The sequence below is a fragment of the Acinetobacter bereziniae LMG 1003 = CIP 70.12 genome, from assembly GCF_000368925.1.
GTDB lineage: Bacteria > Pseudomonadota > Gammaproteobacteria > Pseudomonadales > Moraxellaceae > Acinetobacter > Acinetobacter bereziniae.
Genome location: NZ_KB849756.1, coordinates 1 through 57671 on the forward strand (window position 1 = coordinate 1; position 57671 = coordinate 57671).

Genomic DNA, 57671 nt, shown 5'->3' on the forward strand with positions numbered 1-57671 from the left:
TATTATGTTAAATAAGATATCCAAGACTGTGGCTACACAACGCTATTGTTGCCACAGATCGTCAACGTGAATCCTAATAATTTTAATTCACGTTGACGACTATCCTAAGTAACATAATATTCGTTATGCAAAATCCTGCGCTATTTAATTTTATTCCAGGTCAACCCTACTTTTTGTATGGAATTATCTTAACCTATCTATGTGATGATCTAATTTTATAAATAATAATTTAAGTTGATCTATTTCATCGTAATTGTCTATGTCCAGTTCCCTGATCTGGTCTAAGTACTTCTCCAGTGAATCACGCATAAAAACATAATCTGATTTGTGTAATACCCCAATGTTTCGATTGTAAAACGTGGTTTTCCATACGTGTTTATTGTTCATTGTGTAATATTATGCCAATCATTCTTCAACATTATCACGAACCGATCTATATAAATTTTTAACACCGTAATAGCCTAATACAAGACAAAATGTAATCATACCAATCCAATAATCCATTTAAAATCACCTACAATCTTTAATTGAATCAATAAACAATGAACTACTTTTTGCTTTACAAAGTTGTTCATTTGCATCTTGACCATCTTGATAAATTGGAAAAGAAAAAAATATAACAAATAAAATAATTATTAAAATAAAAGGCATAGAACCCCCTTTTTTAGATCAAATTATAGGCATCGTTACCCGCATATTATAGATTGCTATTTCAGTGAAATAGCAATAAAAAATGTAATCAGAGGGTCAATGCTCGAATGTTGTTTGTGACGATTTATAGTCATAAATCTAAGCGTCATAGACATGACGTTTTATCTATAAATCGGTACTTTGCGTATCAGATCGACAATTGTTTTTTGTTAAAACACTTGTGGATTTTCAATCCAAATCATGAATAAAAGGATAATCATCATAATTATGCAAATGATCAAGATAAGCCATAAAATCAGTATAAAGAATATACTCAAGAACATGTGCATCATGTTTCATAAAAACGTCTCCCCACAACGTGGACAATATTCCCACTGCTGAGAATCCGCGTATTTAATTGGATATTCAGATTCGCATTTTGTACAAACCAATTTAGATGGCTCAATCTGCTCTAAGAGTTTTGGATCAACAAGTTTAGAAATTGAATTAACCCCTTTAAACAAAGTCCGTTTCATAGAATTAAGTGTTGAAGAATCAATAAAAGACAAATGACCATTGGCAAGTAAATATTCAACATGAACAAGACAATCATTTAAATCTTTTATAGATGTGATTAATAATTTTTCATTTGATTTCAAAACCATAGATTATTCCTAGAAACTAAAGTTAGTTTGATCATTTGCACCATTGTTGTGTTTAGGCTCTAAATGAGGCTCAACATAGTTATTTGCCATCTGAACTGGTTGTTTATATGGCTTGTATTGCTCAATTGTATTTGATGATGGCGGTTGAATTTGTTGTGATGAATTAATCTGATTTTGGTTGTTATTGGCGAAATAATTAAATGGTCTCTCACCATCATCAATTAAGCGTTTACAAACGCTTTGAGGTGCTTCAAGTTTTGTTCCTTGCTGTGTGTAAGCATAATATTTACCGTTAAATTTAACACAACCTGCAAATACTGGTTTTGCTGTTGCTTCGTAATTTGAACTAATTTGCGTGTCATACGGTTTAGTCGGGTCATAATTAACATAGTATGAATTAGCCTCTCTAACGCTTTTATTTAATTCATCTATTTTTTTCTTATTGTATGCAATACATTTTTCAAGATGATTGTTATTTAAATCTTCGCAGTCAGGTTCAAGAGACGATTTAGTTTCATTGACTGGTTTAGGTGGAGGTGGTTCAGAATTATTATTATTAGCTTCAGCAGTGACTTCTGAATTGTCTGAAAACAGACCAAACGTGTTAGCACTTTTTAATTTAGAAAAGCCCCAGTAAAACAAGCCGCAGATCGCAACTAGCATTAAAATAATCATCGAAGGATATGATTTAGGGACGTTATGATCTTCTGATGAAATATAATATTTATAAAGATATGGTTTATAAAAAAACAATCTAATTGAAATTGCATTATTTCTCGTTGTTCCAGTAAAGTATTTTTGCACCTCTGAATATTCATAGATAAACATCATCGGCCAACCGAACAAACGACGAAGTTTTAAATGTTTTGATGATGCTGCAATTGTTGCAGGGTTTAAACGTGCAATATCTTGTGTGATCAAATAAATATCAAATCCAAAGTGACCGTGTAAAGTTAATGATCGCCCTATATCTAAGATTTGTTCTTTCTTTTTGATTAACAATAATTTTTTACGTTTATTAATATCTTCAAATATTAACTTTTTGAAATCTAAAGGAAGCTTCTTGTCTTTAAGTATGATTGCTTTAATTTCAGCAATTTGATCTTGGTCATATTCATTAAATTTAAAATATTGATCTATGTAATATAAGACTTGTTCATCAAATACTGCGTTAGAAATCTTTGAAATGATACCGTCCAATTCTCTTGTATCTACAATTAAATCTTTCATTAAGTCATCTTTGCTGAATGCAGGATGCTCATGAGCTTCATCATAAATAAAGATTGTGCCGTTAGGAAAATCACGCCAGTCTACTGGGTTATGCAATGTTCCATTTACGGAAATCACGCCAGGATAATTAATCCCAATAATATTTGTTACGATATGTCGATTCGGATATTTCTTTGTAAATTTATCAATTAGATAAATCATGTATTGTGATTTACCCGTCCTCGGCGGTGCGTCAATGATATATTGCATTTATTATTCTCCATCAAAGCTAATCGTCTTTGCGTTCGTCGTCGTCGTCATTCTTCCTTCTCCTCCTCAGCAAAAGACTCAAGCTTTTCCTAAGAACACTTTGGCAGCCTTAATTGAGCCTGCTATGGAATAAGCTGAAATCACAACACTTAGATAAAAATCAAATTTTAAAATCTGTACTATGTATAGAAAATCACTAGGTAAGCTATACAAATAACCACGTAACATACTTTCTAATCGTTCGCATAAGCCATTAATAAAATTGAAAGTAATGAGTGTTAGACCCGCACCTATCAACAATCGGGCAATTAAACGACTGGCAATTCCAACAAATATTCCAATTAAAACAGCTGGCATTTATGTGTTCTCCGATAAAATTGCAATTCCATGAAGACATGCAGCAAGTGCAACGATATAACCCATAATTTGTAAGACATAGCAGAATTGAGATAAATCAAGCGTGAATGTATGACCTTTAAAACTGAATGATTTGTTCACTGGACATTGACCAGTAACTTTATAAAGTTCTGAATTTAACTCTTGTTGCTGAAATTCTCTTGTTGGCGCTTCTTCGGGTTCAGAGTCTTGATTTTCTTCAAATAGCCAATCTTTAATAGCAGTTAATGTTTCAGATATTCCATCTAATTTCCCCTCAATTCCTGAAAGATCAGTTTCAGAACCACTACCATTGGGAGAGCTTGCACCGTTTGAGCCATCAGGCTTGTTTTTGATTTCGTCAAGAACGTCCTTTATATCTCTAAGATTCTGATTTGATTCATCAAGTTTTGTGTTAGTTTGGTCAATTTTTTCATTTGTTTTATCTATTTTTGATGATACGTCATTGATTGATGTTGATAATTCATCTTTTAGCCAAGTGATCTTTTCTGCTACTGCATTAATTGCAGATATTACGCCTGACATGTCAATCGTTGGGGCTTGCTGTACAATTGTTTGACCGCCTGTGCTGTGATTTGCACCCGTGTTGGGGTTCGTTGTTGTTGTCGTCGTAGAGTTATTATTGTTATTAATAACAGTCGTTGAATTGTTGTTATTAATCGTTGTTGTTGTTGAACCGTCAGGATTTTTTACTGTTGTCGTTGTTCCAGTACTCGTAGAACTTGTTCCGTCAGGATTCTTTGTAGTTGTCGTTGATGTACCGTCTTTGTTGATTGTCGTTGTTGATTTTGAGCCGTCAGCACCAGTGACAGTAGCTGAAACAGGATTTCCATTTGCATCCGAGGTGACTGTTGTTTTAGAGCCATCAGCATTGTTTGTTGTTGCAGTAGAACCGCCTGAAGGTGGGGTAACTGAAGAATCTGAACCGTTGTTATTGCCTGTGTTATTCGATTTTTTTACACAAACTGCTTTTCCGTTGTAACTACCAGAAACGTAATCTGAACCACAACCACCTTTGGGACGATCACAATATGTTGCGCCAGCAGTACAGCCACTTTCAATCTTGGGTGGTGGTGCATCAGGTGGGCAATAAATAGAACCGTCAGAACCACGGGTACAACCATCATTAGGAGGTGTGTAACATCCACCGTATGGGTCATTAGAATTACAAGAACCACCGAAAGAATCATTACAAGATGATGTTGGCTGATCTGAAACGGATGTTAAATAAACAGCAGACTTTGAACCTAAATTAGAAATTTGAGATGCAGAATCTCTATTTTCGTATTTACAGAATTTGCCATCGGGACCTTTGACGCATTTTGTTTGCGGTACTGGGTTGCCTGTTGGAAAGTATTGAATAAATCGTTCGCCAGCTTTCGGACAAGTAAATACTTCATCATATGATCGAATATATGTTGTTTGTATAGTTGTGCCATTTGCAGTTTCAGCATAACAAAGTGTATTTATTACTTCATGCTTTCCATAAGATGCAAATGTTTTTGCCCATTTTTCACATGCAGTATTTTCTGTACTTCCGCAAAAGCCTGAATTTTGACTGACTGCACAATATGTCTTTGTTGCAGAATATGAGTGTATTGAGAAAGTTATAAAAAATACAAAAATCAAATATTTAAAAAATTTCATAATCGTAATCCCTTAAATATTTAAAAAAACATCTTATGCATGGATATCCAAACAAGGATTACTATGAACCAATTTAACAAAGACGAATCCATAGTAACCCCCTGATTTTATTTCTTTTTCACAAGAGAAATAATGATGCCGATTACTGCAAGTGAAATTACAAGCCCGATAATAATGATGCCAGTACCGTCAATTGTTTCTGTAGCACCTGATGCCGTATAAGCAGCTTGAACATCAGTTGTTTTTAGAGCATGAGCACTAGAAACAGCTAAGGAAGTTACAGCACTAGCTGCAATACCGATTTTGTTGCGAAAGCGTTGAAACCATGATTTTTTATGGTTTTCTTGCTCAATTTTTTCTACATTTTTTAAAGTCATGACATTTCTCCCGAATTAGTCACTTTTAAGGATTAAACTCTTTACTGCTCTTACGACCAGTACAGAGATATAAGTTGAAATCATTATTAAAAGAAGCTGATCTCTTGCTTCATCCGTCAACGTCGGAATTATTGAAAATGGAACCCATTGCAAGCATTGGTTTGTTGTTTCATCTATCAACTGACAAACGTGGTAACCTTCCATTTTTTACTCTCCGTATCAGCTGTATGACATTAATTAAAAAACTGACAACGCCATAGATGAAGAAAAACCAAACAATGTATTCCATTTTTATCTAACCTTTACATGCAGATACATGAAACTGATACGCTTTTGGATGCTGATAAGCTCCACAGATCGGACAGGCGTATGTTAAAAAGTTTGAATAAATCATTTTGTTTGTGCCTGAGCTAATGGAGCTTTTTGTGGAACAAGATCTTTTATAATAATGCGTGATGCAGAACCATTCGAAACTTGTTCCAAAGTCACATCTGCAACAAGCGGATATTCAAGACCTTTGATTTTTTGGAAGTTGTCAGCAGTACCCCAAACCATTGCTTCACCTACTTCACCGACGAAGTTTTCACCCTCCTGAAGATCGGCTTTATAGAAAATAGTTGTTTTATCAAAAGGAACACCGTTGTAATTCCCCTTTGAAGCCTTAGCACCTAACACCACCATTGTTGATTTAAATTGCATGGATAAATTCCTTATAAGCAGATTGATTAAGTAGAGGAACACCAACAAATAAAGGTGATTCTTCATCTACATTTATGTTAAAAATTCGTCTGTTAAGACTAGAAAGACGTAATGACTGCATTACGGATGCATGTGTAAATTGAAGTCGTTTAGGTACTTCATCTTTGTCTGATGAAATCATGGTCAAAAGAGCATCATCAGAAATGATTTTTCTGAATTGACGTATATATTTACCAAATTGAACTTTGAGTACATCTATAGCTTTATCAAAGTTAATAGTTGCTTGTTTATCAACAAGTTCGCATTTTTCAGGTGCAGTAAAATCATGCAATTGATTACACAATGCTTCTAATGCAGGATATGCACCCTTAAAATATGTTGACGGTGATAAAAGAACATCTAAAGGCAAATATCGGTCTGATGATTTAAGCTCAAGCTCAAGACGTGTCCAAAGACTAAGTGAATCACCTTCTTTTTTGCCACGCTCATAACATCTTAAAAACTTAGAACTTTCACGATTTCCAACAGTAAAAGTTAAACCCTTACCGTTAATACGCTTCCAGTCGCCAAGCTTATTAATTTCAGGATTACGACCACCACAGAAGAACAAATCTTCATTGTCCCATTGGTCACAAGCTTGAACAGAAACAAATTCACTTTCGAAATCATCAAATGCAATATCGACGCGGTTTAATTTAGGGTTTTTTGCCTGTGTTTTTAAAAACTTATAAAGCTGTTCATTCCAACCTTTTCGAGCTAAAGCACAGCCCGAGCCATTGATTTGTACACGTATACGATTGTTATTATTACCGTATAAAACCATGCCCAAATTATCTTGTAAATCATAGCCATATTTGTCGAAACGTATGCCACACTTACGTTTTTGAGCTATACCAAAGCCAAACATCTCAAAGAGTAATTGATCAAGCCATGTTTCAATTGCATCACCAATACCCAAGTCTATTTGCTCTTGGTCTAATTGGAGATATTTATCTCCAAAAGTAGAAACACAGAAACTAAATGTTACCCAGTCAAGACCCACAACATTATTTTCAATTGGAGTGCAACGCAGCACAGGTACTACACCCTTTTGAGTTGAAATTAACTTGTAGTTATCCAAATGACGAGGAAAAGCTTGTGAATCAGATGTTTTTTGTGTATCAGCTACCCCCATATTATAAAAGGGGGGTTCAAGAGACATATCCCGTGTATTTTTCAAGGGAAAGGTTATTTTTTGTACAAATAAATCCGCAATAGATTGGTCATCTTTTTTCTTAGGTTGATTCAAAGCATTTTCAAATGCAGAGAACTTATTTTTAACTATGCCCTGCAACATGTTTCTAAGAATGTTTGAATCTTCTAATGAGATTTCACCGAATGACGTGTGAGCTTCAATTTCGTATGTAATGTCTTTTTCACGATGATATAACTCATCAAGTGTTAAATGAGCATCATCAAAGGCGTGGATTTTTTCGAGGATTGTTTTCATTATTAAGCACCAAAATAACAACATGAATAGCCAGAGATAAAACCAAGAACGACACCCAAGGCATAAGAATAATAATTAAAATTAGACATCACTCTTCCCCAAATGCTTCGATCAATTCTGAATTTGATTCTTTATAAAGATTTGCATACGTGTCGATAACGGTCGGATCGTATGACCACTCATGACATACAAAAGCTAAATGACTTAAACATCTTTGAGTTGATATCGCAGGTGTCATTGCATCTAAAGCAATCTGCCCTTGGTCAGATACGATCTTCGCCACAGTTTCAAAAGCGCACTGGATGAATTCTTGTTTTGTATGAAATGATAGTGTAGTCATGATTCATGTATACATGTTTCTATTTGAGCAAAAGATAACAAATTTACATGTATCATGTAAAGCATGTATACAAGTTTATATAGAATTAGGTGGATTTTATGGTTCGGAATCAAAAGCAAATGGCGCAAATGTTAAGATTAAGCAACAAAGAAAAAGAATTGTTGAGAAACAAGGCTGTAGAAATTAACAAGACTCTAATAAATAAAAGATTAGAACCTGTTAAAGATACAGAGCTTGCGCACATTGTTTTAGAGCAAGGAATTGATTTAATAGAAATTACAGAATCAGGGAAATTAATTATCCCAAAATAATTGTTTTTTCAAATAAAAAAGAGCGAGTTAATCGCTCTTCTACTTAAGAAAGATAAAATAAGGAATAAAAATGAAAAATTTTCTAAACGAAATGACTTGTGAAATTAGTAGACAAATATATTGGAGTGGATTTGCAAATGGGGCATCAATAATAATTTCAATTTGGATTGGTTGGGTAGTATATAAGTATTTTAAAAATAAAGATTGCAATATAAAAATTGAAATAAGTGAAAGAAAAGAACCAAAAATGTAAAAAGCTAAATAGCCTTTCCTCTTAGCTTGGAAGTCGCATAACGAACCTATTATGTTAAATAGGATACCATAGGCTGTGGCTACACAACGCTATTGTTGCTACAGCTCAGTAACTTGAATCTCTACGATCATAATTCACGTTGCTGAGTATTCCAATTAACATGATATAAGTTATGCAGAATTCAGATCGCTCCTCAAAAGGCTTATGCAATCATGGCTTTGATGCATAAGCCTTGTGATGCTGACCTATTTCAACTAGTTCAGGTTATAATGATGGACTCCCCGAATATGGTTGATCTATTATGAACACCTCCAATGACCCTTTACATGGCAAAAAACTTGCTGACATTTTGGATGAGTTATTGGATTACTACGGTGGCTTTGAGAGCTTAAGTCGTAAAATTGAAATTAGATGTTTTTGTATAGATCCAAGTGTTAAATCATCATTGCGATTCTTACGTACCACACCATGGGCACGTGAAAAAGTAGAAAGCTTATATTTGTATGTCTTACGCCAAAAAGCCAAACAGAAATCTTAACTATCAAAACCCTAGCCCCATCATTTTAATTGGTGGTGAACTGCCACCAATCTCCTAGATAAATTTAGTCTATTCTTAAGGCTTTTTTAGTAGGAAAATATGTATTCATCGCTAGGTTCATAAACAAAATATTTTATAAATCATAATTTTAATTCTCTAAGTAATTAAATTTATTGTTTATTTAACATAAATTTAATTGTGAATTAGGTTCTAGATAAACATAAGTTAAATAAGATATCCAAGACTGTGGCACAATGCTGTTGTTTTTTAGGTAATCAACATAACATAGTCTAAGACTACATCCCATGTAACCTTGATGATTCAAAAAAAGAAATTCTTTTTACTAACATTTTTTATAGAGATAAGATTTGATCATTTCATTTGCTTGTATGTCTAATAATTCATCAGCCACCCAAAATACAAAAGACTGATCTTGGACAAACACTTTTTTCTTTATATATGTTGTCACCAAGTTAGATGAAGCATTCTTCACTTTAAAAGATTTTTTATAATTTACTTTTCCAAGCAGCTTACTGCCATTCCAAGGTCCACCGATACAAAAGTTCATAGTATTTTTTATCAATTATTCACGTAATAAATGTAATATATTTTGTTTAATTTTTAACTAATACTTTGGTCTAAGTATCCAATAAACCTCTGAAAAGAGGTTTATTTATTTCATATTTTAAGGAATAGAAAATTTAAGTGGCTGATCTTTTTGCTGTAAAGGTGCATTATTTTGCTTTAAAATTTGCTTTTGGTAGTCTTGCTCTGAGATCACTCCCCTATTTCTTGCCTGTTGAATAGATTTTAATTGTTGCTCATAAGTATGTGCGTTCAAAGCCTGAGTATCATTGTTTTTAAGTAAATATTGAGATCTTTCAAATGGACTCATATTTGAAGTATTGGCGCGATTTTCATTTATTCGGAGTACATTTGCATCACGTTGATTGATCTGATCTTTTTCTTGTTGTCTTGAAAGCTCAAAAAAATCAACTTGGTTATCATTGTTATTTTCATGTTGCGTTTCATTTTGCAGAAACACATAAGACTGAGGCTTCTTAAAGATATCTTCAGCACTATACACTGAACATGCAATTATTGATGTTATTAAGGTAGTTAAGAGTTTGTTCATCATAGATGTAAAATTTCAAATAAAAAAAGCAATCTTTATATTTTATAATGGTGCTATTATATTTTCAAAGCTTAAAAAATTAACTTGAATAACAATTATTTGTCTAAATTTATCACAGATTTAGACTGCATAAAAACTCACACTAAGTGAGTTTTTATTTGTTGAATTTTCATTAATCATAGAAAATTACCATAGATACTGATTAAAGATAATCTAAAGCTAACACCAAAAATAATAGAATAATGGATAAAATTAAATATGTATTGATGTTATGAAAGCTCTTAAGATAGTCTAACATTCGTTATCTCCCATAAGAATTTAATAAAATGCTACACGGGTGATCATTTTTTAAAAGTTCAGGAAAACAAAACTAGACAAAAAAATACTCAATGAAATTCACTAATCGACTGATGAAACATTCATATAGATGTGATTGATAACTATGCTAACTTACAGCACTCTATTTTTACTGAAAAAACAACAACTTGATCAAATGTTTATTCTAGAGTGCATTAACTAATCACCATTAAACGATAAATTTAAATTCAAATTTTCCTTGATAATCAATTTGATCCAAATAATCTTTAATTTCATGAGCGATATTTCTAAATACTTCTAAAACATCGCTGGGTGGATCTATTAGTACTTCAATCTTAAAATTTTCATCATCTTTTTTTGTATGGTGTATATAAGTACCATCACAACTCATTTTTAACGTCAGATAATCTTCAATTGTGTCAGTAAACTGTTGTGTTACTAACTCAATTTTTGAAAACTTGTGCATTTGTATTTTTTCCTCAATCTTATTTCGCGATCTGATAAAGAATCTCGTCTAGAGTCCTTTTGGGCTATAAGATCGATCTGTTATAGAGACGATGGCGCTTAAGCTACGGGTCTCTATATCGTATTTTTTAGATATATTAATTTAAAATTAGCTAAACAATCAACTTAAAATTTTAAAAGAATTATACCAATTTGAGATTTTGTATGACTTAATCAGCATTTTGTTCGTTTTTTTCTATTTAATTCTTATTTTTAATCTATATTGATGAAACCAAATTAACTGATTGAAAGCTGTAATTATTATTAAATTTAACCATCTGAGTAACGATCAAGTATTCGATGATTTAAAAATTTTTTCAACAATATGCTCATGCGTAGGGATGAGCCCAGCTTTTAATCCAAGGGGTTTAAACACTTTATCAACAACAGATTGAGTAAGTTTTCCTTTATCTTGCTCGATATCGCTCAGTGTACGTCGACTAATACCGACCAGTGTTGCATATTGTTCTTGTGACATACTTAATAGATTTTTCCGAAGATAAGCCAACAATTGCCCCATGCTTATTTCATTCATTAAGTACTTTGTATACAAATCAATCAGAACTTGCTGGCGATCTTGTGGTTGTTTTTTAATATTCATAAAAGTTCCCATCGCTTTAATTTAGCTTCAATGTAGTCGAATGAGAGTACAGGCATTTCAATGATCTGTTTGGGTACGCCCTTGTCTATTAATCTTTGTTTGAGTCCAAGTAATTTATTCGCCAATGATTTTAGCGTCTCCAAAGATATATCAGGATCACACCACGGCGCCAATTTCTGTGAAATTTGAATCCATTGGTATTCACCACCTTCTTCATAAGGACTTCCCCATGTTGTTGACCTAATCACATGCTCTGGGTCTGCTTTCATAGGAGCAAAATCATAAATCGGAGAAAGAAAAACATTTCCAGTCTTTTTTAAAAATGAAGTATTACGCCCATGATTATCTGAATTACCAAAAATGATATTAAGTAAATCTCGTTGTAGCCACTCGCAAACAAATTGAGTCGAATTAAACTTAGTATCTATGGTTTTAAGTAAAATACAAAGACTGTCAATCACTTCAAAATGATTAAGATGGCTCCCTGCTGACTTATTTAAAATTGAATACACTGATTCGAGTCCATATCGATGCCATCGTTGATCACGCCATTCAGTATCAAATCTTGGCAACCACAATGAAGGATACCTTTCACCTTCAATAAGCCGCATATTGGCAGTATCAATTGTACTAAAACCCAGTTCATTCAATTCATGGTAATAATAATATTCAGCTCTTAGAATGTTACAGTCAATTTCACTGCGATTATTTCTCGGAAATTTAACCAAGTAATGCTGATCAGGAGTATCAAAGCTTTGTTGATAAGTATCAATCCAGACTTTTTGATCCGCTGTGTAACGCACAAGCAGTTTTGGTGCTTCACCACCTGCACCGGTTGCTCCCCCGCTGATAGCTCCCATTTGCTGTGCATACTCTAAAAAATCTGCATTACGATCAGCAACATCTGCCGTACTAAATTTACGTAAATGTAAAGTAGACTCAGGATTTATGGGAGGAATTGATTCTTTAATTCGTAAATTTCCAACAGGTGCAATCACTCCTTTTTCTAATAAAATACTGTCTTGTTCTGCATGTGAGAATTTTTGTAAGTTGAGATAGTTAATCCAATAACGTCGTGCAGCACCTGAAGGAATAATATCATCTAAAAAGCCAAACCATGTTTTGGCTTCATGTTTAATAATCAGTTGCACTGGAAGCGATAAACTACAAGCATGTTCATCCCTTTTGTCTAAATATGAAATGGCGTATTCAATTTGGTACTCTAGTTCACAGGGACTCGCCGATCCCTTTTCAGGATCTAATATTTTAAGTTCTGCTATATCTAACCAGTGCGTATCAAATAATGCCTGTATTGTAAATTTCTTCATAAATAGAAATGAGCAGTAATTTGCTCAAAATTAGCATGAAAAATAATAAATGTGAATATATTTGCTCATAATTATTCGTCTAAAGAATTTTTGTGCATATTTTTGCTCAATTATTTCAATAACTACAACCAATGTTCTCTGAACTTCTATACCAAAATTTCAAACTAATTTTCTGGGTTAACGACATCCAAAGACACTTTAACCCGATCTAATACCACAGTTGTTTTAAACCATTCAACATTCGAATTGCAATGAAATAGCTCATCACACAGTGCTTGAAATCGACTCATACTAGGAACAAGAAGGATTAAGATAAAATCTGCCTCACCTGTCACATAGTAACATTGTTGTACTTCTGGTCTAGAAAAGCTTTGTTTTAATAGATCAAGATCAGCTATATGGGTTTTATTGACACGAACCTCGACCATGATCGTGATCACTTGATTGAGCTTATCGGGATCTAAAATTGCGGTGTGTCCAGTAATATAGCCATGCTCTCGTAATTTCTGAATACGGCGCTGTACAGATGCAGTGGATAAATGTACAGCATCTGCCAATTCACGTAAGGGCGTTAAGCAGTCCTTTTGCAAGTGCATGAGTAACGCATAATCAAACTTGTCTAAGATCATATCAATTGATTGAATATCGTGAGAAATTTTCTCATTTATAATAAAAATTTTCAGCAAATTTATCAATCAAGCTGAAATAAAATATCGTTTTCAATTCAAATCGCTCACTCAGATGTCACATCAATCCAATACCGCTTTAGGTATCACCCTCAATGTCATCGCTTCAATACTGTTTGCAATTATGTTTGCCTACACCGCCTTATTGGGTGCATTAGAGGGAAATGAAATATATGGTTGGCGAATTTTACTTACCTTACCCTGTTTGACACTTTTCATCATTGCTCAGGGAAATTGGTCACAGGTCAGACAGATTTATGAGCGCTTATATAAAGAACGTCTTTTTTTATATTCACTCGTCTGATTTCTTCATTTCTAATTGGATTACAACTTTGGTTATTTATGTGGGCGCCTCAGCATGGATATGGATTAGATGTTTCCCTCGGTTACTTTATGATGCCCATCACAATGGTTATTTTGGGAAGAGTTGCGTTTAAAGATAAAATGTCAGGTTGGCAAAAGTTATCCTGTCTTTTTGCAATATTCGGCGTGATTCATATGTTGTTTGTATCATCAACCCTTACATGGCCAACACTACTGATTTGTTTGGGCTACCCAATTTATTTTTGGCTAAGGCAGAAAACCAATACCAATAATATCGGTGGGGTTTGGTTCGATATGATACTCAGTCTGCCTTTGAGTATTTTCTTTATTCTCAAAGGTGGTGTTTTAACAGGTGCTTTAGGCTCACCTTCTTATACATTCACGTTAATTTTAGGGCTAGGCTTAATTAGTGCCCTTGCATTAGGATTTCAGTCTCTTTCAGCGCCACATCTGAATTTGAGCTTGTTTGGACTTTTGGTCTATGTTGAACCTGTTTTGCTATTTATTGTTGCAATCATATTCGGTGAGACAATTCATGCAACTGAATGGCCAACCTATATCGCGATTTGGATGGCAGTCTGTGTATTGGTTATTGAAGGTCTCATAAGTCTAAAGAAAAAAAGCAGTACTCAAGTATAATTTATATATTCGTCTTTTTGCTATTGAGATTGTTGAGTTCGTTCAGGCTCATTTTTTATAGTAGAACCCATCTGCTGAATCTACAGGATTCAGCAGATGCTTAGCTCTATAAGTCTATCTTTACAAGTTGTTGATTACAGCATCCAATCAATTAAATTGGGGCTTTCTTTTTTCCATAAAAGCAGCCACACCTTCTTTATAATTGTCTGAATGTCCAGCAATACGCTGAAATTGACGTTCTAGTTGCAATTGATCCGCTAAAGTATTCTGTGGTGCATGATTGAATGCTTGTTTAATCAGTGAAATTGAACTGCTGGGTTGGTTTGCTAATCTTTCGGCAAGTTCAATGACATTCTGCTCGAAAGCTTCATCCTCATAAACCTCCCAAATCAAGCCCCAATTTAAAGCCTGCTGTGCAGATAATTGATCGCCTAACATCGCCAAACCTTTGGCTCTGGCTAATCCGACTAGATGGGGTAAATGCCAAGTTCCCCCTGCATCAGGAACCAACCCAACTTTGCAAAATGACTGTATGAACCTCGCTGACTGCTTGGCCACCACCATATCGCAGGACAAAGCCAGATTTGCGCCTGCTCCAGCAGCTACCCCATTTACCGCAGCAATGACAAGTTTGGACATCTGAGTAATTTTTAAGATCAGAGGATTATAAAATTTTTCCAAGGCTGCGCCTGCATCATAGTCTGGGGCGCTAATCACCTCATTATTTCTTGTTGTTAAATCCTGTCCTGCACAAAATCCTTTACCTGCTCCTGAAATCACGATGGTGTGAATATCTTGACTAAAGGACCATTGGTCTAAAATTAAAATAATTTCTTGATGCATCTGTTCGTTAAAACTATTTAGTACTTCTGGTCGGTTTAAGGTTAAGTAACCTACTTTATTGTGTTGACGAACTAAAATATGTTGGAAATTCATTGATCTCTACCCCTTCAAATATATATGACGTAATTTTGCTTAAAATGCAAAATCATCAGGATCGAGTTGCATAACGGCTTTCGCACCTGATTGGATCGAAGCAGCATGGCTTTTGGTACGATGAAGTAGTTTTTCAAAGAAAAATTGAGCAGTGGCTAATTTGGCACGATAAAATTTTTCTTCTTGTGTTCCATCATTTAACTTTTGCTCTGCGACTTGCGCCATACGAGCCCAAAGGTAAGCAAATACGACATAACTTGAAAAGTACAGATAATCGACTGACGCAGCACCAATTTCTTCTGGATTTTGCTGGGCTTGAACCGAGATATGCTGAGTGATGGACAACCATTGTTGTTTCAATTCAGTCAAAGTTGTTATATAGGTTACAAGTGCAGGATTTGATTGATGGGTTGCAATAAATTGATCAATCAGATCAATCATATTGTTTAACAGTTTACCTTCTGACTTTAATACTTTGCGTGCCAATAAGTCTAAAGATTGAATCTCTGTTGTACCTTCATACAAAGTAGAAATACGTGCATCACGAGCAATTTGTTCCATGCCATGTTCGACAATAAATCCATGTCCACCAAAGATCTGTACACCATGTTTAGCAGACTCATTACCAGATTCGGTTAAAAAAGCTTTGGCAATTGGAGTCAAAAAAGCCAGTAATTCATCTGAGTGTATCTTTTGCTCTGGATTGTGAGTGTTTTCAACAATATCGACATGTTGCGCTAAGAAATATGCCAGTGCACGCCCTCCTTCAGAAAATGCTTTTTGAGTCATTAACATTGAACGTACTGCAGGATGTACGATGATTGGATCCGCATTTTTTTCTGGGTATTTTGCACCAGTCAAAGCACGCATGGCTAAACGTTCCTTAGCGTAGTTCAAGGCACCTTGAAATGAAATTTCAGAGGCTGCAAGTCCTTGTACTGCTGTACCAATACGTGCGGTATTCATAAAGGTGAACATGCAATTTAAACCTCGGTTTTCAGATCCAATTAAGAAACCTTTTGCACCATCAAAATTCAACACACAAGTTGCATTACCATGAATTCCCATTTTATGTTCAATCGCACTACAAACGACTTTATTTCGATCTTGAAGATTGCCAGAATCATCTACATTAAATTTGGGTACGATAAATAGTGAAATTCCTTTCGTTCCAGCAGGTGCTTGAGGAAGACGAGCGAGGACGATATGGATAATATTTTCTGCCAAATCATGTTCCCCAGCAGATATAAAGATTTTCTCGCCAGTAATGGCATAACTTCCATCCGCATTCGGTTCAGCTTTTGTGCGAATCAATCCTAAATCTGAGCCAGCATGTGACTCGGTTAGGCACATGGTTCCAGTCCAAATTCCACTAATCAATTTGGATAAGTAGATTTGCTTCTGTTGTTCTGTTCCATGATGCTCAATCGTACGCATTGCGCCATGCGATAAGCCTGGATACATTGCCCAAGCCCAATTCGCACCACATAACATTTCTGAAATTGCAATCCTTAATAACGTAGGTAAACCTTGTCCACCGTATTCAGGATCAGCTGTAAGTGAGGTAAATCCTAACGCTGTATATTTTTGATAAGCCTCTTTAAAGCCTTTCGGTGTTGTTACTTTGCCATGATCAAATAGGCAACCTTGCTGATCGCCATTTTGATTGATAGGTGCAAGTTCATTTTCACAAAAGTCTGCACCAGCCTGTAAATATTGGTTGATCAATTCACGACTCAGTTCATTCTGATCATTCAAAAATTGCTGATAAGTTTCTTCTGTATTCAACATTTCATGAAGTACAAACTGCATATCACGTAATGGTGCTTTATATAAAGGCATACGTTATTCCTTTTTCAATTGCGCTTCCTATGCTGTAGGGAAAAGCGGTTTCCTTTTAATGAACTTTATTCTCGAATGAATTAAAAATATCAAATAAATTTCATATTGCAAAATTTATTTTCATTATTTTGGTATAAAATCAAATTATCAAATACGTGTATATGTTTAAATGTCGATTAGCTCATTGTATTTAAATATTTTATTTAAATTTTAAATTAAAATTGCTTCAATAATATTATAAATTTAATTTTGTATTGCAAAATAATATTCCGTAAATTTGAAATTTATAGTATGTTAATGCCATCGCTTAACATTGCAAGGAAGATTTATGGATAGCCCTCAATACACTGGTCTTGAGTTCCTAACTGCTTTAAAGAATGGAGAAATTTCAGCATCTCCGATGGCACATACCATTCCGATGCAGTTAGTTGAAGTTGCTAAAGGAAAAGCAACATATAAGGTTACGCCAAGTCAAGCACATCGAAATATACAAGGGACAATCCATGGTGGTTTTTGTGCAACTGCTTTAGATACAGCAACAGGAAGTGCCGCCCATACATTACTTGAACATGGCGTTGGTTATGGCACGATAGACCTGAACGTAAAAATGATTCGCCCCATGCAAATAGATACAACCTATTATGCACAAGCAGAATTGATTAATGCAGGACGTAATATCATCACCACTGAAGGAAAAATTATCGATGACCATGGCAAAATTTATGCATTTGCAACAGCAATATTGATGGTCATACGTAAGTAAGGCTTTAAATAAATACCTTAAGTAGCATTTGCTTTAAGCTCCTGATGGAGCTTAATTTTTGATCTGCTGTTTTTTCATCGTGTAAAAGTCAATCCGGTCTATCGCCAAGCTCACTAATGCCATAGTAAAGCCCAATATCACACATGCCACCCATCCCCAATGTTTCCAAGCATAAACTGCGACAAAAGAACCTAATGCAGCACCACCAAAATACAAGGTCATATAGATAGAATTAATCCGAGAACGTGCCTGTGCCGAAATGCGATAGACCAAATTCTGATTGAGAACATGAAATGCAGATAAGCCAAAATAAGCTAAAATGACGCCAAATGCATAAGCAAATAAAGAGCGTTGTGCAAAAAATAGTGGAATCCATGCAATCAACAGCAATGACATACAAATGATAGCAACTTTATTCTCTAAGCCTTTGGCGATTTGTTTTCCAGCCCAAGGCGTTGCGAAAACTCCTGCTAAACCCACTATGCCAAATAAACCAATTTGAAAATCGTTAAAATAATAAGGTGCATTGGCAAGAATAAACGTCATGGTGGTAAAGATCAGCGCTAAAATACCAAAACCAATCCCACCCGCTATGCCACGGCGAATTAAATGCGGTTGGTCAACAGCCAAAGTAAATAATGAGCGATAAATCTGTAAAACAGTGAGTTGATGTGACTTTCGAGCAACAGGTAACTTGATCCACATTACCATAGCGAAAGCTAAAATGACGATGCCACTCAGTAAATATACGGCATGCCAAGACCATATGGTGGATAGTAAACCTGCGATTGATCTTGCCAATAGAATACCGAGGAACAGCCCACTCATCAGTGTTCCAACCACCTGAGGGCTTTTTTTCGGACTAGCTAGACCTGCTGCAAAGGGAACCAACACTTGTGTGGTGATTGAGAAAAAGGTCGCCAAAAAGGTAAAGCTATACAATGTGTGTAAGGATTGACTGAAAGAGAGTCCAATTTGTGCAAAACCTGTGCAACACATTAGCAAACAAATGTAGCTCCGTTTTTCAAAAAAATCACCAAGTGGTACTAAAACGAATAGACCAACTGCATAAGAGAGTTGGCCGATAACAATAGTGAATGCGACTTGTTCAACATGAACCTGCAAGGCATTGGCAATAGAATAAATTATAGGTTGATTATAATAGTTTGAACCTGCACAAATTCCACAAGCCATAGCCATGATGAAAATAAAGCTTTTTGACAAGATTTGTGTTGTTTCAGGTCGAACTACGCTTTGCATTGCCTTAACCTCACCTGTAGTTAAAATTTATACATCGACACAAAATTAATGCGAGACACATTCGCTGTTCTTCCATCAAACACTTCCCGTTTGCCTTGGTGATATTCCATGCCAATATCAATTTGTTCCGCAGGCGAATAGAACAGGTTTGCTGCATAATCTGTCAGACGTTTGTTTGCATCAGGGTTAAGCTTTGCATAGGCTGAATCATCATCAAAAGCAAAAATAGAGGCCGACAAATTGGCACGCCATTGTGGATTAAATTTATAGGAATAGCCGACATTTAAACTATTGAGCTTATTCATCAGTAATTCATTTTTTTCTGTATTTAACGAAAAATCACCTGCTGCACTCAAGTTAGTCGCATTTGTTAAACCACTCTGGGTGGTGTAAGGCATGAATTTTTGATCACCTACAATATATTGATAATTGGCTTGGAGGGATTGTTGTGGTGTCAGTTGGTATTTTAATCCAGCACCGAGTCCCCAACTTACTTTCTTCACCGTATCTTTTGCGACATCGACAGACTTTTCATTGATAAAACCTTGAGCTAAAGCTGTCAAAGCTCCTTGTTTAACCGTATAGCGACTGGTCAATGTCGGGAATGCTGAAACTCGAGATCCTGTATATTCCAATGCAACTTTTAAATCACTATTTCCATTTACTTTCCAATCGTAACGCACTTGAGGCGTACGGGTATAGGATGTTCCCATAAATTGGGTATAGTCCACGGATTCTGTTCGAGTTTCCATATTTGACATCAATGACCAAGTTTGACCAAAGGTCCAGTCTTTATACGTAAAGAAGGCATGACGAATACGGAACTTACCATCACCTGTCCCCATATTTGAACTGTCAAAAAAATCTGCTTCAATATTTCCTGTAACAGCCTTATCTGGACTATTGAAATACACTCCTATTCGACTGGCATTGATCATGGCATCCGAACGAGCATGATCAGAACGTTTGTCACTTTCAAATGGGGTGCGGTTCAAACTATTTGTGGTTCTTCCCCCAGTGTCGGGTGAAGACTTGAAATCAACTGCTGCATCCAGTCGAGCAATCCCATAGACTTTGACATTATCTGTCCATGTCACCCACGAAGGTGCGATGGGTTTTGAGCTTTCACTGGTCTTATTTTTTTCTACATTTTCTTCAATTTTTGCTTGCTGGACCTGCAAATTATTTTGCGCACTTTTCTGGGCTTCCAGTTCTGCTTTCAGTTTTTGCAACTCAGCTTCTAATACATTAATTCGTTGTTCTACTGTGTTCGGAGAATTTGCAAAAATAGTCCCTGAAGCCACAGCACAAGCTGTAGCCAAAATTAATTTTTTCATCTTTTAATCCTTAAAGAAGCGTTTTTCCATATGGGTCAATTAATTGACACGGGCATCTATCAGTGGGCAATCCGTTAGTGCTTGTAATTCATCAAAACTCAGCCCTTGAACAACTTCTGTGACATAAGCCTTGTGATCTTTCAGTTCGATAATGCATAAATCGGTGTATATACGATTGACACATTGTTCTCCAGTCACTGGATAGCTGAGTGTATTGACGATTTTTGCTTCGCCATGTTTGGTCACATGTTCCATATAGACATAAATTGATTTTGCACCCACCGCCAAATCCATCGCACCACCAACTGCTGGTACATCATCTACTTTTCCTGTATGCCAATTGGCAAGATCGCCATTCACCGCAACTTGAAATGCACCAATCACACAAATATCAAGATGACCGCCACGCATAATGTCAAAGGAATCACCATGATGCATGAAACAGCCACCATCTAATAATGTGACTAACTCCTTTCCTGCATTGACTAAGTCTTGATCTTCTTCGCCTGCTTTTGGCGGTGGTCCAAATGCCAAAACCCCATTTTCTGAATGCAGGAAGATTTCTTTATCTTGAGGTAAATACTTGGCCACGTTGGTCGGTAAGCCAATACCTAAATTGACATAAGAACCTTCAGGAATATCCAAAGCAATCAATTGAGCGATATCTTCACGTGAGCGTTTTTGAACTGACATTAGATATCTCCTACTTTAACGACATGCTGTACAAAAATTCCGGGTGTAATAATGCATTCAGGATCAAGACTCCCCAACTCAACAGTATGATTGACTTGAACAATTGTTGTTTTTGCAGCCTTTGCCATGATCGGACCAAAGTTTCGTGCAGCTTTACGATAAGTTAAATTGCCCCAACGATCTGCTTGGTCAGCATAAATCAAAGCAAAATCAGCTTCGAGTGGATACTCAAGTACATAGTTTCGACCATGAATCGTTCTGGTTTCTTTACCTTCTGCGACTTTTGTGCCATAGCCTGTTGGTGTAAATATTGCACCGAGACCAGCACCTGCCGCCTGAATACGACATGCCAAATTACCTTGAGGCACCAGTTCCAATTCAATTTTTCCTGTACGATATAAATCTTGAAAAACGCTAGAACCGGCTGACTTTGGAAAAGAGCAGATCATTTTTCTGACACAACCTGCAATGATAAGTTGGGTTAAACCACGATCACCAGAAGCAGCATTGTTATTCACGATGGTTAGCTCTTTTTTACCTAAATCAATCAAGGCTTCAATGAGTTCTGCTGGCTGACCTGTGACACCAAAACCACTGGTCATGATGGTTGCACCATCGGGAATCGCCTTTAAAATGGGTTCAATATCACTGGTGATTTTATTGATCATTTCCCTTGTCCCTGTATATGCTTGAATTCAACTGGCAGCTTAAACATCACTCTGCCTTTTGTGGATTAAATAGTCTGTCTTTGATAAATAACAATGGAATTACCCCACAGATAAAGTAAGCGCCTGCCATGACCAATAGCCCTAAGCCAATCGAACCATTTTGTGACAGAAAACCAATCGTGAGTGGTGAAAAAATCGAAAGCACTTTACCAATGTTATATGCCCCGCCTACAGCAGAACCGCGGATGGAGGTAGGAAAACTTTCCGTCATATAAGTGGCATTAATGGCATACGGTATGCCGTATAAGAAACCAAAGAACAACATGAGCCATAGAATATTTGCTGGCGTATTCAGATAAACAATCACGGGAATAAACAGCGCAGTACCAATTGTTCCAAATGCAAATACAGCACGGCGACCCAATTTATCGGCAATGATTCCTGCAATGATCTTAGCGAACATCATGATTAAGAAAGTACCCACCATATACATGGCCATTTCTTTAAACTTGATTCCTAGATCTGACTCTAAATAGGCAGGCAACCAATTACTTACGCCGTAGTAGCCAAATTGCAAAGCACCTGTACTGAGAATCCACAACACAAACATAGTGCCATGTTTTTTATCACGTAAGATTTCCCAATATGGATTTTGACGTTTAACCGCTTGTGTACTTTGAGGCGTAGCCAGCATTTTTAATTGGCGTGCTTTTTTCCATGACTCTGGCTCAGGAACAATAAAATGCATCAGTACAGATAATATAATCGGTGTTATAGCGAGCCAGTAAAGAAAGCGCCAACCATGTTCTGGAATAATATGACCTGCCAATAATGTGGCAAGTAAAGAACCGAGGGTATAACCCGTCATCAGTGTTGCTAAAACAGTTGAACGGTGTTTAGTTGGCACCATCTCAGACATTAAAATATTGCAGGCAATATAGAGTGCCCCCAAGCCCATTGCTCCAACTGTTCTCAAGATGGCAAATTGCATATAAGAATGGGTAAAACCCAATGCACAGGTGAGTACTGAAGAAAAAGCGATGAAAAATACAATAATTCTGACTCGACCAAACCGATCGCAAGCCCAACCGCCAATTAAACCGCCTACGGCTGAACCGAGTAGTGTTAAACTCCCCAATGTACCAGCTTGTACACCGGTCAGATGAAATTCAGTTTTTAAACTGGTCAAACTCAAGGCTAAAAAGCCTAAATCTGCGCCGTCGAATAACAATGTAAAAAATGCAAATATAAATGCAGTAATCCAAATCTTCTTAGGCGTTTGAATGGCTTCCCCAGCATCCAATTGACCACCATTATTTTGTGTAACAGTTTCCGTTGTCATGTCCATATCCTCAGAAAGAATATGAGGCATCCCCTGCCTCAAGCGATATATGCTTTATTAAGTTGTTGCTTCCCGAATCATATTTTTTGCAATAATCAATTGTTGAACCTGCGTAGTTCCTTCATATAAACGGAATAAACGTACATCACGATAAAAACGTTCAATTGCGTATTCACTGATATAGCCCGCACCACCATGAATTTGCACACAGCGGTCTGCAACTCGACCACACATTTCAGTGGCAAACATTTTGCTACAAGAGGCTTCTGTACTAATATTTTCACCTTGATCACGGCGGCGTGCAGCATCAAGGACCATGCATTTCGCTGCATAAATTTCTGCTTTTGAATCTGCAAGCATGGCTTGAATCAATTGAAAGTTAGCAATGGGCTGACCAAATTGCTTGCGCTCAATGGCATAGTGCAATGCATCATTTAACATCCGTTCAGCGATGCCCACACTATAAGCACCAATATGTAAGCGCCCTTTGTCTAGGACTTTCATTGCAGTTTTAAAGCCTATTCCTTCCACACCACCGATTAAAGCAGATGCGGGAACTCGACAATTTTCAAAAATTACATCACAAGTATGAGAACCTTTTTGTCCCATCTTTTGATCAATTTTTCCTAAACTTATCCCAGGGGTATTGGCTTCGACTAAAAAAGCAGAAATGCCATTTGCACCTTTGATTTCGGGGTTTGTTCGCGCCATAACTGTAAAAGTTGAAGCATGAGGAGCATTGGTAATAAAGCGTTTTGTGCCATTGAGAATATAAAAATCACCCTCTTTAACTGCACTGGTTTTTAAAGAGGCTGCATCTGAACCTGCTTCAGGTTCGGTCAAACAAAACGAACCAATAATTTCTCCACTGGCGTAGCGAGGAAGGTATTTTTGTTTTTGCTCTTCTGTACCATCGATTAAAATAGCACTTGAACCGATGCCATTATTGGTACCAATGAGTGAGCGAAAAGCTGGAGAGGTTTGTCCAAGTGCAAATGCAACATTAACCTCTTCTTCCATGGTAATCCCTAAACCACCATATTGCTCTGGAATGGTGAGTCCAAATAAACCAAGCTCACGCATTTGTTGCACAATATCGTCTGGTATTTTGTCTTGCTCAGCCACTTCATGTTCACGTGGAATCAATTCATTATTTACAAAATCACCAATTGTCGTCAGTAATTGCTGCAACATCCCTTCATCACGAATCATCTATGATCTCCCTTCTTGTATCTATTTTCTGTGTGTACTGCCCAACAACGATGTCCTGCATTGGGACTGGATTTTTAATCTTATTGACTATGAATGTGTTTCATAATAAGAGACTAAAAATGAAAAATTCAAGCTTTTTTGAAAATTAATTTCGTTTAACGAAATTTTATAATTGACGATTATTAAATATCAATTACTTAGCTAAATAGTCAGCCACTTAAATTTTCATAGAGACAAATAATACTTGAAATAAATTTCAAAATAAGCATTATTAAAGAAATATAGTTTTGATATGCGAAACAAGGAATTCATAAATGAGTGAAATCACAGGGAACAATTTCATCGAAGTTGATTATGGTTTTCAAAATATAGCAATCGTTAAGATCAATCGTCCAGAAGCTAAAAATGCGCTGAACACTGAAGTGCGTAAACAACTGGCTCAAGTATTTACTGAATTAAGCTTCGACGATCAGATCCATGCAATTGTATTAACAGGCGGTGATGAGGTATTTGCAGCGGGTGCTGACTTAAAAGAAATGGCAACGGCAACATCGACAGAAATGCTTTTGCGACATACAGAGCGCTATTGGAACGCCATTGCCCAATGTCCTAAAACTGTGATTGCTGCAGTAAATGGCTATGCATTAGGTGGTGGTTGTGAACTGGCAATGCATAGCGACATCATTATTGCAGGCAAAGGTGCAATTTTCGGGCAACCCGAAATTAAGGTGGGTTTGATGCCAGGCGCTGGTGGTACACAACGCTTATTCCGTGCTGTAGGTAAGTTTCATGCGATGCGAATGATTATGACGGGTGCAATGGTAAAGGCGGAAGAAGCTTATATCATTGGATTGGTTTCTCAAGTGACTGAAGATGATCAAACCATTCCCACTGCGATTCAAATGGCTCAAAGTCTCGCAAAAATGCCACCAATTGCCCTGCAGCAAATTAAAGAAGTTGCATTGATGAGCGAAGATGTTCCTTTAAATGCAGGGCTATGCTTAGAGCGCAAATCGTTCCAATTGCTGTTTTCAACTGAAGATAAAAACGAAGGTATTCAAGCTTTTATTGAAAAGCGTAAACCATCATACCAAGGCAAATAACCTTCACCGATCAACAACGTGGAATAAAAATGGCAAGAAAAGTATTGATTAGCGCGGGCGGTGCTGGAATTGGGCGTCATATTGCAGAAGCATTTTTAAATCAACAAGATGATGTCTATGTTTGTGATATGAATGCAGACAGCTTAACTCAATTTCAGCAAGCGTATCCTAGCCTTCATATTTATCAGTGTGATCTATCGAAACATGATCAAATCAAAAACATGTTCAATGATGCGACAGAAAAACTGGGACATATCGACATATTGGTTAACAATACTGGGATTTCGGGTCCAACTGTAGCAGCAGAAGAACTGAGTTTTAATGATTGGAATACTGTATTGAACCTAAATTTAACCAGTACTTTTCTGCTTACCCAATTTGCTATCCCACTTTTAAAATGTTCTGAATCTGGTGTCATTATTAATATGTCTTCCATCGCTGGACGTTTAGGCTATCCCTATCGGTTAGCCTATTCAACATCAAAATGGGGACTGATTGGCTTTACCAAGACATTGTCAATGGAACTTGGTCCAGACAATATTCGGGTAAATGCCATACTTCCTGGTGCAGTCGATGGTGAGCGCGTTGAACGTGTGCTGCAAGCACGTGCGGATTTGACCAATAGCACCTTAGATGCTGTCACTCAAAATGCACTCAAAAACCAATCACTCAAATATTTTGTCAATCCTAAACACATTGCTGACTTATGCCTATTTTTAGCTTCAGAGAGTGGTCGTTCGATTTCAGGACAAATTTTACCCATAGATGGTGACAAACAATGTCTGAGTTAAAAACTCAAATTTCACGCGCTTTATTTTTGAATATAGACCAGTTATCAGGATGATCACATGACTTATGATATTAAAAGCTTGGCTGTAATCGGTGTGGGCATTATGGGCAGTGGTATTGCTCAAATCGCAGCACAATCAGGTCATAGAACATATTTATATGACACAAAAGATGGCGCTGCACTACAGGCTAAAGAAAAGCTTGCAGCAACATTTCAAAAATTAGTCGAAAAAAATAAAATCACTGTTGAACAAGCTGAAAGTGCCAACCAACATTTAATTGTTGCGCAACAACTTGAAGACTTAAAATCTTGCGATCTTATTGTAGAAGCGATCGTTGAGCGTCTAGACATTAAACAAGGTTTAATGCAGCAACTTGAACAAATCGTTTCAGATACAACCATATTAGCTTCAAATACCTCATCGCTGTCTATCACGGCAATTGCTGCAAACTGTAAACTGCCTGAACGTGTTGTCGGCTTTCATTTCTTTAATCCTGTTCCACTGATGAAAGTTGTCGAAGTTATCCAAGGGTTAAAAACAGATCAACAGATCATTGAAACACTTTGCCAGTTGTCTCATGCATTTGGTCATCGCCCTGTAATTGCCAAAGATACTCCGGGATTTATCATTAACCATGCTGGGCGAGCATATGGAACAGAAGCATTAAAAATTTTAAATGAAAATGTTTCAGATATTAGTGAAATTGACCGCATTTTACGAGATGGTGTGGGTTTCAGAATGGGTCCCTTCGAGCTCATGGATTTAACTGGGCTTGATGTATCACATCCAGTAATGGAATCGATTTACCATCAATATTACGAAGAAGCACGCTATAAACCCAATCCTTTAACCAAACAAATGCTCGAAGCTAAACAACTTGGGCGAAAAGTCAAACAAGGTTTTTATAGTTATGCAATAGGTAGCAAAAGCGGTGAAAAACCAGCACAGTATGTCGAAGCATTAACAAAGTATCCGAGCGTATGGATTGCAGCAGACTTTGCTGAGGATAAACAACGCATCGAGGATTATCTCATCCAGCACAATATTTCTTTGGATACGGGCGAACATCCGCAGGCGGAAAGTTTATGTCTAGTGGCTTGTTATGGTGAAGATACCACACAAACAATCAAACGGCTTCACTTAAACCCAGAGCATACCGTGGCAATCGACCTGCTATATGGTATCGAAAAACATCGAACACTGATGCCATCGCTACGAACAACATCTGAGTACCGTCAAGCTGCCCATTCCATCTTTAACTTAGATGGCGCAATGGTCAGTATGATCAATGAAAGTATTGGTTTTGTTGCACAACGTGTTTTAGCCATGGTGATCAATCTGGGTTGTGATATTGCCCAGCAAAATATCGCATCAGTTGATGATATTAATGCTGCTGTTCGTTTAGGGCTCGGGTATCCATTTGGTCCAATTGAATGGGGTGATCAGATCGGAAGCGATAAAATCTTACTGATCCTCAACCGTATATCTGCCTTGACCTATGACCCACGTTATCGCCCTAGCCCATGGCTACAACGTCGTGTCGCATTAAACTTACCACTAACTTTTAATTCTGAATATTGAAAAGGAAATTCTCTATGTTAAATGCTTATATTTATGACGGTCTACGTAGTCCAATTGGTCGACATGCAGGCGAACTTGCATCAGTGCGCCCCGATGATCTTGTTGCGATGGTTATGCAAAAACTTCTAGAAAAAACAGGTGTGCCTGGTGCAGACATAGAAGATGTCATTTTAGGAGATACCAATCAAGGTGGTGAAGACAGCCGCAATGTTGCCCGGAATGCCCTATTGCTTGCAGGTTTACCTGTAACGGTTGCTGGACAAACAGTCAACCGCTTATGTGCCAGTGGTTTAGGTGCTGTGATTGATTCAGCACGTGCGATTACCTGTGGTGAAGGTGACTTATATATTGCTGGAGGTGTAGAAAGTATGTCTCGTGCGCCTTTTGTGATGGCAAAAGCTGAAAGTGCTTATAGTCGTGATGTAAATATCTACGATACCACCATCGGTTCACGGTTCCCCAATAAAAAGCTGATTGCACAATATGGCGGACATTCTATGCCTGAAACGGGCGATAATGTTGCAGTTGAATTTGGCATTACTAGAGAACAGGCAGATCTATTTGCTGCTCAATCACAGGCAAAATATCAACAAGCCAAGCAAGATGGCTTTTTCAATGACGAAATTACTCCCATCGAAGTTTTTCAAGGAAAAAAATTACCTCCAAAATTGGTCATAGAGGATGAACACCCACGCCCGAGTTCTACAGTAGAAGCTTTAAGCAAGTTAAAACCGCTATTTGAAGGTGGTGTAGTCACAGCGGGTAATGCCTCGGGCATCAATGATGGTGCAGCAGCACTTCTTATAGGTTCAGAACTCGCTGGTCAAAAATATGGCTTAAAACCAATGGCTAAAATTTTATCCGCGGCAGCGGCAGGCATTGAGCCACGTATTATGGGCGCTGGTCCAATTGAAGCCATCAAAAAAGCTGTAGCACGTGCAGGTCTTCGTTTAGATGATATGGATATTATTGAAATCAATGAAGCTTTTGCTTCTCAAGTCTTATCTTGCTTAAAAGGTTTAGATATTGATTTTAATGACCCACGTGTGAACCCAAATGGCGGTGCAATTGCGATTGGTCATCCTTTGGGTGCTTCTGGTGCACGTCTCGCACTGACAGTGTCACGAGAACTGATTCGCCGTAATAAAAAATATGCGGTGGTGAGTCTATGTATTGGAGTGGGACAAGGCTTAGCAATGGTGATTGAAAACGTTGCTTAAGCATTAACGATTATCCATTCATCACAACAGCGCAGTGATGAATGGATTTATTTTGCATAGCGAAATATAATGGATAAACTGTTGTTTATTATATTTGAGTATCGAATGTCTCAGAATTCAGAACCTGAACAAACTATAAATTTTGATGAGATACGTCTAGATCCTATTTCTCATATTCATCGTGAAAATAACCCACAATTTATTGCATCTTTGGCACGCGGTTTAGAGTTGTTACGTTGTTTTTCGGCTAACCATCAAGTGTTAGGTAACCAAGAGTTGGCAAAAATGACCGGTTTACCCAAACCGACGATTGCACGGATTACCAATACGCTTGTGTCTCTAGGTTATTTAAAACAACTGCCCAACTCAACTAAATACACTTTAGACATTGGTGTCTTGTCTTTGGGTTATGCTGCCTTGTCCAATATTTCGATTCGTAATATTGCGCATCGTTATATGGAAGAGTTGAGTCAATACGTTCAAGCACCTGTTGCAATGGCGACACGTGATCGTTTAAACATGGTTTATATTGATGTGGTACAAATTGAAACAGCGTTAAATATGCGCCGTCCGATTGGTTCAACCTTGCCCCTCCACAGCAGTTCTATGGGAAGAGCCTGTTTAGCGGCAACACCTGAACGTGAACGTAATTTCTTACTCGATGCGCTGAAACAAAAAAATCCTGAAAACTGGCCTGCAATTAAACGCTCTCTTGAACGTGCTTTTCGAGATTACCAAGATTATGGATATTGTCTTTCTTTAGGTGAATGGCATAAAGAAGTCAATTCTGTTGCTGTGCCTTTAGTGAGTTCTCAACATGGTCTTTATGTCTTTAACTGTGGCGCACCTAGTTTTCATTTAAATCCGGAAAAACTTGAAGGTGAAATTGGACCTCATTTAATTCATATGGTGCATAACATTCAAGATGCATTGAATGAAACACACTGATCAGCTGATTTGAAAGAAGTTCAGAGATCATATGAATAAATGATTCAATTTCATGCTAGCAAACAAAAGGCATGATGAAAAACACACTCTATACCCCGACCATTATTTTAATGGCAATTGCAGCAGGCATCTGTACGGGCGGGAATTACTTTAGCCAACCACTGATTCACTCAATGAGTTTGAGTTTAAATATATCGGATACCACAACAGCGTGGGTGCCAACTTTGGCGCAAATTACTTATGCTTGTGGCTTGCTGTTTTTGATGCCTTTAGGTGATATTCTTGAAAAGCGTAAGCTGCTTTTTATCTTTATGTTACTGGCTGCATTCGGACTGATTATCAGTGGCTTTTCTCACAATATTTATCTGTTGATGTTTGGCACAATCATTACAGGGCTATTCTCGAGTTCAGCCCAACTATTGTTACCGCTTGCAGCGAGTCTGGCTCCTGTTCAGCAAAGCGGGCGTGTTGTGGGATTTTTACTCAGTGGTTTGATGATGGGCGTGTTATTGGCACGTTCAATTTCTGGACTGATCTCAACACTCTTTGCATGGCATGTGATCTATTTGATCAGTGGTTTTTTACTCTTAATTATTGCAATTATTTTGTATCGCAATATTGGTCGATTCCCTCCAACTCAATCGGAAAACTATGTAAAAACCATTCATTCCTTGCCAAAGATCTTTTTTCAGAATCGTCGACTAAGAATAAGAACCTATATTGGTGGATTAACTTTTGCCTGTGTCAGTTTGACCTTTACCACAATGTCACTATTGCTGGCTCCAGCACCATATTTTTTGAGTGATTTCACGATTGGATTATTTGGTTTTGTTGGTATTTTAGGCACATTTGTGGCGAATTTCTCAGGTAAATTCATTGATCAAGGCTACATTCATAAAATATCAATCACTTGTGGTTTCGGGCTAATCTTCAGTTGGTTATTATTTTTATTATTGGATTATCATTTCATCTTTTATATTTTTGCCCTACTCATCCTTTATGCATCTCTTTCTGCTGTTCATGTCACCAATCAAAGCATTGTGTTTAAACTCAACCAAGAGTTACGATCACGTTTTAATGCAATCTATATGACGGGATATTTTGCAGGCGGTGCATTGGGTACGACGACAGGCAGTTATGCTTGGAAACATTTTGGCTGGATAGGTGTGTGTAGCTTAGGCTTGGTATTCGCCATTTTATGTTTATATTGTTGTATTTCAGATGCAAAAAAACCAGCATAATTTATGCTGGTTTTTTTAAATTTGTCTCAATCAAGAAATCAACTATACACGCTGTATTTAACTAATCTCAGTACGAATATTATTCACCATATGTAATAAACGTGGCGCAATATCTTCTTCCAGTTTTTCACGATTCATTATAAAGCTTGGACCACCACAGTTAAATACCAATAAGCCATGTTGTTCATGAATCAATGGAACAGCTACAGAGTTGACATCTTTATGCCACTCCCCAATGGAAAAGCAATAACCAAAATCTTGATAATCTTTGAATGCTTTATCTAAATCACGATTGATTTTAATCCAGTCTTCTTTATGTTTACGACGGATTGCATCCAGCAAAAATTCTCTTTCATCTTCAGGCATTGCTGCAAGACACGCACGCCCCATCGAGCTTAAATGAATCGGCAAATAGGTTCCAACCTGACGTCGCATGGTCATATTGCCTTTACCTTGAACCACATCCAAATAAATCATATTCAAACGATCACGTGTCGCCATTGCAACAGCAGCACCTGCGTAATCTGCTAAATTCTTCATATAAGGATGTGCAATATTACGGATGGACACATTGGAAAGCATTGAATATCCGAATGCCAAAACACCAACAGAGAGTTGGAATTTACTCGAATTTGGCACTTGTTTGATATAGCCCAAGCGTGACAAGGTATGGGTTAAGCGAGTAATTGTCGGTTTAGGTAAACCTGTCATTTGTGAGAGTTCTTGATTACCTAAATGTTGATGTTTTGGCGTAAAACAACGCAATAACTCTAAACCACGTCCTAAGGCAGTGATAAATTGACGATCATTTTCATCCTGCATATCTTCTATAGGATGCAATAGCTCATGGCGCAAAGGCGCTAATAATTTTTCTGTATGTTCTGCATCAAAGGCATCAGTCATGGTTATAACACTTCATCTATTTGTTTCGCACTGCGAAAATTATAATCTATTTTTTCTATAAATACACTTTAAAATAAATAATGCATAAAGGTGGATGTGAAAAGTCTAATTTTTCTGATGATTGCGAAACTTAATCATCATAGCCCTTTCACATCAATGGATTAAAATCCTTAGCCAATCACACCTTGAGCTTTTAATTCTGCAAATTTCTCATCAGAAATAATACGACCTAAGATTGTTTGTGTATGCTCTCCCAATAAAGGTGGTGCATTTCGATACTCTACAGGTGTCCGAGAAAGTTTGATGGGAGAACCAACGACTGTCATTTTTTCACGAAGTGGATGTGGCATTTCTACCAACATTTCTCGTGCAATCACTTGAGGTTCATTAAAAGCTTGTTCGAGATTGTTAATCACCCCCACAGGCACTTTGGCTGCATAAATTGCATTTACCCATTCATCAGCAGTCTTGCTTAAAAAATGCTTGGATAAAATATCAATCACTTCCTCACGATGTTTGATTCGATCCGCATTACGGCTAAAGCGAGGATCGTTGGGTAAATCAGCTAAACCAATACTGTTACATAGTTGAATAAATTGGCTGTCATTACCACAAGCAATAATGAATTCTCGATCTGAAGCTTTAAATAACTGGTAAGGCACAATATTGGCATGTGCATTGCCATAACGCACAGGAATTTTTCCTGAGGAAAAATAGTTCATTCCTTGGTTTGCCATCGTAGCGATTTGCACATCAAGTAAAGCCATATCTATATATTGACCTAAACCTGTTATATGACGGTTGAGTAAGGCTGCTTGTATGGCAATGGTTGAATATAATCCAGTGGATAAATCAGAAAAAGCTACCCCCACTTTTTGCGGACCACCACCGGGTAAATCATCCTTTTCACCTGTGATGGACATCAGACCGCCCATACCTTGGATGATAAAATCATAACCCGGTTCTTCTGCTCTTGGTCCATTTTGTCCAAAACCAGTGATTGAGCAATAGACCAGTCTTGGGTTGATTTCAGATAAAGTGGCATAATCTAAGCCATACTTTTTTAAAGAGCCTGTTTTATAGTTTTCAATGACCACATCCGTATCTTGGATGAGTGTTTTGATAAGTGCTTGCCCTTCTGGATTTGCAATATCAATCGCAACAGAAAGCTTATTTCGATTGGTCGACTGATAATAAGCAGCTTCACGTGTGTCGTGCCCTGCATCATCTTTCATCCAAGGTGGTCCCCAAGAACGGGTATCATCACCTAACTTTGGTCTTTCAACCTTAATAACCTCTGCACCTAGATCAGCAAGAATCTGTCCACACCACGGTCCAGCCAGTACTCGACTTAAATCAAGTACACGAATTCCATTTAAAGCGCCCATGTCCATTCCACGTTCGATTTGTTTAATTTCCTACAGGAAAACTTGTTTAGCATAAGTTTCGCATAGCGATATGTATTTTTAATATACATGCAAGTATGCAAAAATCAATCAAAATATTTTCCACAGTTGATAATAATCTATTTTTTAAATGAACTTAGACAATAAAATCAAATAATTATGATCACTTAGATAAAATACATTATATCGCATTGCGAAATTAATTTTCAAAATATATTGTTTTATGCAATTCCATTGATTAATATCGAAACGAAATGCAGGGTTTAACCCGCATTAGATTGATGTTTTAAGTAAGTTGTATAAAGGACAAGACTATGATTCGAGATCAGGAAACACTTAACCAACTGGTAGATATGATTCGACAGTTTGTAGATGGTGTATTGATTCCTCATGAGAATGAAGTCGCAGAAACAGATCAGATTCCTCAAAAAATTATTGAGCAAATGCAAACTTTAGGTTTATTTGGACTCACAATTCCTGAGCAATATGATGGTCTTGGACTGACTATGGAAGAGGAAGTGACGATTGCATTTGAACTTGGTCGTACTTCCCCTGCTTTCCGTTCATTGATCGGTACCAATAACGGCATCGGTTCAAGCGGTTTAATCATTGACGGAACCGACACACAAAAATCATTTTTCTTACCTCGTCTAGCACGTGGAGAGCTAATCAGCTCATTTTGTCTCACAGAACCAGATGCAGGTTCAGATGCAGCTTCGCTCAAGACGACTGCCATTAAGGATGGTGATTTCTATATTTTAAATGGTACTAAACGCTTTATTACCAACGCACCACATGCAGGTGTATTCACAGTCATGGCGCGTACTAACCCTGAGATAAAAGGTTCTGGTGGAATCTCAGCGTTTATTGTGGATAGCACAACAGTAGGAATCTCTTTGGGTAAACAGGATCAAAAAATGGGACAAAAAGGTGCGCACACCTGTGATGTCATTTTTGAAAACTGTCGGATTCCTGCCTCTGCACTGATCGGTGGTGTCGAAGGCGTTGGCTTTAAAACAGCAATGAAAGTTCTAGATAAAGGGCGCTTACATATTGCTGCAATTAGTGTAGGTGCCGCTATCCGTATGTTGGATGATGCGCTCAAGTTTGCGATTGAACGTAAACAGTTTGGTCAAGCGATTGCAGAATTTCAATTGATTCAAGCCATGCTTGCTGACTCTAAAGCTGAAATTTATGCCGCCAAATGTATGGTCATAGATGCAGCTAGACAACGTGATGCTGGACAAAATGTCAGTACTGAAGCTTCATGCGCCAAAATGTTTGCGACTGAAATGTGTGGTCGTGTCGCAGATCGATGTGTACAGATTCACGGGGGTTCAGGTTATATCAGCGAATATGCGATTGAACGTTTTTATCGAGATGTGCGTTTATTCCGTCTTTATGAAGGAACAACTCAGATTCAGCAAATGATTATTGCCCGAAACATGATTCGTGCTGTGTCTTAATTAATTCTTCGGCACTTTAAAACGAATTAAAGTGCCATAAATCAAATGTAGGTAATGGATTATGGCTACAAACTACACCACCTCTATCTCCCCAATACAACCCCACACTTGGAAAATTGCATTTATTTTTGCATTCTTGGCTTTGTTGGTCGATGGCGCTGATCTCATGCTGCTGTCTTATAGCCTAAACAGTATTAAAGCAGATTTTGGCTTAAGCTCAGTTCAAGCAGGTATGCTCGGTAGTTTTACGTTGGCGGGTATGGCTGTAGGGGGAATATTTGGAGGATGGGCATGTGATAAATATGGTCGAGTGCGTATTGTAGTACTTTCGATCCTAACTTTTTCACTCCTGACATGCGGATTAGGCTTTACCCAAAGTTTCCTAGAGTTTGGCTTACTGCGCTTTTTTGCTTCACTGGGTTTGGGTTCACTTTATATTGCCTGTAATACTTTAATGGCTGAATATGTTCCGACGCGTTACCGTACAACCGTCTTAGGTACATTACAGGCAGGTTGGACAGTCGGTTATATCGTTGCAACCTTGCTTGCTGGTTGGATTATCCCAGATCATGGTTGGCGCATGTTGTTTTACGTTGCCATTGTCCCTGTATTGATTGCAATTTTGATGCACCTACTTGTGCCAGAACCTTTAGCATGGCAAGAATCTCGCCTTAAACAGCCAGTCGTGACTCAAGATGTTGAAAAAACTTCTGCTTTCCAATTGATTTTTAAAGATAAGCGTAATCGTAATATGTTTATTTTATGGGCATTAACAGCAGGTTTCTTGCAGTTTGGTTATTATGGGGTCAATAACTGGATGCCATCCTATTTAGAAAGTGAATTAGGAATGAAGTTCAAGGAAATGACCGCATATATGGTCGGTACTTATACTGCCATGATTCTTGGTAAAGTCCTTGCAGGGATGATGGCTGACAAATTGGGGCGCCGTTTTAGCTATGCATTTGGTGCAATTGGTACCGCAATTTTTCTTCCTTTGATTGTTTTTTACAATTCACCAAGCAATATTTTGTATCTTTTGATCGCTTTTGGATTCTTATATGGTATTCCATATGGTGTAAATGCAACATATATGACTGAAAGTTTCCCTACAGCGATTCGTGGTACAGCAATTGGTGGCGCTTATAATGTGGGTCGACTTGGTGCTGCACTTGCGCCTGCAACGATCGGATTCTTGGCATCTGGTGGTTCTATTGGTTTGGGTTTTGTGGTTATGGGAGCTGCGTATTTAATTTGTGGCGTTATTCCTGCACTGTTTATCAAAGAAAAATTATATGATCCACAAAAGTCCTAAATTTTAAAATTTAACGACCGTGAAGCCAGCTTAATTTTGCTGGCTTTTTTGTTGCTATCTTTTTGGATTTATTTATAAAATTGAGTTTTTTGTCGAGCTCTTTCATTTGATATTTTTATTAAAATAATTTAAAGTACCGCTAAGCGAAATGGAATTTCTTTTATGAATAATATACAACGCGAATCGATGGAGTTTGACGTCGTGATCGTAGGCGCAGGTCCTGCGGGTCTTTCTGCTGCGATTAAAATTCGTCAATTGGCTATTGAAAACAACCTTTCCGACCTTTCTGTCTGTGTGGTTGAAAAAGGCTCTGAAGTTGGTGCGCATATCCTTTCTGGTGCTGTACTTGAACCTCGTGCAATCAATGAACTTTTCCCTGACTGGAAAGAACAAGGCGCACCTTTAAATGTGCCTGTGACTGAGGACAAGACTTATTTCCTCATGTCTGCTGAAAAGTCTCAAGAAGCACCGCATTGGATGGTTCCTAAAACCATGCACAACGATGGCAACTATGTCATTTCATTGGGTAATGTTGTTCGTTGGTTGGGTCAAAAGGCTGAGGAATTAGAAGTTTCTATTTTCCCGGGCTTTGCTGCTTCAGAAATTCTTTATCATGAAGATGGTTCTGTAAAAGGGATTCAAACTGGTGATATGGGCGTTGGTAAAGATGGTGAACCGACGCATAACTTCACGCCTGGTTATGAACTTCATGCCAAATATACGATTTTTGCAGAAGGTTGCCGTGGACATCTCGGTAAACGTTTAATTGCAAAATACAACTTAGATCAAGATGCTGATCCGCAACATTACGGTATCGGGATTAAAGAACTTTGGGAAATCGACCCTGCAAAACATAAACCAGGTTTGGTGATGCATGGTTCAGGTTGGCCTCTTGCTGAAACAGGTTCTTCAGGTGGATGGTGGTTATATCACGCTGAAAACAACCAAGTGACTTTGGGTATGATTGTCGATTTATCTTATGAAAATCCACATATGTATCCATTTGCTGAAATGCAACGTTGGAAAACACATCCACTGATCAAGCAATATCTTGAAGGTGGTAAGCGTATTTCTTATGGCGCACGTGCAGTTGTAAAAGGTGGTCTAAACTCACTGCCAAAATTGACTTTCCCGGGTGGATGCCTGATTGGTGATGATGCGGGTTTCTTAAACTTTGCTAAAATCAAAGGCTCTCATACCGCAATGAAATCAGGTATGTTGTGTGGTGAGGCTGTATTTGAAGCAATCCAAGCAGGTCATGCAAAAGGTGGTGATTTAGCAATTGCTCGTGTGACTGAGGGTGAAGACTTCTTTGCGAAAGAGTTGACGGCATATACAGACAAATTCAACAATAGTTGGTTAAAAGAAGAGTTGCATCGTTCACGCAACTTTGGTCCTGCAATGCATAAATTCGGTTTATGGATGGGTGGCGCATTTAACTTTATCGACCAAAATATCTTTAAAGTTCCATTTACTTTACACGATCTTGTGCCTGACTTTAGTGCCTTGAAAACTGTAGATGCGTCTACCTTTAAACCGAACTATCCAAAGCTAGATGGTAAATTGACTTTTGACCGTTTGTCTTCTGTATTCGTTTCTAACACGGTACATGAAGAGAATCAGCCAGCACATTTAAAACTGACTGACCCAACGATTCCTGTAAATGTCAATTTACCCAAATGGGATGAGCCTGCTCAGCGTTACTGCCCTGCTGGTGTATATGAAATCATGGAAAATGATGATGGTTCTAAGCGCTTCCAGATTAATGCGGCAAACTGTGTTCACTGTAAGACGTGTGATATTAAAGATCCTTCACAAAACATCACATGGGTAACACCTGAGGGTGGTGGTGGTCCTAACTATCCAAATATGTAATTTGGATGGCTGGTCTAGAGCTTTAGGGTTCTTTTACTCCAATTTGTTGAGTGCATAAGCGCTTCATTTTTAATTATTTAGGTAAGCTTAGTTCCCAAGGGAGCTAAGCTTGAAATGAATCTAATTCGAATTGAGTCCTCGTTTTTTAAAAATTATAGAACAATAAAATATTTAACAAACCTCTCCATCCGAGATCATCTCCTTGAGCAAAAGAATTTGCATTGCCACCAATAAATGGATCATTTTTACTTAATAAATATTCAGCTGCTACAGAAAAATGACCTTTATCTGCTTGGATACCAAAGATATTTCTGTACGATCTTTCAAATTCACGAGGTTGTTTTTGCAGTGCACTATAAGTGAGATAAGGTGTGAGTGACCAACCATAAAGCACATCTTTCATCAGATAATTTACATCAAAAGTATAGAAACTTGCTTCATTGGCTAAATTGTAGGAACTATCAAAAGACCCGACCACTGCATAATCTCTCCCTAAACTGTCCAGATGAGTCACTTTGTTTCTACCGAGAGTTAATGTGACATTGGCATTTTTATAATTGATTTTACTAAACGCAGACCATGCATTGCGGTGTCCAGTCTGTGAATCATTTTTATTTTCAATGTTAGAATACCAATACGAAGATCCTAATTTTAAATTTAGATCAGGTTGATTCGATAAAGGAATTTCTTTTATCAAACGTGCAAGAAGCATGTTTTTTTCTTTTACATAGGGCTGATTTTTCTGATCTGGTTTAACATAATTCGCTGAATAATGGGCTGAATCTAAACTTTTACCTGTATAATTCCCTGCATCACGGGTAAAAAATGCCCCGTCAAATTTGGTTGTCGAATTGATATTTGAAGAATAGCGAATACCAAGATTATGCACATCTTCTAAGCCTGCATTAATGACCATTCCTCCAAACCAACTGGTTGACCAGCCCCGACCTGGACCAAATGGAATTTCCTGAATACCAAAGGTTATCGTATTGTCTTCACTTAACTTATAGCCGAGATTTGCATCTACTAGAGAAGAGAAATCACATAATCTGTCGAATTGATAACAACGATATTCTAGCGCGCCGAAAATATTTTTAGCCTCATATTTGATGGCTAATTTTGCGGCATCAAATTTCAAATTATGTTCACGATCATCTGTGTAATCTTTATCCATGATGTTTGCTCTCAGCCATCCTGAAATAGTCACTTCGCCCAAATCCGAATGTGCATCGCCAAAACGTAAATTCTCAGCGAAAAGGTCGGGTGAAAATGTAGATAAAGCACCACCAAGAAAAATATAAATTTTCCATTTTAACATTCTAAAAATCCTTTAATATCAGTGCTAGGCTCTAAATATATTGCTTTTAAATGAACATAGCGTTTGATTGAAACTGTTTTTGTTTTTCGCCTATGCAATGCAGAGCGACTTTTTTTATTGCTTTTGATTTGCAGCCAAAGATGTTGCCTGAGCTTTTTTCAAATCTGCGTATTTTTCCCAATAGGTTGCATTTTTAATGTCGACTTTTCTTGGGTCAAAGACAGGGTCTTTGCCTGACTTACGTTGAATATCATAGTCTTTTAATACTTTAAGCAATGGCTTAGTTAATAAGATCAAAGCAATTAGATTTACATATGCCATACTTCCGAAAGTAATATCGCCCAACGCCCACATCGTTTCAGTGCTTGCAATACTGCCCATAAATAGGGCTGCTAAACTTGCAATTTTTGCAATGGTTTTAAAGATCGGATATTTATTCTGACGATCAAAATATGCAATTCCAGACTCAGCGACATAGTAATATGTCATCAGTGTCGTAAAGGCAAAAACTAAAATCGCTAAAGAAATTAACCACGCTCCCCCTTGTTGAAAGACTGTTTGTAATGCCAGAGAAGTCCATTCTGCACCGGCAGGAATCCCTGGAACATATTCGACTAAGGGGGCGCTACTGCCTAGAGGGGAAACGTTATACATTCCTGTAATGAGGATCATTAAACCTGAACTGGTTAAAATCAATGCTGTCTCGAAGAAAATTGAAAATGCCTGAATTAGACCTTGTTTGACTGGATGAGAGGTCATGGCAGCAGCAGATGCAAAAGTAGATTCACCCGCGCCAGCTGCACTTGCAAAGACCGCGCGACGAACACCCCAATTTACAGCTTGCCCAATAATAGCGCCAAACACAGCATCCATACCCAGTGCACTTTTTACGATTAAAACAAAAGTTTCAGGAATTTTGTCATAGTGAAAAATCAAAAGAATAACGGTTGCCAGTACATACATTGCAGACATTGTGGGGACAATCTTCTCAACAGCGCGAGCTATGCGTTTGACACCACCCCAAATGATTAAGCCAATGCCTAAAGTGACAACAATTCCTGAAACATAAGGTGGTATTTGAAAGGTAGCTTTAAATGTCGTCGCAATGGTATTCATTTGAATACCAGGCATCATCACTGTATAAGAGATAATAAGTACCCCAGCTGCAACAGCTGCGAATGGTTTAAGCTTTAAGCCACGATCTATATAAAAATGTACACCACCATAGTATTGATCACCTTCTTTGAATTTGTAGAGCTGGGCAATGGTCGATTCACAAAATGCCAAAGCACCTGCAAGAAAGCCCATCACAATCATCCAAAAGATTGCACCAGGACCGCCCATGCCAACTGCTAAGGCAACGCCTGCAATATTACCAACACCAATACGACCAGCTAATGCCATAAAAAGTGCTTGTCGTGGGGAAATTCCTGAATGATCTTCTTTCTTCTCACGAATCACATGAAACATTTCACGAAAATATCGGAATTGCACTCCTCGTGTGATCAGCGTGAAATATAGCCCTACGCCGAGTGCGAGATATACCAATGTATTACTCCATAGATAGCCTACTATGGTATTTATCAGTTGTTCCATAACTGTTACCTCATCCTTTCTATTTTTTATAAATTAAATAGGTTTTGTTTTTTCAAGATGCAGAAATCCCTACATAATTTATGTATATTGATTTGTTTTACAGGTCGTGATATTGATGTTTTTTGAATATCTGACGTGTAAATCGCTAAATGTTTATAATCAGTGTTCTATTGCGAATTAATTTATTGTATTGCGTGTTTTTTAATTCTGTTTGCAAAATGAATATTCAAATCAGCGTATGTTAGATTTTCATGTCCTTACATTCAGAATTTCCTTTGTTACGACCATCTAAATACAATAAGTTCTGTCTCATAGTTATTCCTTTCAAGATTGATACAAGCATTCAATAAACACATTATTTGGACTAAATCCGTGGCTTGAAACTCAGCATAGATTTAGCGACTTTAGATGCTTATACACAGTTTATTTTATTGTTAAAATAAATATTGTGTACAATATTGCATACATTAAAAATATATTCATATCTCTAGATTGTCAACTATAAAAGTCATAAAACGACCAATAAATCTTTTAAATAAGATGATGATTTAAAAATAAAAAAAGCCCAAAAAATCATAAGAATGACTTTCTAAGGCTTATTAAAAAATAAACTCAAAATTGTATTTTTTTAATTTGATACACTAATTTGATCGATTAAATTTTCTTTCATATGCTCCATAAAACGATCTCTAAATAATAAAGTATGGTGATGTGCTTCCTGTTCTGCTTTGTCCATATCTTTATTGGTAATTGCTGCAATTAGCTCTATATGATCTCTTTCCAAATGACTGTAATTTGCTGATTTGGCTAAATGATCAAAGTGTAGATAAAACAGCCTTTGTCCTTCTTCCAATAAACGCTCATAATATTCTATTAAGAATGGATTTCTCCCCGCACGAGCAATGTCCATATGAAGTTGCTTATTTTGTTCAAGCATGAGGCGATAGTCGCCATCACGAGCAGCCTGAACATAAATTGCGTCAGTTTGTTTAATTTTTTCAATATCTTCGATCGTACAATTTGCTGCTGCCAATCGAGATACTGCGCGTTGTAATAAATCTAAGGCGCTGATGTATTTAGAAAAGTCCTGAAGGTTGAATGGTCGAACTATGGTGGTTCGATTCGCCAACGTCGTGGCTAAACCTTCAGCAACTAAACGCGCCAACGCATCACGTACAGGTGAACGGGAAACTGCAAAGCGTTCAGCCAAAGATATTTCATCCAACTGAGTATTTGGTTTCAACTGTAAAGTTAAAATCTCCTCGCGGAGTTGATCATAAACATATTTCCCGTTGTGCCTTTTTTTCGATCCATCCGTTTCTTTTTTTACTACACTATTCATAGGCTCGGTCTTACCCAATTTTAAATTCAGCCTATTATATAATACCTTGCCCCCATGTATCACTTACCATAAAACCTTCTGCTAAAGGATCTGTTGGATCAACAGCCAATTGATGAAAGCCAAATAGCCATGCACGACCTGTAACGTTTGGAATAATGGCTGGATATTCACCAATTGTAGTATTTCTGACATATTTCACTTTAAACTGTCCGCCAATAATGGATTGTGAAATTAATTCATCCCCCAGTTGCACAAGCCCTCTTTTCACCATCGTTGCTAAATTAGCGGAGCTACCTGTACCACAGGGTGAACGATCAACTCTTCCAGGGGGTAAAGTTGTACAGGTCTGAACAGTTTTCTCATCTAAGCGATTTCGGAACATCACATAGGTAATTTCATTGATATCCGGATATATAGGATGTTGCACTTTAAAATTGTTATTCATCAACTTTCTCAGTGTTATGCCCAATAACGCAAGTTTGTGTGCATTTTCAGGAGAAATCGTCAAGTTGACTTGATCAACATCAATGAGCGCATAATAAACACCACCAAAAGCAATATCGAATTGAATTTTTCCCAACCCATCAACCTCGATTTCTGCATCCAATTGTTCAACAAACGCTGGCATCATCTCTAAGCTAACGCTTTCACAGCGCCCATTTTTACAAGAAGCCTTTGCAGTCACAAGTCCAGCAGCAGTATCTAAAACAACAGAGGTAATCGGTTCTTGCATACTGATGATACCCATTTCCAATAATGCGGTCGTGACACAAATACAATTACTTCCAGACATAGGATGTGTTTTGTCTGCTTGAAAAATCGCAAAAGCAGCATCTGCATGAGCGACTGTGGGTGGGAGTAATAAATTGACTGAAATTTGTAAACATCCACGCGGTTCTTGAATGACAAAACGTCTTAAGCTGTCATCCACTTCATTGAGATAGTTTACTTTTTCTGCCATTGTTAGACCCGGAATATTGATTACACCACCCGTAATCACTTTCCCTACTTCGCCTTCACAATGCACATCGACAAGTTGTATCATTTTTTGCCAACGCATAATTCATTTCCTTATTCAATATACCAAGCCCACGGTTCAGCGCTGTCATAGCGTGTAATTTGTTTCACTTCTAAATAGTTTTCTAATCCCCAAACACCAAGTTCACGTCCGATCCCACTTTGTTTATAACCACCCCAAGGTGCTTCGCTAAATGTGGGTTGAGAACAGTTGATCCAAACGATGCCGGCTCTGAGTTTTCGTGCGACGCGATCACAACGAAGCAAATCTTTCGACATGACGGCGCCAGCTAAGCCAAATATCGAATCATTTGCAGATCGAATCGCTTCGTCCTCAGTAAGAAATGAACGAATGCAAACCACTGGACCAAAAATCTCTTGTGTCCATAAAGCATGATTTTCAGGTACATCAATAAAAATAGTAGGTTCGATGAAATAACCGCTTGAATGTGAATCAGGTCTTTTCCCTCCAGTTAAGAGATGAATGTTATCGTCTACTCCTTGCTGAATGGCATCTATAACATGTTGATATTGCTTCTTATTGACCAATGGTCCTAGTTTGATTCCTGTTTCAAAGCCATTGCCAATCTTTATCTTTTTAGTTTCCTCTACTAAACGTTTTAATAATTTTGGATAAATTTCATCTTGAACTAAAACACGAGAGGTCGCTGAACAGACTTGTCCTTGATTCCAAAAAATACCAAACATGATCCATTCTACAGCTGCCTCTATATCACTATCTTCAAAAACAATAAATGCAGATTTTCCACCCAGTTCTAAACTTATATTTTTAATATTTGTAGCAGCAGTACGCATAATTTGCTTGCCCACTGGCACGCTTCCCGTAAAGGCAATCTTATCAATTTTGGGGTGTTCCGTGAGGTATGGACCAATTTCATGCCCATAGCCCGTTAATATATTGAGAACTCCTTTCGGCAATCCTACTTTTTCAACAATACGACCAAGTTCAATTGCTGTGAGTGATGTCACTTCAGAGGGTTTTAAAATCACAGTACAGCCTGCTGCCAATGCTGGAGCAATTTTCCACGCTGCCATCAATAATGGATAATTCCATGGAATGATTGCGCACACTACACCTACAGGTTCTTTGACCGTTACACAACTAAAACGCTCATCACTCAACGCTATTTCTGTTTGTGCATGCTCATCAAATTGCTCTGCTAAATTTGCATAAAACTCAAAACAGCCTGCTGCGTCAGCGATGTCCCACTCTGCTTCTGGATAAGGTTTACCATTATCTCTGACTTCAAGTGTCGCAATTCTTTTTAAATCTTGGTGTATTTCTTGGGCGATTAATCTCAGATATTGTGCTCTTTGTTTGCCAGATAATTGTGACCAATCAGTGTGATCAAATGCTTCTCTTGCAGCTTTTACAGCCAGTTCAGCGTCACTTATTGAAGCACGAGCAATCCGTGCAATTTCCTCTTCAGTACTTGGATCTATACTGCTAAAAGTTTCGCCCTTGAGCGGTTTAACCCATTGCCCATTGATAAAAAGTTGATCGTAATACATATCTTTTTTCCTAAAGTTCAATTATGAAAATCGGGTTGCTTTAAATGGTTCTAAGTTAAAGGTTGATGACTGTTGTAATAATAAGTCTGTCACTAAACGCCCTGTTGTTGCCGCTAATGTTAAACCCAATTGACCATGACCAAAAGCCAAAGCAACATTTGAAAAACGTGGACTGATATCAATGATGGGTTTGGTGTCAGGCAAAAAAGGTCGATAGCCAACACCATATTCAACACCCTCTAAACCTAATTCAGGGACAAGCTGTTTTGCCTTATTTAAAATAATCTCAGCACGTTTCATATTTGGTTTAGATCCACTCGCTGCAAATTCAATGGTTCCACCAATTTGTAAGCCTCTGGTCATTGGAGAAAAGCAAAAACCACCAGAGGCATAAATAATCGAGTGCTTAATTTCTACTTTTGGTTGTGGTAATACCACTTGATAACCAGCAATACCGAGCAGTGGCGGATTTACACCCAATTGTCTGGAAAACACGCGAGAACCAACTCCAGCAGCGATGACAACATAGTCAGTATCTAAAATTTGTGTATTACTGAGGTTAACTTGCTTGATTAGATGATTATTTTCTTTTAATTCAGTCGCTTCAGCTTGAATTCTTTGACCTCCTTTGGCAATAAAGCAATTGCTTAGCGCAACAATAAATCCTTTGGTATCTTTAACAGCAGTCCAGTCATTAAACAAAAGTCCATGTTTAAACTTTCCAGCAAAAGTAGGCTCCAAATCTGTAATTTCTTTTTCGTTTAAAATTTGATGTTTAAAACCAAAATGTTGTCTCAGTTCCAAATATTCTTTTTCATGTTCAATGTCTTGTACATCATCAAAAAACTCAAGCACTGGTCGATGACCTAATAGATTTTGATCAGCACAATCCTTTAAAAGCACAGCATAATCGTCATAAACATGCTGAGTCAATGATGCGAGTGAACTGGCAATTTCTTCAATTCTAGATGTTCGAGCACAGCTTAAAAATTGTAAAAACCAAGGGATAATTTGTGGAAACGCAGATGGGCGAAGTGCAAGAGGACCTTGTTGGTCAAGTAACCAGTACGGAATTTTTTTCAAAATACCTTTTTTTGAAAGTGGAATAATTTCACTGACTGCCATTTGCCCACAGCTCCATTTGGCTGTACTTTCGCCTGCCTCAGATGGATCGATAACCGTCACATTTAGCCCTTTCTTTTGTAAAAAAAGTGCGCAGCATATGCCTACGATTCCACCACCAATCACCACTGCTGTTTTGGTATTTTCTTTCATAGATCACATTCCATTGATGAGCATGAAACTTCTTATATATCAATAAGCTACAAGCATTTTATTTTTTATTTGAAGTACATTCCAATACTATTTTGATTGAAGCTATTCGATTTGGTTTAGAGATTTATTTCATCTGATCAAATGCGTGTTTAAATTCCGCCTTTTCAGTATCTGTTAATGGTAATAATGGCATTCGGGCATTTCCCACTTCAAATCCAGCTAGCTGACAACCATATTTTACTTTTTGAATAAATTTTCCTGATTCCATGAGGGACATAATCGGGAACAATTGTCGCATAACATCTTGAGCTCCACGAATATCACCAGTGTTGTATTTATTCATCATTGTCGTGACTTTATCAGGAAAACAATTTGCTGGACCACAAATCCAACTCGAAGCACCCCACAAGAAAAAGTCTAAAGCTTGGTCATCAGAACCACATGAAAGTTGATAGTGATCTTTATATTTTTCACCAATTTCAATCGCACGTAGCAAATTACCACTACTCTCTTTAATACCTATAACACGTGGATGGTCTTTAAATGCCTCTAGTACCAGATAACCAATCTCTACATTGGTACGTATCGGATAGTTATATAAAATCAAATTAATTTGAGGGAAAGTCTCTAAAATTGTATTGTAATGGGCAATCAATTCTTCTTGTGATGGTAAAGCATAATATGGCGGTGCAATCAGTAAGTTGGTGTATCCCATCTCCACTGCCTGTTGAACCTGTTCTAATACTTCACGTGTACATGACCCATTCGCGCCTGCGATCAGAACACCTTTATCTTTTACGGTTTCTTTGACAACTTTTAAGATTTGACGACGTTCATGATTAGTCAGTGCATAATACTCACCTGTTGAGCCTAGTATGACAAAACCTTGCACCCCTGCATCTAATTGATATTCGAGCATATCAACCAAGATTTTATAATTGACTTGGTTGGTGTCATCAAATGGGGTGATCAGTGCAGGAAGGATACCTTGTAGCATATTAAAATTCTCCAATAAAAATATTTTCGTCCCATTCATTCAAATTTTCATTGAACAATAATTCTATATATCAATGATTAAGTTGAAATTATTGCTGAATGATTTTAAATCACAATTAATTGTGTACAATATTGCATACATTAAACATTATATTTAATTATTTGAGATGTCAATGCTTAGAAAAAACTCAAAAACAAAGAAAATATTTAATATTTTTCAAATATTTATACTTATTTTTATTATCATTTTAGAAAATATCTTTTTTTATTTTTTTCTAATTTTTTTAGCATGAATAAAAATTCAGATGGATTGACAGTTGATTAAAGTCAATATACATTGCATACAATAATGTATACATTATTAGAATTACTAGCTTATATCAAGGAAAAAAGAAATGTCTCAGTTTAATCATAAGACAGTGCTTGTGACTGGCGCAGGTGGAGGTATAGGCTCTGCGACTGCACAGCGTTTCGCACAAATGGGCGCAACAGTAATTGTGGCAGATATTATTAATACGGCTGCTGAGAAAACTGCTCAAGCGATCAATCTTCAAGGAGGAAAAGCTGAAGTTGTAGCTTTTGATTTAACCTCAAAAGATGCTTGCCAACAAGCCATTGAAAAAATTGAAGAACGTTACCAACATATTGATATATTGGTGAATAATGCTGGTGCCATGCGTAGAGGTGAATTACTTCATCTCAGCGAAAAGGATTGGCTTTTAAGTCTGGATGTTAATCTCAACGCCTTATTTTATTTATGCCAAGCAGCATTACCTAAAATGATCGCATCTGGTGGCGGATCTATTGTGAATACTGCATCCCAATGGGGAGTCACCCCTGCTTCTGGTCATATTGCTTATAATGTCAGTAAAGCGGCGGTAGTTGCTTTTACCAAAAGTCTTGCACGAGATTATGCGCCACAAAAAATACGGGTAAATGCGGTTTGTCCTGGTGAAATACATACACCTATGCTGGAAAAAGGGATTGCAGAGAAAGGTAAAACGATTAGCGATTTGGAAAAGCTAATCCCATTCGGTCGTATAGGTCGACCAGAAGAAGTCGCTGCATTAATCACCTTTCTCGCATCTTCTGATGCCGAATTCATTTGTGGTGCATGTGTTGAAATCACTGGTGCTCAAGCTGTGACATAGGATAAAACCATGAACAAGAATTTAGGATTAATTCAAGATTTGCAAGATAAGGTCATTTTTGTCACTGGAAGTTCACGTGGGATTGGTTTGGAGACTGCACGACTTTTATTACAAAGAGGTGCAAAAGTTATTATGCATGCGCGTAGTTCTGTAATGTTTTTTAATGATATGGCAAATCAATTTGGCAATAATGTGTCTTGGGTTACTGGTGATTTGAGTAATTTGAATTGTATAGAACAAATTTGGCAAAACGTTCTTGAATGTTATGGACATGTTGATGTTTTAGTCAATAATGCAGGAGCTTGGTTAGCCTCTGATATTTCTACGACAAAAACGTGGCAAGAAGGTTGGGCAAATAATATTGCTATCAATCTTACAGCGCCAGCAGAATTATGCAGACTGGCATTGCTGCATTTTAAGCAATGTCATGGAGGGATCATTATAAATATAACCAGTCGTTCAGCCCATCGTGGAGATGATGCAAATCATTTAGCATATGGCGCGGCAAAAGGTGGTTTACTGGCTTTAACAAAAGGAATTGCACGTGGCTACGGGCATCACAATATTCTTGCTTATGCGATTGCTCCAGGATGGGTTGCAACAGATTTAGCTAAAGGAGAAATTGAAGATACAGTGCTAAAAAAATTGCCCTTAGGTGAAATTACGCCTGCGAGTGATGTTGCCGAAATGATTGCTTTCCTTGCAACAGGACGCTCCCGTCATAGTACTGGTGCGACAATTGACATTACAGGCGCAGATTACGTCCGTTAAAAACTTAATAGAATAAGCGAACATAAATTCAATAAAATTAATTGTGTATCTAGTTCGTAGATGAGATTATTCAGCCTTATAAGCTTATTGATAAGGCTGAACTAAGATCATCAACTGAATTAAACTAACCGAGAGTAATACCATGTTTGTGCTAAAACCTTATTACAGTCCATCATTGGCTCTTTACACGATATGAACAGACCAAATCACCTAATTAAATCCATGTTAAAAATAAGGCTGTGTATGGATATTACAATATTTTCAATCATTTAGTGTTCATTCTTTAACAAAAATTCTGCTTTTTCATTTATAAATATAAAAAAATAAATTCGTTATTTGCCCTATTCAAGACAGAATGAAACAAACTGAATATCTTTGATAAAAGCGTGACTTATCAATAAATAACTGACTTTATAATTCACATATAAATAATAAGGATAATGATTTATATAATTTAATGAGAATCATTATTGATAATTAATATTTCACATGTTAACTTTTGTAACGCTTTAATCTGAGTCATAGAGCTTGAAGCAAAAGGAAGACAGAAAATCTGATCGCGCGCATTTTTTATTATGGAATTTATCTTATGTACAACCCCTCTCCCATGCGACATGCATTCAAAGTACATCCTCTTGTACTTTCTATGGCTTTAACTATTCCGACACTTGTTTATGCTGAAGAAAATACCGAAACAGTCGCTTTACCGACCATCAAGGTAGAAGCGGAAAGCCAACACCCTTCGATCACAGAAGGCACTCAAAGTTATACTGCAAAAAGTACAAGTACAGCCACTAAATTAAATTTGTCTCTTCGTGAAACACCTCAATCAGTCAAAGTCTTAACACGAGAATACTTAGATGACCGAAATATCGATTCATTTCAGGATTTAATGAATACAATTACAGGTGTCTCCACTTCTCGTACCGATGAACGTCAATCCGTTTATGCACGTGGCTTTCAGGTGGATTACTACTTAATCGACGGGATGCCGAGTACCACTAACTTAGGTGCTGGTGACCTTGATTTGGATATTTACGATCGCGTTGAAGTGATTAAAGGGGCAAATGGACTGACTACAGGTGCTGGTAACCCTGCAATGGGACTCAATATGGTACGTAAACATGCCAATGCCAAAGAGTTGACAGGTAATCTGAGTACATCATTTGGATCTTGGGATTCATGGAGTAGTTCTGCGGACATTTCAACTCCGCTCAATGAAGATGGCTCACTGCGTGGACGTATGTTTGTCAAACATTCAGATGAAAAGTCATTTATGGATGATTATGAAAAAGAACGTAATGTATTTTACGGTGCGATTGATTATGACTTAACTGATAAAACCAGTATGTCACTGGGAGCAACCTATCAAGAGTTGCAACGCGATGGGATTCGCTGGGGAGGTACTCCAGCATTTTATACGGATGGAAGTCGCACTAACTTTGACCGAAGCTTAACGGTAAGTGCACCTTGGACTTTTTGGGATGTTAATACCACGGCTGTATTTGCCAATTTAAAGCAAAATTTATTCAACGATGTGAATTTAAATGTGGCGTATACCTTCCGTAAAGAAGACGCAAATACCCAGCTGCTTTATACGGGTGGAAAAGTCGATAAAGCAACCAATACCAGCCCTTTAAAAAATTCAGATGGTAGTGACAATGTTTCAGTCTATGGCTCTGAAACAAGAAATGAAGAAAACAATATTGATCTTTTCATCAATGCGCCTTTTACATTGTTCAATCGCCCACAAGAAATTATTATCGGTGGCTCATGGAACAAAAATGAAAAAACCAAGGATATATTTGGTGGCTCAAATGCCAATAAAGAGATAGAAAAATATTTAGGTGGACCACTTAATTATAACAATATGGCACAGCCCCTACTCCGATCAGTAGTATTAAATGGGGTCAATGTCCTGAATGAAACCACCCAAAGCTCCGCATATATTTCTGGTAAATTTCAAATTCTTGATCCTCTAAAAGTGATTGCAGGGACGCGTTTATCAAATTGGAAATATGAATCTGCAAATGGTGTGGGCAATCGCGAATTTAACAACGAGGTAACACCTTATATTGGTGCTATTTATGATTTTGCCAAAGATCACTCTGTTTATGTCAGCTATACAGACATTTTTAAACCACAAAGCCGTAAAGATGTGAATGATCAATACTTAGACCCAGCCCAAGGTAAGAACTACGAAGCTGGTTTAAAAAGTGAATGGTTTGGAGGTCGTTTAAATACCGCTTTATCACTATTTCGTATTCAACAATCAAATTTTGCTGAAGCAATAACAGGACAATTTATTGTACGTAATGGTCAGCTTACAAATGAACAAGCTTATCGTGGTGTAGATGGGGTTGAAAGTAAAGGTTTTGAGTTCGAAGCAGATGGTGAAATTAATGATCATTGGGGAATAAACTTTGGTATTGCTAATTTTGAAGCAAAAGATGCTAAAGGCGTTAAAGTAAACACTACAAATTCACGTACGACCTCGAATCTATTTGTAAAATATAAATTAGATCAGTGGAGCGCTGGACTTGGCTTAAATTACAAAAGCAAATACTACACTGGCACTGGAAGCACACGTATAGATCAAGATGCTTTCGTACTCGCGGGTGCAATGCTGGGCTATCAAGTCGATAAAAATATTAAACTTCAGTTGAATGTTGAAAATATTTTTGACAAAAAATATTATGAAGGTATTGGTGCTAATTCTATGAACTGGGGAACACCAAGAAATGCAACGCTAAGTGTTCGTTATAATTTCTAATCCCACTCATATTTAATTTTCTTTTTAAAAACCTTCTAATCGTTTAGAGGGTTTTTCTCATCTTAAATGACTTAATAGTTATGTATGAGCTGTTTAAAAGCCACTATATAATCAATTTGTTGAAAATCCCATTTAGCAAACCGTCTGATCTATACTTTAGAGTAATTGAAAAAGTTGTTGTAGTGTTTGGATAAACCAAGTTCGTGCATCCAAATCATCTCGATGATTGTACCAATTTACGCTGACATTAAAGGGTTTGACTGAAAATGGTAATTCAAAAATATTTACATCACTATTTCGCTCATACACTTTTGCAGCACGTGAAGGCAAAGTCACCAATAATTCAGAACTGTTCACCACATCTTGCAATACACTAAAATGAGGAAGTTCTAGCATAATTTTTCTTTTTAATCCCAATTCTTTAAGCTTCTGATCAATTTCAATATGCCCTGTTGAAGATTTAATAGCCGCGTGTTTTTCTTGTAAATACTGCTCTAAACTCAGTTGCTCCCTAATCCGTGGATGGTTTTTGTCAGCAATGCACATATAGCGTTCTTCAAATAAGTTGCGAGATTCTATTTTTGGCATGACGGTATAGCTGCTATTAAATACAGCCGCATCTAAAAAACCCTCAACTAGCCATTCCTCGACTTTATCAGACTGAATTTCTTCAATTTCTATTTTAATAAATGGTGCTTCTTGTGCCAGATGTTGAATCAATGATGGTAAAAGGCAAAATTCTCCTAAGTCTGATAGCCCTAAACGAAAGACTCGTGTGGATGTTTTGGGATCAAATCGTTGTGAAGCGATAATTGCAATTTCAATATCAGAAATCGCCTGCCTAAAACTGGGATATAAACTTTGCGCAAGTTTGGTGGGTTTTACGCCAAATTTATCTCGCTCAAAGAGTGGATCGTTTAAAGATTTGCGTAAACGGTTCAAATTATAGGTGACTGAAGGCTGACTCAAATTCAGTCGTTCAGCCGCATGACTGATATTTTTAGTTTCAAAAATAATGACAAACACTTTGATAAGACTTAGATCAATCAATTTTAATCTCTCGATTCAATGAGGAAGGTTTTACCTTCCCCAATCTAGCTTTAGACTTGTACTGTTTTAACCGCTAATTTTGTGTTTTTCAAACGCAGATGAATCATTGAAATACTCACCACAGCAATCATACATGGGATTGAAAGCGCGATGAAATTATAATGAATCGGTAAATTTAAGCTTAATAACCAACCACATAAGATGGGTCCTAAAATCGCCCCCAAACGCCCTACACCCAATGCCATTCCTAAGCCCGTTGCACGGATATTTGATGAATAAAATTGTGACATATAAGCCAATAATAATATTTGCCCACCAATGGAAGCTGCACCAGCAACAGCAATACAAAAATAAAGAATAATCATTGGTAAGTGAAAACTGAGTAATATAAATGCAGCAGCCCCACTTAAAAATAGCGTACATAATACTTTGACCAAATTGAATCGATCCGCTAAATAGCCTCCGCAGATTGCGCCAAGCATTCCGCCGATGTTTAAGGCGAGCAGAAAAACCAAACTGGTCGACAGATCATAGCCTGCTTCTAACATTAATTTCGGTAACCAGTTGCCTAAGGCATAGACCAAGACCAATGCCATAAATACACTCAACCAAAATAAAAGTGTAATCATTGCTCGATTGTCTGCAAATAAATCCTTGATTGGAGATTGAGAGGAAGATTGATTGTCTTGATCGAGACAAATTTTTGTCTGAGCTGTGTAATTAATATCGCTATTAATTTGTTTAAGAATGTCTGCTGCTTTTTCAGTTTTGTTTCTGCGAACCAAATAATCAATTGACTCAGGTAATAACAGCCAAATGATAGGTACCAATAACAGTGGTATACCCCCAAGAATAAACATAATTTTCCAACCAAATTGAGGGACCAACCACATTCCCAATAAAGCTGAACACATTCCACCAACTGCATAACCACTAAACATGAGCGATACTAAAGTTGAGCGTAATTTTTTTGGTGCATATTCGGTCATCAGTGCGATGATGTTTGGCATCACGCCACCCAAGCCCAAACCTGCCAAAAATCGAAAGATTCCAAAACTTTGCGGATCACTTGCATAGCCACAAAGTAAAGTAAAACCACTGAATAAACAAATGCATAAAATGATTATTTTTTTACGGCTAAAGCCATAACGCTCTAATTTATCACTCAAACTTCCAAAAAGAATCGCTCCAAACATCATGCCAAATAAGGCAACACTACCTAAAAATCCTGCTGTGATACTGTCAATTTTCCATTCTGCCATCAGCTTAGGCAGTGCCACCCCATAAATCACTAAATCATAACCATCAAAAATGATGATCAATGCGCTGAGTAAAATCACTCGCCAATGAATCGCCTTCAATTTGGCATGATCAATGACTTCATTTGCATTTATCGTTTGCATAATAGACCTCCCTGGTCAGATTATTCTGTTTTATCTCTTTTTTTATTTAGCTATATATTTCACTTTGCTGTAATTGATTGGTCAATGCAGCTTGGGCTTGCTGAATATCTTGCTCAAGAGAATGCTGCCATAACCAATCAAAACGATGTGTTAAATGCTGTCCGATAGATTCAAAATCTGAATATTTCGATGAACAAAGCTCGTATATTTCACCTGACTCACGTGACGTGTTTTGAACTTTGACTGCTCGTTCTAAGCGTATTTGCTGATATATTTCAGAAACAAACTGAATAGATTCACATGTTAGTTCAGGGTTTTCTAATAATTTTGCAAGGATTAAAGCATCTTCCAAACCTTGCCCAGCTCCTGCACCTTGATGTGGTAACATTGCATGTGCAGCATCACCTATCAAAATCACATTATTGGTATTGTTTTTATAAGTCTCTAAAGGCTGAATTTCATGTAAAGCCCAGATTGTTGGCGAGTCAATCAGTTCCAATAAGGCTTTACAGCTCTCACTCCAGTCTGAAAAATCAGCCAACATTTGCTGTTTTGAAACAGCCATTGTCCAAGGTATATTTTCAGCCAATACCGTTTGTGTACGATCTGACTTAAATGCCACAATATTGATTTCCTCCCCCTGTCGAATTGGGAAGGTCAAAATGTGTTTATCTTTACCTAAAAACATTTGCGGAACATCTGCGATTTCCACATCGCGCCCTAATTTTTCAATCGCTTGTTTATAGTCTTGATACTTAATGATCCCCCGATATGCCCAAGTTCCAGAAAATTGAGGTTCACTGCGCGGCAATTGATGTGAATCCAGCACATGATTTCGGACAACGGAACGAATACCATCACAACCAATTACATAATCAAAGGTTGCCTCTTGACCATCAATGAAGCACACCGTCACTTGATCTTCATCTGCTTCAATATTTTGTACACGTTTGTTGAAGTGTACATTTGATAACGGAACTAAAGGAATTAAGCTATCGAGAAAATCTGCACGATGTACTGAAGACTGTCCAACAGATGGAGCAAGAGATGCTGATAGATATTCGTCGGTATAGCCATTCCGCCATTGGAACCAAATATCGGTATAGGGCGCTTTGACCTGATCTGCAATAGATTGATATTCTTGGCTTAAACCTAACAATTGGATTGCTTTTACCGCATTTGCACCAAAAGAGATTCCTGCACCAATTTCTGAAAATTCAGCAGCAGACTCAAATAAATGTACATCTAAGTTTGTATTTTTAACCAATTGGGTCATGAGTGCTAGTCCAGCAATACCTCCACCAATGACTGCAACTCTAATTTTTTTGTCCATTTTAGCATTCCTTACTAAATTACTTAGAATTCTATAATTGGTTATTTTTTAAGATAAATCCAATTTATATTTTTTGGTTTATACTATCTATTTTTTTGATATTTAGTTCACGCTCTGCTTTTAAATCTGCTTTTGTTTTTTATTAATTGTTAATAAAATCAATCACCTAATAAATTTCATTGGATCATGATATAAGGCTAATAATTTTGAAAAATTGCCGAATAACTTAATTTATGCGCTTAACGTAAAGCAATGAGATTTTGTATTTCTGACATGTATCACTCATTTTGAGTGATACAGGTCAATCTGATGATCAGTTTAAATAAATACAAATTAGCAAAAGACCCATACTAGAAACTTACAGTCCAAGCAAGTTGCGCTGTCCGTGGTGCGCCAAGAAATAAATAATCATCGCCTAAGAAATTTCCGGCATCTCTCCAATACTGTTTATTGAAAAGATTGTCGATATTGAATCGAAGTGTATTGTCATAGCCATAAGCTCTGAAATTATAAGCTGTGCCTAGATTAAATACGGTATAACTCGGCACTTTGACTGTACCCATTTTATTGGCATATTTACTGCTGCTGTATTGCATACCTGCCAATAAGCGTAACCCCTCTATTTGTGCCACTTGATAAGAGAGATAGTTTGCAAAACGAATTGATGGCACATTTTGTGTCTGATGCCCTTGATATTCAGTAACTTGGATGTCCTTTAAACGTGAACGTGTCAGTGCCAAAGTCGAGACCAAATCCAGATTTTGACTTAAACGCCCTTGCACACCTAACTCTAATCCAAGGTTATGCTGTTGACCTTCAGCAATAAAATCTCGTTCAGTATTGGTATATTGATTGTCCTGTTTTAAATCAAACACTGCTGCCGTAAACAGCAAATCTTGCCACTGTTGTTTAACACCTAACTCATACTGAGTTGTATGTACAGGAGCTAAAGTTAGACTTGGATTGTTGGCAAACCACGGAGCTTGTCCACCATCACTTAAGCCTTTGGCATAAGAAGCATAAATGTTGGTATGTTCCCAAGGTTGATACATCAGCGCAAATTGGGGTAAGAAACGATTAAAATTGGTGTCTCGAATCTTATTTGACTCGACATTGTAGGCTCCCTCATTGAGATGAATCAGTTTGCCACCCAAAGAGACTGACCATTCTGGATTAAAAGCAATTAAATCAATGATATTCAATGCTGTTTGTTGACTATCTAATGATTTATAGTGTTTACCCAAATGCTTATCTGTGGGGATATAGCTTTGCGGGTCCTCACCTATATTTCCTGTAGACTCAGCCCCTTCAACTACAGGTAAATTAATTGCATCATATTGTGTATGACGTTTAGCAGTTTGAGATAATTCTAAACTTAACTGATGCTGCAAAAAACCAGTGCTGAATGCCCCATTCAATCCGATTTTAAATTGGTTGGTTAAGTAGCTATCATCTGGACTGCGAAAATCATAAATATCGTAGTTGCCATTTTGATCAAAGCTATTCCCTAAGCCCGTCGTTTGACAAATACTGCTATAACATCCCCAAGGAAATGCAGCATAATCATCTATCACCACACGACTTTGTGATGCTGTAAAATTTGCTTTCCAATGATCATTGAACTGAAATAAATATTTTAAACTGGCATTTAAACTGTCGTTGGTTACGGGTTTACTCCAGCTTTGATAAGCAAGTAAACGATCCCATTTCACATTTTGGGGAAGTGTCGTTCCATCCAATAACTGATATCCTGCCACTGAACGTTGACGTTGTCGCTGTGATTCTAGATCAAATTCTAACTTTGAACGTTCAGAAATATTCCAATCCAGCGCCATAGAACCAAACAAGCGCTTAC

General features: G+C 37.3%; 49 protein-coding genes and 2 pseudogenes (1 of these 51 running past the window's edge). 17 read left to right on the plus strand and 34 right to left on the minus strand.

Annotation, left to right across the window (positions count from 1 at the left end):
- Window positions 1-986: 986 nt before the first annotated feature.
- The 8 genes from F938_RS10160 to F938_RS10195 form a co-directional block, all read right to left on the minus strand.
- Window positions 987-1295, minus strand: a complete 309-nt coding sequence (locus tag F938_RS10160) for a hypothetical protein (RefSeq protein WP_005031505.1) — start codon at window positions 1293-1295, stop codon at window positions 987-989.
- A gap of 9 nt (window positions 1296-1304) precedes the next feature.
- Complete coding sequence (locus tag F938_RS10165; protein ID WP_005031506.1) at window positions 1305-2774, minus strand: zonular occludens toxin domain-containing protein; 1470 nt, start codon at window positions 2772-2774, stop codon at window positions 1305-1307.
- Between the two features lie 78 nt (window positions 2775-2852).
- Window positions 2853-3131 carry a DUF2523 family protein gene (locus F938_RS10170; protein ID WP_005031507.1) on the minus strand — a complete coding sequence of 93 codons (279 nt, stop codon included), beginning with the start codon at window positions 3129-3131 and terminating at the stop codon, window positions 2853-2855.
- Window positions 3132-4817, minus strand: a complete 1686-nt coding sequence (locus F938_RS23450) for a hypothetical protein (protein WP_005031508.1) — start codon at window positions 4815-4817, stop codon at window positions 3132-3134.
- A 107-nt stretch (window positions 4818-4924) separates the two neighbouring features.
- Window positions 4925-5194 carry a major capsid protein gene (locus F938_RS10180; protein WP_005031509.1) on the minus strand — a complete coding sequence of 90 codons (270 nt, stop codon included), beginning with the start codon at window positions 5192-5194 and terminating at the stop codon, window positions 4925-4927.
- A gap of 390 nt (window positions 5195-5584) precedes the next feature.
- Window positions 5585-5893 carry a hypothetical protein gene (locus F938_RS10185; RefSeq protein ID WP_005031512.1) on the minus strand — a complete coding sequence of 103 codons (309 nt, stop codon included), beginning with the start codon at window positions 5891-5893 and terminating at the stop codon, window positions 5585-5587.
- On the minus strand, window positions 5883-7382 hold the full coding sequence (locus F938_RS10190) for a replication initiation factor domain-containing protein (protein ID WP_005031518.1): 1500 nt from the start codon (window positions 7380-7382) through the stop codon (window positions 5883-5885). Before F938_RS10190 ends, F938_RS10185 begins: the two co-directional genes overlap by 11 nt.
- Window positions 7383-7470: 88 nt before the next feature.
- A complete protein-coding gene (locus tag F938_RS10195) occupies window positions 7471-7722 on the minus strand; it encodes a hypothetical protein (protein WP_005031520.1) in 252 nt (83 codons plus the stop codon).
- 98 nt (window positions 7723-7820) lie between these two features.
- Between F938_RS10195 and F938_RS10200 the strand changes: the two genes are divergently transcribed.
- The 3 genes from F938_RS10200 (at window position 7821) to F938_RS10210 (ending at window position 8824) form a co-directional block, all read left to right on the plus strand.
- A complete protein-coding gene (locus F938_RS10200) occupies window positions 7821-8033 on the plus strand; it encodes a hypothetical protein (protein WP_005031522.1) in 213 nt (70 codons plus the stop codon).
- Between the two features lie 70 nt (window positions 8034-8103).
- Window positions 8104-8286 carry a hypothetical protein gene (locus F938_RS10205; RefSeq protein WP_005031525.1) on the plus strand — a complete coding sequence of 61 codons (183 nt, stop codon included), beginning with the start codon at window positions 8104-8106 and terminating at the stop codon, window positions 8284-8286.
- A gap of 301 nt (window positions 8287-8587) precedes the next feature.
- Entirely contained in the window at window positions 8588-8824 is a 237-nt protein-coding gene (locus F938_RS10210) for a VF530 family protein (protein ID WP_005031526.1), read from the plus strand.
- A 685-nt stretch (window positions 8825-9509) separates the two neighbouring features.
- Here the strand turns inward: F938_RS10210 and F938_RS10220 are convergent.
- From F938_RS10220 to F938_RS10240, 5 genes are all read right to left on the minus strand, one after another.
- A complete protein-coding gene (locus F938_RS10220; protein ID WP_005031528.1) occupies window positions 9510-9962 on the minus strand; it encodes a hypothetical protein in 453 nt (150 codons plus the stop codon).
- A 523-nt stretch (window positions 9963-10485) separates the two neighbouring features.
- Entirely contained in the window at window positions 10486-10743 is a 258-nt protein-coding gene (locus F938_RS10225; RefSeq protein WP_004830774.1) for a hypothetical protein, read from the minus strand.
- A gap of 327 nt (window positions 10744-11070) precedes the next feature.
- Entirely contained in the window at window positions 11071-11382 is a 312-nt protein-coding gene (locus tag F938_RS10230; RefSeq protein WP_004830773.1) for a helix-turn-helix transcriptional regulator, read from the minus strand.
- On the minus strand, window positions 11379-12710 hold the full coding sequence (locus F938_RS10235) for a type II toxin-antitoxin system HipA family toxin (protein WP_005031540.1): 1332 nt from the start codon (window positions 12708-12710) through the stop codon (window positions 11379-11381). Before F938_RS10235 ends, F938_RS10230 begins: the two co-directional genes overlap by 4 nt.
- A 164-nt stretch (window positions 12711-12874) precedes the next feature.
- Window positions 12875-13339: an Lrp/AsnC family transcriptional regulator gene (locus F938_RS10240; protein ID WP_005031542.1), complete on the minus strand. Its 465-nt coding sequence runs from the start codon at window positions 13337-13339 to the stop codon at window positions 12875-12877.
- A gap of 112 nt (window positions 13340-13451) precedes the next feature.
- Between F938_RS10240 and rarD the strand changes: the two are divergent.
- Window positions 13452-14359 (plus strand): annotated as a pseudogene (gene rarD, locus F938_RS10245) (EamA family transporter RarD).
- 147 nt (window positions 14360-14506) lie between these two features.
- Here rarD and paaG read toward each other — a convergent pair.
- Together paaG and F938_RS10255 are read right to left on the minus strand one after the other, a co-directional pair.
- Entirely contained in the window at window positions 14507-15295 is a 789-nt protein-coding gene (paaG, locus tag F938_RS10250) for a 2-(1,2-epoxy-1,2-dihydrophenyl)acetyl-CoA isomerase PaaG (protein ID WP_005031548.1), read from the minus strand.
- A 39-nt stretch (window positions 15296-15334) separates the two neighbouring features.
- Entirely contained in the window at window positions 15335-17137 is a 1803-nt protein-coding gene (locus tag F938_RS10255) for an acyl-CoA dehydrogenase C-terminal domain-containing protein (protein ID WP_005031551.1), read from the minus strand.
- 313 nt (window positions 17138-17450) lie between these two features.
- On the opposite strand from F938_RS10255, the gene F938_RS10260 reads away from it, so the two are divergent.
- Window positions 17451-17900, plus strand: coding sequence for a PaaI family thioesterase (locus tag F938_RS10260; RefSeq protein ID WP_100250469.1), 450 nt, complete (start codon window positions 17451-17453; stop codon window positions 17898-17900).
- 51 nt (window positions 17901-17951) lie between these two features.
- On the opposite strand, the gene F938_RS10265 is transcribed toward F938_RS10260, so the two are convergent.
- From F938_RS10265 to F938_RS10290, 6 genes are read right to left on the minus strand one after another with little or no spacing between them, the layout of a single operon-like run.
- Window positions 17952-19160, minus strand: a complete 1209-nt coding sequence (locus F938_RS10265) for an MFS transporter (RefSeq protein WP_005031554.1) — start codon at window positions 19158-19160, stop codon at window positions 17952-17954.
- A 20-nt stretch (window positions 19161-19180) separates the two neighbouring features.
- Window positions 19181-20497, minus strand: a complete 1317-nt coding sequence (gene dcaP, locus F938_RS10270; RefSeq protein ID WP_005031556.1) for an outer membrane trimeric porin-like protein DcaP — start codon at window positions 20495-20497, stop codon at window positions 19181-19183.
- A gap of 39 nt (window positions 20498-20536) precedes the next feature.
- Window positions 20537-21190 (minus strand): 3-oxoacid CoA-transferase subunit B, encoded by a 654-nt coding sequence (locus F938_RS10275; protein ID WP_005031557.1) that lies wholly within the window; start codon window positions 21188-21190, stop codon window positions 20537-20539.
- Window positions 21190-21858, minus strand: a complete 669-nt coding sequence (locus F938_RS10280) for a 3-oxoacid CoA-transferase subunit A (RefSeq protein WP_005031558.1) — start codon at window positions 21856-21858, stop codon at window positions 21190-21192. Before F938_RS10280 ends, F938_RS10275 begins: the two co-directional genes overlap by 1 nt.
- 46 nt (window positions 21859-21904) lie before the next feature.
- Entirely contained in the window at window positions 21905-23200 is a 1296-nt protein-coding gene (locus F938_RS10285; protein WP_010591338.1) for an MFS transporter, read from the minus strand.
- A 57-nt stretch (window positions 23201-23257) separates the two neighbouring features.
- Window positions 23258-24412, minus strand: a complete 1155-nt coding sequence (locus tag F938_RS10290; RefSeq protein WP_005031560.1) for an acyl-CoA dehydrogenase family protein — start codon at window positions 24410-24412, stop codon at window positions 23258-23260.
- Between the two features lie 314 nt (window positions 24413-24726).
- Here F938_RS10290 and F938_RS10295 point away from each other — a divergent pair, with 314 nt between their 5' ends.
- From F938_RS10295 to F938_RS10320, 6 genes and pseudogenes are all read left to right on the plus strand, one after another.
- Window positions 24727-25515 carry an enoyl-CoA hydratase gene (locus F938_RS10295; RefSeq protein WP_005031563.1) on the plus strand — a complete coding sequence of 263 codons (789 nt, stop codon included), beginning with the start codon at window positions 24727-24729 and terminating at the stop codon, window positions 25513-25515.
- Between the two features lie 29 nt (window positions 25516-25544).
- On the plus strand, window positions 25545-26306 hold the full coding sequence (locus tag F938_RS10300; RefSeq protein ID WP_005031565.1) for an SDR family oxidoreductase: 762 nt from the start codon (window positions 25545-25547) through the stop codon (window positions 26304-26306).
- 57 nt (window positions 26307-26363) lie between these two features.
- On the plus strand, window positions 26364-27887 hold the full coding sequence (locus F938_RS10305) for a 3-hydroxyacyl-CoA dehydrogenase (RefSeq protein WP_005031567.1): 1524 nt from the start codon (window positions 26364-26366) through the stop codon (window positions 27885-27887).
- Between the two features lie 14 nt (window positions 27888-27901).
- On the plus strand, window positions 27902-29107 hold the full coding sequence (locus F938_RS10310) for a 3-oxoadipyl-CoA thiolase (RefSeq protein ID WP_005031569.1): 1206 nt from the start codon (window positions 27902-27904) through the stop codon (window positions 29105-29107).
- A 105-nt stretch (window positions 29108-29212) separates the two neighbouring features.
- Window positions 29213-30055 carry an IclR family transcriptional regulator gene (locus F938_RS10315; RefSeq protein ID WP_004830752.1) on the plus strand — a complete coding sequence of 281 codons (843 nt, stop codon included), beginning with the start codon at window positions 29213-29215 and terminating at the stop codon, window positions 30053-30055.
- Window positions 30056-30126: 71 nt separating this feature from the next.
- Window positions 30127-31315, plus strand: a pseudogene (locus tag F938_RS10320) (MFS transporter).
- 38 nt (window positions 31316-31353) lie between these two features.
- On the opposite strand, the gene F938_RS10325 reads toward F938_RS10320, so the two are convergent.
- Together F938_RS10325 and F938_RS10330 are read right to left on the minus strand one after the other, a co-directional pair.
- Window positions 31354-32199 (minus strand): IclR family transcriptional regulator, encoded by an 846-nt coding sequence (locus F938_RS10325; RefSeq protein WP_005031573.1) that lies wholly within the window; start codon window positions 32197-32199, stop codon window positions 31354-31356.
- Between the two features lie 170 nt (window positions 32200-32369).
- On the minus strand, window positions 32370-33587 hold the full coding sequence (locus F938_RS10330) for a CaiB/BaiF CoA transferase family protein (RefSeq protein WP_005031575.1): 1218 nt from the start codon (window positions 33585-33587) through the stop codon (window positions 32370-32372).
- Window positions 33588-33919: 332 nt separating this feature from the next.
- Here F938_RS10330 and F938_RS10335 point away from each other — a divergent pair, with 332 nt between their 5' ends.
- The 3 genes from F938_RS10335 to F938_RS10345 all read left to right on the plus strand — a co-directional run bounded on the left by F938_RS10335 (window position 33920) and on the right by F938_RS10345 (window position 38258).
- The gene (locus F938_RS10335; RefSeq protein WP_005031577.1) at window positions 33920-35071 is read left to right on the plus strand and encodes an acyl-CoA dehydrogenase family protein; all 1152 of its coding nucleotides are present in this window, start codon (window positions 33920-33922) and stop codon (window positions 35069-35071) included.
- Between the two features lie 61 nt (window positions 35072-35132).
- Entirely contained in the window at window positions 35133-36383 is a 1251-nt protein-coding gene (locus F938_RS10340; protein WP_005031579.1) for an MFS transporter, read from the plus strand.
- A gap of 162 nt (window positions 36384-36545) precedes the next feature.
- Entirely contained in the window at window positions 36546-38258 is a 1713-nt protein-coding gene (locus F938_RS10345; protein ID WP_005031583.1) for an electron transfer flavoprotein-ubiquinone oxidoreductase, read from the plus strand.
- Between the two features lie 145 nt (window positions 38259-38403).
- On the opposite strand, the gene F938_RS10350 is transcribed toward F938_RS10345, so the two are convergent.
- The 7 genes from F938_RS10350 to F938_RS10380 form a co-directional block, all read right to left on the minus strand.
- The gene (locus tag F938_RS10350) at window positions 38404-39576 is read right to left on the minus strand and encodes a hypothetical protein (RefSeq protein ID WP_005031585.1); all 1173 of its coding nucleotides are present in this window, start codon (window positions 39574-39576) and stop codon (window positions 38404-38406) included.
- Between the two features lie 114 nt (window positions 39577-39690).
- Entirely contained in the window at window positions 39691-41172 is a 1482-nt protein-coding gene (locus tag F938_RS10355; protein WP_005031588.1) for an alanine/glycine:cation symporter family protein, read from the minus strand.
- A gap of 628 nt (window positions 41173-41800) precedes the next feature.
- Window positions 41801-42514: a GntR family transcriptional regulator gene (locus F938_RS10360; RefSeq protein ID WP_005031589.1), complete on the minus strand. Its 714-nt coding sequence runs from the start codon at window positions 42512-42514 to the stop codon at window positions 41801-41803.
- A gap of 34 nt (window positions 42515-42548) precedes the next feature.
- On the minus strand, window positions 42549-43574 hold the full coding sequence (locus F938_RS10365) for a proline racemase family protein (RefSeq protein WP_005031591.1): 1026 nt from the start codon (window positions 43572-43574) through the stop codon (window positions 42549-42551).
- 11 nt (window positions 43575-43585) lie between these two features.
- On the minus strand, window positions 43586-45064 hold the full coding sequence (locus tag F938_RS10370) for an aldehyde dehydrogenase family protein (RefSeq protein WP_005031594.1): 1479 nt from the start codon (window positions 45062-45064) through the stop codon (window positions 43586-43588).
- 21 nt (window positions 45065-45085) lie between these two features.
- Window positions 45086-46339, minus strand: coding sequence for an NAD(P)/FAD-dependent oxidoreductase (locus tag F938_RS10375; RefSeq protein ID WP_005031597.1), 1254 nt, complete (start codon window positions 46337-46339; stop codon window positions 45086-45088).
- Window positions 46340-46463: 124 nt separating this feature from the next.
- Window positions 46464-47336 carry a dihydrodipicolinate synthase family protein gene (locus F938_RS10380; RefSeq protein ID WP_005031599.1) on the minus strand — a complete coding sequence of 291 codons (873 nt, stop codon included), beginning with the start codon at window positions 47334-47336 and terminating at the stop codon, window positions 46464-46466.
- 394 nt (window positions 47337-47730) lie between these two features.
- Here F938_RS10380 and F938_RS10385 point away from each other — a divergent pair, with 394 nt between their 5' ends.
- The 3 genes from F938_RS10385 (at window position 47731) to F938_RS10395 (ending at window position 52030) form a co-directional block, all read left to right on the plus strand.
- The gene (locus F938_RS10385) at window positions 47731-48486 is read left to right on the plus strand and encodes an SDR family NAD(P)-dependent oxidoreductase (protein ID WP_005031601.1); all 756 of its coding nucleotides are present in this window, start codon (window positions 47731-47733) and stop codon (window positions 48484-48486) included.
- Between the two features lie 9 nt (window positions 48487-48495).
- Entirely contained in the window at window positions 48496-49257 is a 762-nt protein-coding gene (locus F938_RS10390; protein ID WP_005031604.1) for an SDR family NAD(P)-dependent oxidoreductase, read from the plus strand.
- 589 nt (window positions 49258-49846) lie between these two features.
- Window positions 49847-52030: a TonB-dependent siderophore receptor gene (locus F938_RS10395; RefSeq protein ID WP_005031605.1), complete on the plus strand. Its 2184-nt coding sequence runs from the start codon at window positions 49847-49849 to the stop codon at window positions 52028-52030.
- A gap of 156 nt (window positions 52031-52186) precedes the next feature.
- On the opposite strand, the gene F938_RS10400 is transcribed toward F938_RS10395, so the two are convergent.
- The 4 genes from F938_RS10400 to F938_RS10415 all read right to left on the minus strand — a co-directional run.
- On the minus strand, window positions 52187-53077 hold the full coding sequence (locus F938_RS10400) for a LysR family transcriptional regulator (RefSeq protein WP_026040363.1): 891 nt from the start codon (window positions 53075-53077) through the stop codon (window positions 52187-52189).
- 53 nt (window positions 53078-53130) lie between these two features.
- Entirely contained in the window at window positions 53131-54483 is a 1353-nt protein-coding gene (locus F938_RS10405) for an MFS transporter (protein ID WP_005031611.1), read from the minus strand.
- 46 nt (window positions 54484-54529) lie between these two features.
- Complete coding sequence (salA, locus tag F938_RS10410) at window positions 54530-55816, minus strand: salicylate 1-monooxygenase (protein ID WP_005031614.1); 1287 nt, start codon at window positions 55814-55816, stop codon at window positions 54530-54532.
- Between the two features lie 350 nt (window positions 55817-56166).
- Window positions 56167-57671, minus strand: the 3' portion of a protein-coding gene (locus F938_RS10415; RefSeq protein ID WP_005031618.1) for a TonB-dependent siderophore receptor. Its footprint extends 688 nt past the window's final position; only the last 1505 of its 2193 coding nucleotides appear in the window; its start codon lies off the right edge, out of view; the stop codon is at window positions 56167-56169.

Bases quoted from the DNA above. Each gene is read 5' to 3' on its own strand.
- F938_RS10345 (WP_005031583.1), top strand. From the start codon at position 36,546: ATGAATAATATACAACGCGAATCGATGGAGTTTGACGTCGTGATCGTA.
- F938_RS10290 (WP_005031560.1), bottom strand. From the start codon at position 24,412: ATGATTCGTGATGAAGGGATGTTGCAGCAATTACTGACGACAATTGGT.
- F938_RS10160 (WP_005031505.1), bottom strand. From the start codon at position 1,295: ATGGTTTTGAAATCAAATGAAAAATTATTAATCACATCTATAAAAGAT.
- F938_RS10390 (WP_005031604.1), top strand. From the start codon at position 48,496: ATGAACAAGAATTTAGGATTAATTCAAGATTTGCAAGATAAGGTCATT.
- F938_RS10365 (WP_005031591.1), bottom strand. From the start codon at position 43,574: ATGCGTTGGCAAAAAATGATACAACTTGTCGATGTGCATTGTGAAGGC.
- F938_RS10235 (WP_005031540.1), bottom strand. From the start codon at position 12,710: ATGAAGAAATTTACAATACAGGCATTATTTGATACGCACTGGTTAGAT.
- F938_RS10220 (WP_005031528.1), bottom strand. From the start codon at position 9,962: ATGATGAACAAACTCTTAACTACCTTAATAACATCAATAATTGCATGT.
- F938_RS10255 (WP_005031551.1), bottom strand. From the start codon at position 17,137: ATGCCTTTATATAAAGCACCATTACGTGATATGCAGTTTGTACTTCAT.
- F938_RS10230 (WP_004830773.1), bottom strand. From the start codon at position 11,382: ATGAATATTAAAAAACAACCACAAGATCGCCAGCAAGTTCTGATTGAT.
- F938_RS10335 (WP_005031577.1), top strand. From the start codon at position 33,920: ATGATTCGAGATCAGGAAACACTTAACCAACTGGTAGATATGATTCGA.
- F938_RS10325 (WP_005031573.1), bottom strand. From the start codon at position 32,199: ATGACTGATGCCTTTGATGCAGAACATACAGAAAAATTATTAGCGCCT.
- F938_RS23450 (WP_005031508.1), bottom strand. From the start codon at position 4,817: ATGAAATTTTTTAAATATTTGATTTTTGTATTTTTTATAACTTTCTCA.
- F938_RS10165 (WP_005031506.1), bottom strand. From the start codon at position 2,774: ATGCAATATATCATTGACGCACCGCCGAGGACGGGTAAATCACAATAC.
- F938_RS10310 (WP_005031569.1), top strand. From the start codon at position 27,902: ATGTTAAATGCTTATATTTATGACGGTCTACGTAGTCCAATTGGTCGA.
- F938_RS10360 (WP_005031589.1), bottom strand. From the start codon at position 42,514: ATGAATAGTGTAGTAAAAAAAGAAACGGATGGATCGAAAAAAAGGCAC.
- F938_RS10385 (WP_005031601.1), top strand. From the start codon at position 47,731: ATGTCTCAGTTTAATCATAAGACAGTGCTTGTGACTGGCGCAGGTGGA.
- F938_RS10185 (WP_005031512.1), bottom strand. From the start codon at position 5,893: ATGCAATTTAAATCAACAATGGTGGTGTTAGGTGCTAAGGCTTCAAAG.
- F938_RS10355 (WP_005031588.1), bottom strand. From the start codon at position 41,172: ATGGAACAACTGATAAATACCATAGTAGGCTATCTATGGAGTAATACA.
- F938_RS10285 (WP_010591338.1), bottom strand. From the start codon at position 23,200: ATGACAACGGAAACTGTTACACAAAATAATGGTGGTCAATTGGATGCT.
- F938_RS10265 (WP_005031554.1), bottom strand. From the start codon at position 19,160: ATGCAAAGCGTAGTTCGACCTGAAACAACACAAATCTTGTCAAAAAGC.
- F938_RS10340 (WP_005031579.1), top strand. From the start codon at position 35,133: ATGGCTACAAACTACACCACCTCTATCTCCCCAATACAACCCCACACT.
- F938_RS10295 (WP_005031563.1), top strand. From the start codon at position 24,727: ATGAGTGAAATCACAGGGAACAATTTCATCGAAGTTGATTATGGTTTT.
- paaG (WP_005031548.1), bottom strand. From the start codon at position 15,295: ATGAATTTCCAACATATTTTAGTTCGTCAACACAATAAAGTAGGTTAC.
- F938_RS10275 (WP_005031557.1), bottom strand. From the start codon at position 21,190: ATGTCAGTTCAAAAACGCTCACGTGAAGATATCGCTCAATTGATTGCT.
- dcaP (WP_005031556.1), bottom strand. From the start codon at position 20,497: ATGAAAAAATTAATTTTGGCTACAGCTTGTGCTGTGGCTTCAGGGACT.
- F938_RS10170 (WP_005031507.1), bottom strand. From the start codon at position 3,131: ATGCCAGCTGTTTTAATTGGAATATTTGTTGGAATTGCCAGTCGTTTA.
- F938_RS10205 (WP_005031525.1), top strand. From the start codon at position 8,104: ATGAAAAATTTTCTAAACGAAATGACTTGTGAAATTAGTAGACAAATA.
- F938_RS10330 (WP_005031575.1), bottom strand. From the start codon at position 33,587: ATGGGCGCTTTAAATGGAATTCGTGTACTTGATTTAAGTCGAGTACTG.
- F938_RS10405 (WP_005031611.1), bottom strand. From the start codon at position 54,483: ATGCAAACGATAAATGCAAATGAAGTCATTGATCATGCCAAATTGAAG.
- F938_RS10300 (WP_005031565.1), top strand. From the start codon at position 25,545: ATGGCAAGAAAAGTATTGATTAGCGCGGGCGGTGCTGGAATTGGGCGT.
- F938_RS10305 (WP_005031567.1), top strand. From the start codon at position 26,364: ATGACTTATGATATTAAAAGCTTGGCTGTAATCGGTGTGGGCATTATG.
- F938_RS10375 (WP_005031597.1), bottom strand. From the start codon at position 46,339: ATGAAAGAAAATACCAAAACAGCAGTGGTGATTGGTGGTGGAATCGTA.
- F938_RS10395 (WP_005031605.1), top strand. From the start codon at position 49,847: ATGTACAACCCCTCTCCCATGCGACATGCATTCAAAGTACATCCTCTT.
- F938_RS10225 (WP_004830774.1), bottom strand. From the start codon at position 10,743: ATGCACAAGTTTTCAAAAATTGAGTTAGTAACACAACAGTTTACTGAC.
- F938_RS10200 (WP_005031522.1), top strand. From the start codon at position 7,821: ATGGTTCGGAATCAAAAGCAAATGGCGCAAATGTTAAGATTAAGCAAC.
- F938_RS10195 (WP_005031520.1), bottom strand. From the start codon at position 7,722: ATGACTACACTATCATTTCATACAAAACAAGAATTCATCCAGTGCGCT.
- F938_RS10380 (WP_005031599.1), bottom strand. From the start codon at position 47,336: ATGCTACAAGGTATCCTTCCTGCACTGATCACCCCATTTGATGACACC.
- F938_RS10315 (WP_004830752.1), top strand. From the start codon at position 29,213: ATGTCTCAGAATTCAGAACCTGAACAAACTATAAATTTTGATGAGATA.
- salA (WP_005031614.1), bottom strand. From the start codon at position 55,816: ATGGACAAAAAAATTAGAGTTGCAGTCATTGGTGGAGGTATTGCTGGA.
- F938_RS10190 (WP_005031518.1), bottom strand. From the start codon at position 7,382: ATGAAAACAATCCTCGAAAAAATCCACGCCTTTGATGATGCTCATTTA.
- F938_RS10350 (WP_005031585.1), bottom strand. From the start codon at position 39,576: ATGTTAAAATGGAAAATTTATATTTTTCTTGGTGGTGCTTTATCTACA.
- F938_RS10210 (WP_005031526.1), top strand. From the start codon at position 8,588: ATGAACACCTCCAATGACCCTTTACATGGCAAAAAACTTGCTGACATT.
- F938_RS10280 (WP_005031558.1), bottom strand. From the start codon at position 21,858: ATGATCAATAAAATCACCAGTGATATTGAACCCATTTTAAAGGCGATT.
- F938_RS10240 (WP_005031542.1), bottom strand. From the start codon at position 13,339: ATGATCTTAGACAAGTTTGATTATGCGTTACTCATGCACTTGCAAAAG.
- F938_RS10370 (WP_005031594.1), bottom strand. From the start codon at position 45,064: ATGTATTACGATCAACTTTTTATCAATGGGCAATGGGTTAAACCGCTC.
- F938_RS10180 (WP_005031509.1), bottom strand. From the start codon at position 5,194: ATGACTTTAAAAAATGTAGAAAAAATTGAGCAAGAAAACCATAAAAAA.